We start from the raw sequence: 56556 nt of genomic DNA, 5'->3' as shown, positions 1-56556 counted from the left end.
TAAAAATGGAGGCAGAGGCCTCGGCCATGTACCTGGCTATGAGCAGCTGGTGCGACCGCAACGGTTTCGATTATAGCGCTGGCTACTTTAAAAACCAGTCTGACGAGGAGCGTAAGCACATGCTGCGCCTCTTTAAGTTTGTATCTGATATGGGCGGCCGTGCCGTATCGCCTAGTGTTTCTAACATTCAGGTGGAGTTCGACTCTTTTAGAAGCGTGTTTGAGCAGGCCCTGCAGCAGGAGATTGCCGTAACGCAGTCGTTTAACCGCATGGCTGACAAATGCCAGAAAGAAAAAGATTACGTGACCTTTACATTTCTGCAGTGGTTCCTGAAGGAGCAGATTGAAGAAGAGTATGTAGCCCGCCGTGCGCTGGAGCTGTTCGAGGTGATTGGTGAGGAAGGAACCGGCCATTACGAGATAGACAAGCGCGTGCCGAAAATAAAGTATGAAGATACGTATGAGGGATAATCCTCATCAAAGCTCCTTAAAATGAGAGCGGCCCCGGATACTTCCGGGGCCGCTCTCATTTTAAGGAGTTTCTTGTTTGGCTGTCTGCTGGAGAATATGCTGCTCAAAAGCCTCTTTAGCCTTACGCTCGTCGGTGTGGGCTGTCCAGATGTTATCGGGCTGCATGCAGGTAACGGGGGCGAAGTCGCAGCGGTCGGTGCAGTCGGTTTTTACAACTTCTACTTGGCCTTTCAGTCCCATTTCCTTAATCATGCCCCTGAAAAACTTGCCCAGGTCTTTGCCGCCTTTCTTCTTGCACTTGCTGCCTGTGCACACATAAATTACTTTATCGGGTGTATTAAAACTTTTGCTCATGGATAAGAATACGGTGTCGTTACCTCTTAAAGCCTATTTATGAGTGATAAGTTTCGGAGAAAATAAAGTTTGTTGCGGCTAAAGTGTCGGAGGTCGTCTTTTAAAGATGGTTTTGCCCTGCCTGCTGGCATGCTTTAAGCCACTTCTGGGCTTGCTGCAAATCTCCAAAGATACACATCTCAAAAAGTCCGTGGGTGCGGCTGGATAACTGAGCTGCAGAAGCAGCGGCAAAGGATTCTTGATTAGCTACATGGGCAAAATAAAGGAGACCAGCCCTTAGGGCGCGTGGCATCCATTCTTTTTCTATCCACTCCACAGAGTCGTCCCAACGGCCCACCAACTGCCTGTTGTCGTTTAAGATACAAACCGATTCTTGGTATTGAAAAGCTTCAAGCACAGCCAAGCAACCCTGTCTTATATTTTCAGGGCTAACATAACCGTTCCAGCAGTTATAAACCCAGTTGTTGACCTCATCATACTCAACAGTAAGAAATACCTTGCCTGTGGAGGATGTAAGTTCTGCTACTTTTGCCATTCATTTATTTGTTTAACTTCGGTAAAGATAAGAAAAGTATGAAACAAGTGTCTAACTATGACGTATAAGGGCGGCCGACAGTGCTTGCAGCTGTTAATTGGCAACTATTTTTGTTATCCGCACATTGCCGTTGCTTGTATCCGTAGTTGGCGCTGTATAGGAAATGCCCATGTGCTCCGAAAATTGAAGTAGGAGTACCCGTCGTGACCCTCTTCCCCCGTTTGGCCTGCCTGGTAGAGTACCGTTATACTATGCGGCGCATCATCGCGATTAAAGTTTGGCTTAAACCCGCTTGTACTATAGTAAAACACTACATCGGCACCGTTTCCTCCAAGGCCTGGCGAAGTGCCGGGTTCGCCGGGGTGCCGTCCATCATTTCCGTATAGGTAACAGTGGTATAGCCGCCTTTTCCGTTCGGTTCTTGCCTCGTAAACGTTTCCTCCCGCCACATTCGTCCTTTTTTCCCTCTATAACCGTCTCCGCCAGTACCTCCGCGCGTATCGAGTGTCAGGCTGCCGAGCTTTACTAGAATCATTTTAATGCGCTGGCTTCGGGCATCGGTTCCGTCTTCTCCATTTCTTCCTAAAGAGCCGGATTTTCCGTTTGTTCCGGCAGCAGTAATAGTGCAGCCTTCGCCAATATAAGCGAGCTGTACTTCCAGCAGATGTTGCTGCCCTTCGGCAAATCTTATCATTCCTTTGTCATGAAGGATGAGCGTATCTACCTGCAGCAGGTTGCCCGCCACAGTGTATGTCTCTTTTTTGCCAATTTCAAGTTTGGCTATCCTTTGCGCCTGTGTGCTTAGCGGTAAGAGCAGCAGCGCGGCAAGGAAAAGCAGAAGGTCGTTTTTTAGCATATACCTTGTTGAAATTGTGGATAAAACAGACATTTACTAATATAGTATGAATATATGGGAAATCATATTATCTTAGGTTAAACCTTAGGCTAAGCCTCTAGTCTACTTTTGCATACACTAACCTAAACTTTATCATACCTGATATGAACCTTACTAAAAACAAAGCCGCTAAGCGCGTAGCCTCACAGCTGCTGTGCCTGCTGCTGTTGGGTGGCGGTGCTGCACCAGCGGCACTTGCCCAAAAGGGGCAGGAGGCCAACTCCGGCTACCAAAGACCACCTGAAACAATGGCCGCTATTATTGAGGCGCCAAACACGCCGTCGGTAAGTATAAGCGCCAAAGGCGACTGGATGCTGCTGATGGAAAGTGCGGGTTACCCAAGTATAGAGGAGGTGGCTGCGCCGGAGAGCCGTCTGGCCGGTATGCGCATTAACCCGGCTACCAATGGCCCGAGCCGCGGCTACTATTACAATGGGCTCAAGCTGAAAAAGGTAAGCAATGGCGATGAATCCGAGATAAAAGGCCTGCCCCAGAACGCCCAGTTATCCAATGTGGCCTGGTCGCCGGATGAGAAGTATGTGGCGTTCACCAACACCAAAGCCAACGGCATAGAGCTCTGGATGGCCGACCTGAGCACAAAGCAGGCAAAAAAGCTGACAGAGGCTGTTATTAACGATGCGTACAGTGGCCGCCCGTTCGAGTGGCTGCCGGATAGCAAAACGCTGGTGGTAAAGTTTGTGGACGAGAAGCGTGGCGAAATGCCCAAGGCCTCTAACGTGCCCGCAGGCCCAACCGTGCAGCAGAACATCGGCAAAGTTAAACCCTCACGCACCTACCAGGATCTGCTGAAGAACCGCAACGACGAGCAGCTGTTTGACTACTACATGCAAACGCAGCTCAAGCTGGTTTCTGTGGACGGAAAGCAGGAGCCGGTAGGAGAGGCAGGCATCATCAAAAGCATGGAAACCTCGCCTGACGGCCAGTACCTGCTGGTGGAGACCATGCAGAAACCATACTCTTATCTTGTGCCGCATTACTACTTCCCTTACAAGGTGGAAGTATGGAACCGCAACGGACAGGTGGTGAAAGAGCTGGCGCAGCTGCCGCTTGCCGAGGATATTCCGATTGCGTTTGATGCCGTAGCCAAAGGCCCGCGCGGCTATAACTGGCGCCCTGATAAGCCTGCAACCCTTTACTGGGCAGAAGCGCAGGATGGAGGCGACGCCAACAAAGAGGCCGCCGTGCGTGACCACGTATACATGCTGGCTGCCCCGTTTAACGACAAACCTACGCAAATAGCCGCTACCAAATACCGCTACCGTGGCATGATGTGGGGAGACGATATGGCCATCGTAAATGAGCGCTGGTGGAAAACCCGCCAGGAGCGCAGCACTTTGGTTAACCCTGCCAAGCCAGCCGCCAAAGCCACTGTTCTGATCGAGCGTTCCTACGAGGATAACTATACCGACCCAGGCTCGCCTGTGTTCACCAAGAACAAGTATGGCCGAAGCGTGCTGCTGACAGATAAAAAGAAGCAGAACATTTACATGATTTCGGAGGGAGGGTCGCCGGAGGGTAATCGTCCGTATGTGAGCGAGTTTAACTTGAAGTCTAAGAAGGCAGATATACTTTGGAGATCCGAGGCACCATACTATGAGCGCCCGGTGGATATCATCGACTTGAAGGAAATGAAGATTATCACCAGAAGAGAATCTGAGAACGACCCGCCGAACTATTTCGTGCGTGACATGGATGATAAAAAACTGACGCAAATCACAAAGTTTCCGCACCCAACACCGCAGCTGGAGGGTGTGCAGAAGCAAATGCTGAAGTATAAGCGTGAAGACGGCGTGAACCTGACAGCTATTTTATACTTGCCGAAAGACTACAAGAAAGGCGATGCACCGCTGCCGATGCTGCTGTGGGCGTACCCACGTGAGTTTAAAGACGCCTCTGCTGCCGGACAGGTAAAAAGCTCTCCTTATGAGTTTACGCGCATCAGCTGGGGCTCTCCGCTATTCTGGGTAACGCAGGGCTACGCCGTGCTTGATAGAACCGATATTCCGATTGTAGGCGAAGGCGATGCACAGCCAAACGATACGTATGTGCAGCAGCTGGTGTCTAGCGCCAAGGCCGCTATTAACGAAGTGGTGAAAATGGGCGTGGCCGATCCGAACCGTGTGGCTGCAGGAGGCCACTCTTACGGAGCCTTTATGACCGGCAACCTGCTGGCGCACTCCGATCTGTTTGCCGCCGGTATTGCGCGTAGCGGTGCTTATAACCGTACTCTCACGCCGTTCGGTTTCCAGGCGGAGGAGCGTACGTATTGGGATGCTCCGGAAGTATACTTCCAGATGTCGCCGTTCTCGTTTGCCAACAAAGTGAACGAGCCAATCCTGCTTATCCACGGTGAGGCAGACAATAACTCCGGCACTTTCCCGATCCAGAGTGAGCGTTTTTACAACGCCCTGAAAGGACATGGTGCTACGGCTCGTCTGGTGTTTTTGCCAGCTGAGAGCCACGGTTACCGCGCTAAGGAGTCGGTGCTGCACATGCTGTGGGAGATGGACCAGTGGCTGGAGAAGTACGTGAAGAACCGCCCGGTGCAGTAAGCACCAGGTTTATACTTGCAAAAACGCCCCGGCTATAAAGTATAGCCGGGGCGTTTTTTTTTGATAGTCTGAAATCCGGTTTTGCTTTAGCTAACAGAAGCAACGATCGAGATACAAGTATAAAGTCAGCCATCCTACTGCGAGTTTTTAACTTGTGGTTTCCCATGATAGCAAGCTTCCAGCTTACATTTGCCGAGGCATGTTACATTGCTAGCTTTGGTGATTAGGGCAGGAGGCAACTTGTCTGCGCATCGGCAGAAAAATGATGACGTGCACACATTCGTAGATTTTCCCGTATGAAAACCGGCAAAGTATAAACTGCTTTTTACGTAAGTATCATCTAACTTAAAGCATAAATAACCCAGTCATCTAACCAAACTAACACCTTATGAAAAGAACACACCTATTGCCGTTTTCGATGGTGCTGGCAGGCCTGGCCTTGGCAAGTTGCAGCTCCTCGACTACAGAAGGTAGCGCTGCTGACACAGCAGAAGTAATGCAGGGCCGCGGCCTTGATCTAGCCAATTTGGACACAACCGTTAGGCCCTGCCAGGATTTTTACCAATACGCGAACGGCGGCTGGTTAAAAAACAATCCGATTCCGGCTTCTGAGAGCCGCTGGGGTTCATTCAACGAGCTGGCCGAGAAGAACAACGCCGTGCTGCGAGAGCTGCTCACAGAAGCAGCATCCAACACCACGGCTGCAGCAGGCTCTGCCACACAGCTGGTGGGCGATTTCTACGCCGTCGGCATGGACTCTGTGGCTGCAAACAATGCCGGGTTAAACCCGATAAAGCCGGAGTTGGACAAAATAAGCGCCGCCAAGACTTCTGATGACTTGATTAGTGCTGTGGCCGATCTGAAAACCAAAGGCGTGAGCGGCTTCTTCAGCATGTATGTGTCTCAGGACGACAAGGTAAGCACCCAATATGCTTTGCAGGCAGGGCAAGGCGGCCTCAGCCTGCCTGACCGCGATTATTACCTGAAAGACGATGAACGCTCCAAAACCATCCGCACAGAATATGTAAAGCACCTGCAAAACATGTTTGAGCTAATGGGCGAAGATGCAGCATCGGCACAGAAAAAAGCCCAGACGGTTATAAGCATAGAAACGCGGCTGGCCAAAGCGTCCAGAGCCCGCGTAGACCTGCGCGACCCGTATGCCAACTATAACAAGATGACGATTCAGGAGTTCACGAGCCAAAACCCGAACCTGAAGGTGAACCTGTTGCTGAACGGCATGGGCGCTACAGCCGCCAAGGAAATCATAGTGGGCCAGCCTGACTTTTTTAAGGAACTGAACAGCATGCTGAAGAACGTGCCGCTGGACGACTGGAAAACCTATGCCAAGTGGCATTTGGCCCGTACTGCTGCGCCATACTTAAGCCAGGATCTTGTGCAGGAGAACTTCAACTTCTATGGCAAAGTGCTGAGCGGCGCACAGGAAATGCAGCCACGCTGGAAGCGCGTGCTGCGCTCTGCCGACAGTGCCTTGGGGGAGGCCTTAGGCCAGCTATATGTGCAGAAGACCTTCTCCCCGGAGGCCAAGCAAAAGGCACTGGATATGGTAAATAACCTGCAGGAAGCGTTTAAAGAGCACGTGCGCGATATTGACTGGATGGGAGAGGAGACAAAGGAGCGGGCCATGCAGAAGCTGCAATCCTTTGCTGTGAAGATTGGCTACCCTGATAAATGGGAAGACTACCAGGGGCTGCAGATAAACCGTGAGTCATACGCTGCCAACGTAATGCGTGCCAGCCAGTTTGCCTTTAAAGATAACATCGGGAAGATAGGCCAGCCCATAGACCGTGAGGAGTGGTTTATGTCGCCGCCAACGGTGAACGCCTACTATAACCCAAGTATGAACGAGATTGTGTTTCCTGCCGGTATCCTGCAGCCGCCGTTCTTCGACCCGAACGCCGACGATGCGGTAAACTACGGTGGCATGGGTGCCGTCATCGGCCATGAGCTAACCCACGGCTTTGACGACCAGGGAGCCAAGTATGATTTTGAGGGCAACCTGAAAGACTGGTGGACGAAAGCCGACCTGGAGAAGTTTAACGCCCGCGCCGAAGCCGTGGCCGATCAGTACAACAAGTACACGGTGCTGGATAACCTGCATGTAAACGGTAAACTTACTTTGGGCGAGAACATTGCCGACATCGGCGGCCTGAATATTGCCTACTCCGCGTTACAAAAAGCGCTGGCAGAGAAGAACCCGGGCAAGATAGACGGCTTCACGCCGGAGCAGCGCTTCTTCCTGGCATGGGCGCAGATCTGGCGCGTAAATATGCGCGATGAGGCACAGAACCAGCAAATCCTGACTGATCCGCACTCGCCGGGCCGCTTCCGTACAAATGGGCCGGTTGCCAACATGCCGCAGTTTTACAAGGCATTTAACTGTAAGCAGGATGATGCCATGGTGCGCAACGAGGAACAGCGGATTAAGATCTGGTAAACGGCAAGTGGAATCAAATAAATCCACTTTTGAAGTATAAGTTTAAAAAAGAAGAGGCGCTGCATCTCTGCAGCGCCTCTTTTCATATCAAAGTATTTCTACTCTTTTACAATTTTGACAGTGTGCGGCACGACTTGGCGTGGCCAATCGGAAGCGTCTACAGGCTCCTGCTCAATTTTCTCCACCACATCCATACCTTCTACCACTTCTCCGAACACGGTATATTCTGTATCCAAGCCTGGTTCACCGCCAACAGATAAGTATGTTTGCTCCTGCTCCGGGGTATAATCGATTTCGTGCTTTTGCTCAAAAGCTAGCAGTTGCTCTTTACTTACGGGTTTGCCTGTTACAATATAGAAGTTATGGGATGATGACTCCTTATCCGGGTTGCGTTCATCACCGTAGCGGGCCATGGCCAGAGCACCGCGTTTATGTATATAGTTGGGGTTAAACTCCTGCGGAATCTTGTAAGCCCCTTGGCTCATTTCCCGTTCGTCAGAGTCGCCGCCTTGCACGGCAAAGCCCTCAACTACGCGGTAAAACTCTCCCTGGTCGTAAAAGCCGGCCTTGGTTAGGCGCACAAAGTTAGCGCGGTGCAGCGGAGTGTCTTTGTAGAGGCGCACTTTAATGCTGCCGTGGCGCGTGCTGATAACGGCCAGGCTATCCTGGTTGTTCTGCCCGTAAGCTTCAAGTTTAGCCACGGCATTCTCGGTTGTCAGGGGCTCCAGCGTTTGTTCGTCTTCGGCTGAGGCTTCTGTGTTTTCATTGTCTGCCTCTGTAGAGGTATTGTTGCAGCTAAAAAGTGGGAGCAGGCACACAGCCAACAGCATGTGGCGGCTCAGGTAAGATAAAATCTTCTTTTTCATGGCGCTTACTTTTCTTGTTTACTTAAATATACTTGTTTTTAAGTATAGAGGATAAGAATGACCATGTTTTTATAGCGCCTATAGTTAGTTTTGATTGTAATTTTCTAATAAGTTTAAATTGATGTTATCCCGCTTAAATACAACTGCGTAATGAAGCGGTTGCAGCAGCTGTAACAGCAGGCATAGGTTGTGCAGCAGCAGGTAATTAATTACAAAAAATGGGTGCAAGCCGCCTTAAAATAAATAATGGCCTGACGGCCTTATAGAGCAATTTCTATATAGAGTGGGTAAATATTTTTATAAAATAATTTGTCTATAACATCTAATATCAATACATTAGAATTATTGATTTGTTGAATAATTTTATCTCACCTTAATTTTTCTCACATGAAAAACACATTACATTTTAGAAGTGTAGTACGCTCTCTTATGTTAGGAGCAGCAGCAGTGACATTTTCCTGCACCTTTACTGCCTGCGATAACGAGTCGGGCGAAGTAGCTGAACCTACGGCTGAATTTCAGTCAGAAAGTGAAAATGGTGCAATTATATCAGGTCAGTACATAGTTGTATATAAAGATGGTGCAAGCCTGCGCATGAGCGAGAGCGCAACCTATGAGCAGCGAATAGAAATGGTGCGCGACCTCAGCAAAAACATTATGGCTGAGAACGGCATCAGCGATTTTAAGTTAGAGCAAACGTTTGGGCATGCTGTTAAAGGTGTGGCCGTAAAGCTTTCCTCAACTGAAGCGCAGACGCTTCGGCAAGACCCGCGTGTAGATTATGTAGAGCCGGATAGAGTGGTGATGCTGGCTAAGCCTGACAAAGGCGGCGGTGGCGGTTCTGTCGGCCAAACAGTACCTTACGGTATTACCAGGGTAGGCAGCGGCAGCGGCGCCGGTAAAACAGCATGGGTTATCGACTCAGGCATCGATTTGGACCACCCAGACCTGAACGTGGATGTTGCCCGCAGTGTAACGATGTTTACCTCAGGCAGAGACGCAGGGTCGGCTGACGACGGAAACGGCCACGGCACACACGTAGCGGGTACTATCGGTGCCAAGAACAACTCAGAAGGTGTACTTGGTGTAGCTTACGACGCCACGGTTGTAGCTGTTAAAGTGCTTGACTCGCGTGGTAGCGGTTCTTACTCTGGCGTTATTGCCGGTGTAGATTATGTGGCTGCTAACGGTAAATCTGGCGATGTGGCCAACATGAGCCTTGGAGGCCCGGTTTCTCAGGCTTTGGATGATGCTGTGGTAGCGGCAGCCTCTAAAGGAATCAAGTTTGCGCTGGCTGCCGGTAACGAGGGCACGCATGCAAACAACTCATCTCCGGCCCGTGCGAATCATAGCAACATCTACACTGTATCGGCAATGGATAGCAACGATCGTTTTGCCTCGTTCTCCAATTATGGCAACCCGCCTGTAGATTACTGTGCGCCAGGCGTTGGCATCAACTCTACTTGGAAGAGCGGCGGCTATAACACTATCAGCGGTACATCTATGGCCTCTCCGCACGTAGCAGGTCTTCTGCTGCTAGGCAACATTGCTACAGATGGTTATGTACAAAACGACCCGGACGGCACTGCAGATCCTATTGCACACCGCTAGTAAAGTATAAGTTTAAAGTGAATAGAAGTTTAAAGGGCGGCCAATGGTCGCCCTTTTTATGTTTGATACTAATAGTATAAACTCCTTTTTCTGATTAAGCAGAAACTTCCTTATCGGGAGCAGGGAAGTTCATCTATCTACAAAAGCATACTTCAAGGCAGCATCTAATTAATATCACACTAAAGCGTTTTTCGCATCACAAAGTCATTCATCCAGTATGGGCCGATGGGAATGTCTTCCTGCTGCCACACTTGATAGCCGCAGCGCTCATAAAACACTTTGGCGGAGTTGTAGCGGTTCACGTTTAAGTCGAGTATGGTGGCGCCGAGTTGTTTTACCTCATGCTCCACGGCCTGCAGCAGCAATTTTCCGTAGCCTTTGCCCTGCGTCTGAGGCAGCAGGTATATCTTGTTTAGCTTGTAAACTTTTGCTGCGGCGTCCTTCTCAGAAAAAGAAGCAAAGCCTACAGGCTCTTCTCCCTCCTCTAAAAGTAGGAAAGTCTGTCCCTGCTTTAGCTGCTTCTCCAGTGCTGCTTCAGCGTAAATTTGCTCAAACATAAAGTCAATCTGCTCCTTGGTAAGTATACTGTTGTAAGTGGGTTCCCAGGTGGCCTCGGCAAGTTGTATCAGGGTCGGGATGTCGGCAGCAGTGGCCTGGCGGATGCGGTAACTTTTACTCATGGCGGTGGTTGTTAGCGTGGCGTGCAAGTTAAGGGCTGCAAGTATAAATGCCAACAGAGCCTATACTTTCAACTCATCCCGGAAAGCTTATCTTTGTCTGGTTAAGTGCGTATCAACCTAATAAAGCAAGTGCAATGAAAGCAGTATACTTAGAAGATATCAACAAACTTTTTACAGTTATAGATAAAGAAAAACCTACTGCGGGCCCTGGCGAGGCGGTGGTGCAGGTAAAGGCCGCTGCCCTGAACCGGCGCGATGTCTGGATACAGAAAGGCAAGTACTTCATCAAAAAATATCCGGCTATACTTGGCTCAGATTGTGCGGGCGTGGTAGCAGAAGTAGGAGAGGGTGTGGATAAAACCTGGCTGAACCAGGAAGTGATTGTGGATCCTTCAGCAGATTGGGGCGACAACCCGCGGGCACACTCTGAGAAGTATAAAATTATGGGCATGCCACAAGACGGGGCCTTTGCAGAGTATGTGAAAGTGCCTGCCGAAAACCTGTACCAGAAGCCGCTGCACCTGAGTTTTGAAGAGGCCGCAGCCCTTCCGCTGGCCGGCGTAACAGCATACCGCGCGCTGTTTACAAAGTGCCAGCTGCAGCCAGGCGAAAAGGTGCTGGTAACAGGTGCAGGTGGCGGTGTGGCTTTGTTTGCCATTCAGTTTGCTTTAGCTGCCGGAGCCGAAGTATGGGTAACTTCCGGTACTGAGGAAAAAATCGATTTGGCTAAAGACCTGGGTGTTGCCGGAGGTATAAACTATAAAGCAGAGAACTGGGGAAAAGAGCTGAAGGCGCAGACAGGCGGGTTTGATGTGCTGATAGACAGTGCGGCAGGCGAGGGGTTTGTGCAACTGGTGAAGCTGGCAAAACCAGGCGGGCGCATCGGTATTTACGGTGGCACTACTGGCATGATCGGGCAGATTAACCCGGCAGAGATTTTCTGGAAGCAGCTTGCCATCTACGGCAGCACCATGGGCACCGCGCAGGACTTTGCCAACATGGTGCAGTTGGTGCAAGAGAAGGGGATTAAGCCGGTAGTGGATATTGTGTACCCTCTGGAGGAGGCCGAGCAAGCAATGCGCTACATGGAAGAAAGCAAGCAGTTCGGCAAAATTGTGCTGAAGGTGCAGTAAGATTTATACTTTAAAACTAGAAGATGATGGATTATACCTGGTTCTTGTTTTCTTGGATGGATAAGCAAGTATGAAGGCCTTGTAAGTCTTTTTGTTTAGCTGTCTATGGTTAAAAAAACAGAAAGTCCCGCTGCAAAACAGCGGGACTTTCTCATGTCTAACTTAAATTTATTGGAAGCGTGTTATCGTACTTTTAACTTCACATTTCTGAAGAGAAAAAAAACCACCACAAAAACCAGCAACACGCTCAGCCCAAGCTTATACAAACCAGCAGACACCGTTGCAAAATCCGGTGAACTGGTAAACCTGTGCCTTGGCTCTTTGGCATAATCCGCATTGGTGAATTTTACCTGGTTGAACAGGAAAGGATAATAAAAATCCCGAAGCGCATCGTGGTAACTGGTGGCGCTCTGTAGGAAGCCCACATAAGACGGCAAATCAGAGCCGGCCATGGCGTTGAAGATGGTCTGCACGTTAACAGGCACTGACCAAGCATTCAGCTGCTCCACCAGTTGATGGCGCGCCTGCAGCCCTTCCTGATACTCCCGAGCCAAATCCGCCACGGCCACATCGCCTAGATGATGGAAGGCATAGTACCAGCGCCACGCAAAACGGCCTTGAATTTCGGTTGTGTCGGTCCACTCGGGGTAGATGGCGAAGAACTTGTCCATGGTTTCGCGCTTGGGTTTGTCCCAGCCGCCGTGCACCACCTCCCGCTGTTTGATTGTAAGCTCCAGCGCCTGCGGCATCGGCTGCTTCACGGCAATGTACACGTTCAGCAGTGCAGGTATAATAATGGTCAGTAACAGCCATACCCCCAGCAGCGTCACGGCATTGAAGGCGGAGTTCTTCTGCAGGGCCGCCACCACAAAGGCCACGCCGAACCAGAAGAGACAGTATAGCACCACCACGCTCAGCCAAAGCGCCACCCGCAGATCCGGCAGCACCTGTCCCCATACCATGGCCACCACCGAGAGCAGCAAGGCCAGCCCCAGCACGATCATCATCCGGAAGGTGAGCTTAGCACTTACTATTAGCGGCAAGCCAATGGGCTGCGACAGCAACAGCGGCAGCGTACCCTGCTCCTTCTCCACTGACAAAATATTAAAGCACAAGCCGATAATGAGCAGCGGAAACAAGTATACCAGCACAAAAGCCAGGTCGAAATTGCCGGAGAGCACCTTTAGCGGGTTGATGTTCTCGGTGTCGTAGAGCTGCGACTGCAGGTTAAGGAGGCGCAGTTTGATGTAGTAAGGGTTCACGTCGCGCTGGCCCAGCGAGAGACCGGCCCAGGCATCGGGATTGTTCACGGCAAAGGTGGAGTGATAGTAGCCGATGTCGCCGGCATCCGTACCGTCCGGGTATTTAGCTTTCAGTTCCTCCATGTTATGCTCCGTCAGCACCTTCAGGGCGGCAATGTTCTCGCGCTGCCGCTGTATCTCGGTGGTGCCGTAGTAAATGCCGTACAGACCCGCCATTAAGGTAAGCATCGTCAGGATCAGCAGCCCTTTATCAGCCCGGAAGTTGAGCCACTCGAATTTTAGCAGTATCCAGAATTTCTTCATCGTTTAGGCCACTTTGGTGTTATCAATCAGTTTTATACCCAGCGTGCACACCAGCGCCACCCACAACAGCAGCGCCACTACGGATACGAGGTGCTTGCCCAGCGCCCAGCCGGCCGTCGGGGTTTCGTAGGTGAAGGGTTTCATGGCCGCCCAGGTTTCGCTGCTCAGGCGGGTTTCCTTGTCGCCATACTTTAACTTTGTGGCTTGCAGGTGGTTCAGTTCCTGGGCTATGTTGTAGCGATAATTTTCGGCCGTTTGCTGGAAGTGGATATAATGGCTGAAGTCGGCACCAGCCATACCCATCGAGAGGTGGCGCACCGCCAGGTAAGGGTTCAGCAAGCCAGCGTACTCCGAGATGCGGTTCTGTTTCTCGAAAATATCCGTCAGCTCACCAAAGTGCTCTTGGTATACCTTGCTGCTCTGTTCCTCGCCCACAGCCATCCAGATACCATCGAAGTTCACGGGCAGTTCTTCCATAGTTTTGACTTTGTACTTTTGCAGCAGCTCCTGCTTTAGCGCCTCGGCGCGGGCATCCTGCGAGTTATGGCCGTCTATACCTTTGGCCACTTCCTTGTGCACATCGGCATCCATCTGCGCTTTGGTGGGCGTAGTATAAAGGCTGGCGCCCAGGTTGGCAGATGCCTTGGGTATGATCACGCAGCACAGAATCCAGATGCCCAGCAGCGTGACGAGGGCCGTGCTGGAGCGCTGGTGCAAAGCCGACACCACCACCGACAGCACAATAAATATGAAGAAGTACGCCAGGTAAAACACCATAAACCCCAGCAGCCGTAGCAGCACATCACCGCCCAACTCGAAGCCGCCCTTACCAAACAGCAGCATGCTTGCCAGCACCAGCGCAGGGGCCGTCACCAGCGCCACCACTTTGCTGTAACCGGCCACCTTTGCCCAAGCCACCTGCCGCAGCGAAACGCCCTGGCTCAGCAAAAGCTTCAGCGTGCCCGTCTCCTTCTCCTGCGTAAAGGCTCCGAAACACAGAAAGATGATGAGCAGTGGAATGAGCATTTGCAGCACAAAAGCCACCGTCATCTCCCCGAAACGAATCAGGGAACCGGATTGCTGCGCCTGGCTAAAGTTAGCGCTGTTTTGGCGGTGCGCCTCCATGTATACCGAAGCCCCCGTATATGAATCCAGTCCGAAATCAAGGAAGCTTATACTTGACTTCGGCCGGAAAGCGTAGGAACCGTAATGCGCCATGCGGTGCGGGTGCCTATCCTGGGCGTTGGCGAACTGGTCATTAACGGTTTGCTGCGCCACGCCACGCTCTTGCTGCAGGGTGTTGTAACTGTGCAGCCCCACCACCGTGGCCGCCAGCAAAAGCAGCAGCACGATAACGCTAAGCGCCACAAAACGGCTGTCGCGGAGGGTGCTGAAAAATTCTTTCTTTGCTATACTTTTGATCATCCTTACACGTGCATATAGTTCAGGTACAGGCTTTCCAGTTCGTTGGCATTAAGAGTAGCGGCCGGCAGCACATCCACCAGTTCCCCTTCGCGCATAATACCGATGCGCGAGCCAACTTCTTTCGAACGGAAGATGTCGTGGGTAGCCATAAAAATAGCCGTGCCCTGGTCGCTGAGTTTAAGCAGCAGCTCCGAGAACTCGTTGCTGGCTTTGGGGTCGAGGCCGGAGGTAGGCTCGTCGAGCAGCAGCACGCTGGCATGCTTGGCCACCGCAATGGCGATACCCACCTTCTGGCGCATACCCTTGGAGTAACCACCTATCCTTCGGCCAGCGGCCTCGGCAGGCAGGCCCGCCTGCACCAGGTAGTATATCAGCTCATCCTTTTTATAATCGAAACCAGCCAGGCTACTGAACAAGGCCAGGTTCTCCAGCCCCGTCAGGTTGGGGTAGAGCATTACGTTTTCAGGGATATAAGCTAAAAACTCCTTCACCTTTGTCACGTTGGCTGCCACCTCCAGCCCATTGATAAAAGCCGCACCGGAAGTAGGCTGTATAAAACCCAGAAACAGATTGATAGTCGTGGATTTGCCCGCGCCGTTCTGCCCGAGCAGGCAGAAGATTTCACCAGCGTTGATCTGCAGGTCTAGCCCCTGCAGCGCCACTTTGCTGAGGTACTCCTTCCGGAGTTGCTTTGCTTCTAAAACTGTGTTCATTTGATTTTTTAGTTTGACTAATTGGTAAGTATTTAGGAGTTAGCTTTTTAAAGTATAAAGTATGTTATGTCTGTAAATTTTGTCCCTCCGCTGGTGCGAGTTTGTAGCTCGTACTTTATATTGTGTCTTCCTCTACATTATCGCTACTCAAGAAGAGCAGAAAGAGAGGTACGAGCTGCAAGCTCGCACCAGCAAAAGCATCAAAATCGCACCCGTCTTCCTTAAAAAGTATAGCCTATCGTTGCCATAAAATTGCGTGGCGCGCCCGGGCTTGAGCGGTAGTAATCGTAGCCGCCCACGAAGTACTTCTCGTCCAGCAGGTTGTTCATGTTCAGGTTAAACTTAAACTTGTTGATGTTGTAGAAAAGGGCAGCATCCAGGGTGGTGTAAGATGGCCAGTACGACCACAGCATTTCCCCTGACTGGATGTCGTTCACCTGGCTTTCCATGCGGCGGCGGCTCATGTGCTGCCCACCCACAGCAAAGCCTAAGCCGCGCAGCGCAGGCAAATCGAAGGTATACTTGGCCCACAAACCTCCCGCGTGCTCCGGCGCATTGGCCAGCGGCATGCCGTTTTCTACCGCCACACTCGACTCCAGCACCTCTGTGCGGTTATAGGCATAGTTGAAGTTAAGGCTCAGGTTTGGGCGAAGGGTACCGCTCAGTTCCAGTTCAGCACCCTGCGAGCGCGCCTTGCCGTTTTGGCGATAGATCGGATTGCCTTCCAGAGTGAGTTGCGCCGTGTTCACCAGCATGTTCTTTTTCTCGATCTGGTAAAGCGAGAGCGTCGCGAAAAGGCCTTTGTTGAAGAACTCGCCTTTCAGGCCGGTTTCAATCTGGTAGCTGGTTTCGTTCTTGAAAGGCTCCTGGCTGCCGTAGCGCTCAGGAAACTTAATAAACTCCGGCTTCAGCGGCTTAAAGCCCTGGCTGTAGCTGGCAAAGTAGTTCAGGTTGTCGAGTATACTGTAGGTCAGGCCCAGGCGCGGCAACAGTACGCTTTGCAGCACCTGCTCCTCACCATCGCCGTAGTCGCGCTCATCCCGGAACATCTCATAACGCAAACCGCCCAACATGCTCAGCCTGGAGGTCAGGTCCACCTGGTCCTGCACGTAAATACCGGTGGTGTTGTATACCGCGTTAATATAGTCTGTGAACCAGCTCGGCAGCGGGCGCCTGATGTACTTGCTCGGGTCGCGCAGCTCGTAAAAGGGGTTGTTCAGGTCGAAGGACAGCTGCACCGGTTTTCCGTCGATCAGCTGCTGCCTCGCCTCCCACATCGAGCTGTTCTTATCTGTATTGAACTCGATATAATCGGCCCCAACAGCTATTTTATGGCTAATGGCACCGGTGTTGGCGTTCAGGGTAAAGTACCCGGAGAAGCTGTTGGTATACTCCTCCGCCACGCGGTTGTAATAGCGTAGGTCCATGATGGTGTTGGCCGGGGCATCTAGGAAATTATAGCCAGTGCGGTGCTCGCTCAGGTCCTCAGAGTAGGTAAACTTCAGGTATGATGCGTTGAATGAAAGCCAGTCTGTAAACCCGTGGTTAAGGGAGGCATTCAGGTAAAAATCGTTGATCTTGAAATAATCGCTTGGCTGATTAAGCGCCGACGAGAAAGGCATACCGAACAGATCGCCCCCACGAATCACTAGCCCACGGTCCAGGTAGCCGTCGAAGTTGCTGTACACCAGCTCTGCGTTGATGGTCGTTTTGTCGGTCGGCAGAAAGGTTACCGTGGGCGCAATGAGGAGGGATTTATTGTCGATGATGTCGCGGAAGGTTTCGGTATCCTCATAGCTGAAGTTGAGACGGTAGAGCATGGTTTGGTTCTCGTTCAGCGGACCGGTAAAGTCGAGGGCGGTGCGTACTGTGTTGAAGCTGCCTACCGAAAAGCTCACCGCCTTGCGTTCTTCCTCCAGCGGTTTCTTGGTCACCATGTTGATCGTGCCACCCGGGTTAATGTCGCCGAAAAGTGCCGCGCCAGGGCCTTTCAGCACCTCCACCCGCTCAATGTTGGCCGTCACCGGGATCCGAAAAAAGCCATTCCCGTAACTGTAGCCCGAGCGCATCCCGTTCAGGAGCCTGTAGCCACTTTCGTAGCCATTGCGGAAGCCGCGCACCGTCATGTCGTCGTAGTGCGTGTACAGGTTAACGCCCGCAATGTTCTTCACCACGTCGGTCAGGCGGTAGGCCTGCTGGTCCTCCATCAGCTCCTTGGTTACCGTGGAGATGGTTTGCGGCACGTCGATAACAAGGGAGGCGGTTTTAGTGCCGATAAAGGAATACTCGCTTTTATAGGAAGTCTCCTTGCGGCCTAGCACCTCCACCTCCTGCAGCGCATTGCTGCTAGCCGTGAGAGTGATGTTCAAGATAGCAGCTGGGGCATCTGCGGAAAGCAGTACTTCGCGGCGCACTTCTTTGAAGCCTAACCCTCTGGCTACCACCATATGGCTGCCCAGCGGCAGGTTCTGCAAAATATAATCCCCGTTTAAATCGGTTAGAGTGGCAAAATTCCCCTGCGTCAGCATCACCGTTATGCCTTCTGCCGGACTCCCGCCCGGGGTAATCAGTTTCCCGCTGATACTGCCGCTGTTTTGCGCTGTGGCAACTATCTGGATTGAAAGGAAAAGTATAAGGAGAAGAATTTTTTTCATTGGGTATAGGTATAGAATGCCTGTTGCCGCGGCTGCAAAGCCGTGAATTTATACTGTATCAAGAAAGGGAAAGCAGAAAACAGCGGCAGGCAAAGCGCTACTAGAGTGACACGTGCGGACAGACCTGAGCATAGCTATACTTACAGCCAAACCAGCTGGAGGACAAGTATAAGCAAGCTGCTCAGGCAAATGCAAAGGAGCACCTGCCTCAGAAAGGAAGTATAAAGTTTACCTGCCTAAGCCACAGGCGGGCCGCGCAGATAGGTGTTGTGGGGGTAAGTGAATTTCCAGGCAAAGCTGTAGGGCTGCACATAGAGAGCCTCCACCGGAGTTAATTTTAACTCAAAAGAGAAAGATGGAGAAGTGAAGTCAGCATTGTAAAGGTCGTCTACATTGCAATGCTGGTGCTTGGTACTCACTTTGAAGTCAGAAGTTGGCGTGGCGTCTTCTGTATGTTTGTGCTCATGCAAAGATAAAACCGCAGCCTCCGGTATAAGTACTCTTGCGAATAGTACCAGTAGAAGCAAAGCGATATGTGCACGAAAGCATTTCACCTTATTAAGGTAAATATTTTATATGGAATTTAAAATAGAAAGCAAAGGTAGTTTTTTGCAACAATGTTGCAAGTTTTATGATGTTATTTTTATTTTAAATAGCAGTTGTATCTGCCTATCGCTTAGTTAAAATCATCTTGTTCTACCTAATCTTAATTCAGCTGCTGAGCGTGGAGAATCTGTAAAATTTCTTCCTCAAGCTTATCCTGATAGCCTTCCCATTTGCCAACTATAACTCCTTGTCTGTTGATTAAAAAATAAGTTGGAGTGGCAGCTACTCTATACTTGGTGTAGGCATCACTGTGGCGGCCGTTCTTATCCCATAAACTGGCCCAGGTTATGTCTTCTTTCCTGTTGTGCTTCACCCACTCCTCTTTGTTTTTGTCTACATAAAATGTAACGGGCTTTAACTGTTCCCGGAACTTAGTAGCGATTTGCTTCTGTGATGGGAGTGCTTTTTTGCACCAGCTACAGCCTGGAGATGCAAAATCGAGCAGAATATACTTGTCGCCTATTAACTCAGACAGTTTTACTTTGGTGCCGCTTTTGTCCTCAGCCTCAAAGTCGTAAAATTGATTTTTGAGCTCTAGTTCCGGATGAGCAAGGTAAGTAGCGAGTACTTTGCTATACTTACTGTCTTTATACTTTGGGGAGAGGCGATTATAAAAAGCACGAAGTGTGTCTGGAGCAATTGCGGCCTTATTTAGTACGAGCTGTAAAAGCGTATATTCTGACTCAAGATTATTGCTGTAGAACCTGTTTTGGATTTGGCTAGTTTGTAAATCTATTAAAGTGATATGTCCGTTTTCGCCCCAATAGGCTGCCTGTAAGCTGTCATTCCACGCTCCATTGGCTCTCAACGCAAACATGTCTGACAGATACTTATTTCTGGAGATGTCCAAATCAGCGGTTAGGCTATCAAGCCGGTGCTTATAGACATGGTGCTCAGAACCGGTAACAACCAGATTCTTTGGTAAATCACTTATGTTACCTTTTACTTCTACCGCTTCGTTACCGATGAACAGGGTAGTGTACAAGGGTTCGTTTTTATAGGAAAATAGCAGAGAGAGTAACTGTGGGGCTTCATCCAACTTGCCCTTGAACTGAAAGTAGTTTTGCTGTACAAATGCGGAGTCTATGGTTTCTCCGGTTTCCCCATTCTGAAGTATAACTTTTGTGCCGTCAGCAAGGTCTGCAACATTCCCCGTAATTTCATATCCTTTTGATTGCTCCCCACAGGAGAGACACAGAATTAGCAGGGCAAGTACAGGTAATAAAGTTAATTGGCGTTGTGTTTTCATGGTATAAAGTGAAATGGTGCAGATCATGTTGCAAATAAAAACCTGCCAACTCTGGTTTAAGCAGAATTGGCAGGTAAAGATTATTTAGCCATAATTTACAATGTACTACTGCTGGTTCTGCTGCTCCAGCAGGTTTAGCAGGAAGGCATACTGCAGGGCTGTCTCCTTGTAACGCTGGAAACGGCCGGAGGCACCGCCGTGGCCGGCTTCCATGTTGGTGTGCAGCAGCAGCATATTGTCATCGGTCTTCATCTCGCGAAGTTTGGCTACCCACTTGGCAGGCTCCCAGTACTGCACCTGCGAGTCGTGGAGGCCGGTGGTTACGAGCATGTTCGGGTAAGGCTTGGCTTCTACGTTGTCGTATGGCGAGTAAGACAGCATATAGTCGTAATACTCTTTATTGGCCGGGTTGCCCCATTCGTCGAACTCTCCGGTGGTGAGTGGTATACTTGTGTCGAGCATCGTAGTAACCACATCCACAAACGGTACAGCGGCTATCACTCCTTTGTAAAGCTCCGGACGCATATTCACGACAGCACCCATTAGTAAACCGCCGGCGCTTCCACCTTGTGCAAACAATTTATCCGGGTTAGTATACTTCTGCTCGATCAGGAACTCAGAAGCGTCTATAAAGTCAGTGAAGGTGTTTTTCTTTTTCAGCAGTTTACCGTCTTCGTACCACTTGCGGCCCATTTCCTGTCCTCCGCGAATGTGTGCGATGGCATATACAAAACCACGGTCCAGAAGGCTGAGGCGAACCGAGCTGAAGCCAGGGTTGGTGCTGCTGCCGTAAGAGCCGTAAGCATACTGCAGGGTAGGGTTGTTGCCATCTAATTTCAGGCCTTTGCGGTAAACCAGCGATATCGGAATTTTAGTGCCGTCATCGGCGGTGGCATAAATGCGCTTCGCTTCGTAGTTTTCCGGATCAAAATCGCCTACTACCTCATCGCGCTTCAGCAGTTCACGCTCCTTCGTTTGCATGTTATAGTCATAGGTAGAGTAAGGCGTGGTGAGGGAAGTATAGCCAAAACGCAGTTCCTTGCTGTCGAAATCCGGGTTATTGGCAATGTAAGCTGTGTAAGCTTCTTCCTCAAAATTGATGTAATAGTCAGTTTTAGGGTCTTTCCAGCTTTTAACACGGATGTTGGTCAGGCCGTTTTTACGTTCCTGCAGCGTGAGGTAGTCTTTAAATATCTCGATGCCCTCCAGCAGTACATCCTCGCGGTGCGGCAGCAGTTCTTTCCAGTTTTCCTTGCCTGGCTTGCTCACCGGCGTCTGCATCAGCTTAAAGTTGGTGGCGCCATCCTTGTTGGTAACAATGTAGAAATTGTCGCCGAAATGGTCTACGCTGTACTCCAGGCCTCGCTCACGCGGCTGTATCACTTTAAATTTGCCGTCCGGCTTGTCAGCATCCAGGTAGCGGTACTCTTGCGCCATGGTGCTGTTGCTGCCGATCATGATATACTTATCAGACTTGGTTTTGAAGACAAACGTGCTAAAAGTCTCGTCGGCCTCATGGAAGATCTCCTGGTCTTGTTCGGCTGGTGTGCCCAAAGTATGCTTAAAGATTTTGAAAGAGCGCAACGCCGGGTCTTTTACCGAATAGTACACAGTTTTATTGTCGTTGGCCCATACGGCTCCGCCTGTAGTGTTTGGTATGGCATCGGCCAGCATCTCGCCGGTCTGCAGGTTTTTAAAGCGAATAGTATACTTGCGGCGGCTCACGGTATCCTCGCCGAAGGCCAGCAGCTGATTGTTCGGGCTTACGCTCAGGCCGGAGGCGTTGTAATAGCTTTGGTTTTCGGCTCGTTGGTTGGCGTTTAGCATTACCTGCTCCTGCGCCTCCATGGTGCCTTTTTTGCGGGCGTAAACAGGGTATTCTTTGCCCTCTTCGTAGCGCACAAAGTACCAGTAGCCATTGTCTTTGTATGGCACCGACTCATCGGTCTGCTTAATGCGGCCCACGATCTCCTCATACAGCTGCTCCTGCAGTTCCTCTGTGTCAGACAGCATCTGCTTGGTGTAGTCGTTTTCAGCGTTTAGATAGGAGATTACTTCCGGGTTTTCGCGCTCGTTTAGCCAATAGTAGTTATCTGTGCGGGTGTGGCCGTGGGTGGTTAATTCTTTAGGGTCTTTTTTAGCCACCGGCGGCTGCGCTGCGGTTCGTTCAACGGCAGCCTCGGTGGTAGCTTCTGCAGTGGCAGAGGCTGTTGTGCCGCCGCCAGTATTGCTGGACGAGCAGCCGGAGCCTGCCACGAGGCAGGCCATCAAAAGCGATGCCGAGGCAGCCGCTTTAGGCTTCAGGTATTTCATAGTATGATTTGTTAGTTTTTATACTTCCCGGAGGTGGCTATAACAGGAGCTGCTACGGGTGTATAAATTTATAGAAAATCTTCGGCAAACAAAATAAGTATAAAGTTATGCATGCCGAGCTCTTTTTTGTAACTTGGATCATCATCAGAACTAAAACAAAGTATAAACTATGGCCACTCAAGAAGAATTCGAAAACGCAGTAGCAAAGTCTAAAACATTATCTGAACGCCCCAGCAACGATGTATTGCTAAAGCTGTACGCCCTGTACAAGCAAGCCTCTGAAGGTGACGTAAACACTGACCGCCCCGGCGGCTTCGACTTTAAGAATATTGCCAAATGGGATGCGTGGAAAAAGCAAGAAGGCAAAAGCCAGGACAGCGCCCGCGAGGAGTATGTGCAGTACGTAAACGAATTAGCGAGCTAAGAACCCGTTTCTTATATTTCAGGTATAGCCGCAGCCAGAAATGGTTGCGGCTTTTATTATTTATAAGGATTAGCAAGGATGGAATACCAGAGAGAATTTGCAGTACCGCTTCCATTCTAATAGTTGCATTAGCTTATGTTATGATAAATAAATATTAGAAAGTTTATACAAAAATGATATAGTTGCGTATTTATACCCTAGCATTCAGCCATTGCGAGATAGAAGTATATGGTTGTGACATAGATGTTTATCTTCAAAATTTAAATCCTGCTCTATGAAAAGACTTTACCTACTAAAGCTGCTTGTATTGCTGCTTTTTCTGGTGCCATTTGCCTTGTTCGGACAAACCACTGTTCGAGGCACTGTAACTGATGCCGGATCTGGCAGGGCTTTGCCTGGTGTGAGTGTGGTGGTGCCGGGCACTACTGTTGGCACAAACACTACCGCCGACGGCGATTACAGCATCACGCTGCCCACGGCATCCGGCAAAATCACTTTCTCCTTCCTGGGCTACACTTCCCAAACCTTCGACATTACACCGGCAGTTACACAACTGGACGTCGAGTTAAAGGAAAGCGTAACCAGCCTGGATGAGGTAGTGGTAACCGGCCTGGCCACCACCGTGAAAAGAGCCAATGCCGCGAATGCCGTCGCTACCATTAACACACGCGAAATAACCGGGATTACCACCCCGCAAACCATGGATGCCGCCATAAGCGGTAAGCTGGTGGGCGCCAACGTGGTGTCTAACTCCGGAGCGCCTGGTGGTGGCATCGCCATGAAACTGCGCGGCATCACCTCAATTTTTGGGAATGCGCAGCCGCTGTACGTGGTAGATGGCATCATAGTGGATAACTCCAGTATATCGGCTGGCCTCAACGCTGTGACTAATGCCGCAGGGGGTGGTAGTTCCTCTAACCAGGATAATGCCTCAAACCGAATTGCAGACCTTAACCCCGATGACATTGAAAGTATAGAAGTGCTGAAAGGGGCATCGGCGGCGGCTATCTATGGTTCTCTTGCCTCTGCTGGTGTGGTTATCATCACTACAAAACGCGGAGCTGCCGGTAAAACATTGGTTGATTTGTCGCAGGATGTGGGCATTGCACGTGTGGCAAAGCTGCTGGGTATGCGCACCCTGACCGAAGACCGTGTAGCAGCCTCTTTCGGAGCTGATGCAGTACCTGCTTTTGTGGCAGCCCGTGATGCCGGACGCATTATAGATTACGAAGAGGAACTGTATGGTAACACAGGTATGCTCTACAACACGCGCCTGAATATTAGTGGCGGTAACGAGCGCACCCGCTTTTTTGTAGGAGGCCTGATTATGGATGAGGAAGGCATCATTGAGAATACCGGCTATGAGAAAAAGTCGCTGCGCTTTAACCTGGACCATACTATTTCTGACCGTTTTGACTTTAGCCTGAGCACCAATTACATCAACTCTACAGCAAATCGCGGGCTTACGAACAATGATAACGCCGGTGTTTCTTTTGGCGTGGCGCTTTCGTCTACCCCAAGTTTTGTGGATCTTTTCCCGGATGAGAACGGCCTTTACCCTGATAACCCTTTTGGCGCCTCTAATTTTCTGCAGACCCGCGACCTGATCACGAACCAGGAAAACACCGACCGCTTTCTAGGTGGCCTTACCCTGAACACGCAGCTGCAGGAAAGCTCCATGAGCAACACGAAACTGGTTGTTCGGGCCGGCCTGGACTTTTACAACCTGCGCACGCGGGCGCTCTTCCCAAGGTTGCTGCAGTTCCAGGCAAATGGGCGGGGCACCAGCGGCGCATCTATACTTGGCAACAACTACAACCTGAACACCAACTTTGCAGCTTTCCTGGTAAACAACCTGAGCCTGTCTGATGATACGTTTTTCCTGACATCCACTTTGGGCGCTACCCGCGAGAACTTTAACCAGGACCAGGTGCTGAACGTGGCGACACAGCTGATCGGCACACAAACCAACCTCGACCAGGCAAGTGCTGTTTCGGTGGAGCAAACACGGTTGGAGGTGCGCAACAAAGGCTTGTTTGTGCAGGAGGAGCTGAACTGGCAAGACCGAATAATTGCAACTGCTGGCTTGCGTCTTGATAAATCATCGAACAACGCTGATGTGAACGACTTTAATGTATTCCCTAAGTTCTCCTTGGCCGCAAACCTGGCAGAGTTCGATTTCTGGACTTACGATAATGTGAGCCTCATGAAGCTACGCGCCGCTTACGGAGAGTCAGGTGGTTTTCCGCCGTTTGGCGCTAAATTTACCTCCTTGGTTTCGTCTAACACAGGCGGCTCCGGCGGTTTGCTTACCAACACACAACTAGGCAACGACGAAATAGAGCAGGAGCGGCAGAAGGAATTTGAGACAGGGTTTGACATAAGTGTGCTGAACAACAAGTTTTTGCTAGAGGCTACTTATTATGTCAAAACCGTTTCGGATCTTATCGTATTTCGTAGCGTGCCCTCTTCTTCGGGCTTTACAACAGAGGTTTTAAATGCCGGTGAGCTGCGTAACAGAGGCGTAGAGCTATCCTTGAGTGCAAAGCCGATTGAATCAACTAATTTTAAGTGGGACTCTAAAACGAGCTTCTGGAAAAACGTGTCGGAGGTGACGGAGCTGAACGTGCCGGCTTTCCCGCTGGGTGCATTCGGTAGTACGCTCGGTACCTTTTTTATAGAAGAAGGCGAGTCGGCGACACAGATTGTAGGTATACGCGGCGATGAGGGGGTGGTGCAGCTAGGCAATGCCGAGCCGGACTTCCAGATGAACTTCCATAACTTCTTCACGGTAAAGCAAAACTTCACCTTCTCTTTTCTGCTGCACTGGAAAAAAGGCGGCGACAACATTAACCTGACGCAGCTACTCACCGACCTGGGCGGTACCACTTTTGATTACGATGACGACGACAACGGAGATGGAGTGGCTAATGCGCAGGAGCGGATAAACGCGCTGGGTGTTTCTGCTGAGCCATTTGTGCAAAACTCATCTTACCTGCGTCTCCGCGAGATAGGTTTATACTATAATGTGCCAATAGCCTTTCTGGCTGGCAATTTCGGAGGGGTTGTCCGCTCGTTACGGGTAGGAGCCTCCGCCAACAACCTATTCACCATCACCGATTATGACGGCTATAACCCGGAAGTTTCCAACTTTGGCGGCAACGGCCTCTCCACAGGGGTAGACGTAACGCCTTTTCCGGCTTCCAGGCGTTTCTTCTTCCATTTCTCAATCGGGTTTTAATCTTTAAAGTATGATTCTCATGAAAGACTATATAGAGCAACTAAAGTATAAGCCTGTGGCGGTGCTGCTGGCAATGGCCCTCGTGTTACCGGGTTGTGAGATAAACGAAATCGGAGACCCGAATAACCCCACCATCGAATCGGTGTTGGAAAATGCTACGATTGATGACCTGAACAACCTGGTGGTTGGCACTGAGTCGGGGATGCGCAACGTTTTAGGTACTTATTATGATGATGTAGGCGTGGTGGGGCGCGAGCATTACCGCTTTTCCGGGGCAGACCCGCGTTTTACCTCTGATTTGCTTGGGGCCGGAAGTGCCGTGTTGGACAATAACACCTTTTATACTACCAACCCTTGGGCGACGCGCTACAGGGTCGTTAAAAACACAAACATCCTGATTGGGGCTGTTAACAATACTGATTTGATTTCAGAAGAGCAGGCGCAGAGCTATCTAGGCTTCGCTAAAACCATAAAGGCACACCAGCTGCTCATGAACCTGACTTTGATGAATGAGAACGGTATACGCCTGGATGTAGATGACCCTGAGAACCTGGGGCCAGTGGTGAGTAAAACAGAGGCTTTAACAGCTATAGCTGCTCTTTTGGATGAGGGGCAGGGGCATCTGCTAAACGCGCCCGGAGTACTGCCGTTTCCGTTATCAAGTGGTTATAATGATCTGATTTCCAGCTCCGACAGGACTGTGCTTACCTCAGGCGAGTTTCTGGAGTTTAACCGGGCCTTGGCTGCGCGTGTAGCAGTGTACCGCGAGAACTTTGCCGAGGCCTTAACTATGCTGGAGGCTTCTTTCTTCGGACTGGACCAGCCGTTTGAAAAGGGCATATACTATGCGTTCAGTACCTTGCCCGGAGATCAATTGAACCCGCTGTACACTGCGCCTAATTCTGCCGGCGAGGTGCGTATTGCGCACCCAAGTTATATTGCCGATATCGCTCCGAATGATGACCGGGCCTCGAAAGTTTCGTTGCGGGATGCGCCAGCTACACAAAGCGGCCTGACGGGGCAATACGACGTGGCGCTTTATGCCACCAATACCGATCAGGTACCGATTATCCGAAATGAGGAACTTATACTTATTTACGCGGAGGCAAACATCCAGACTGGTAACTTTGAAGAGGCCGTAAGGGCATTGAACGTGATTCGTACCGGGCACGGGCTGCAGCCTTACGCAGGGCCGCGGACAGAGCAGGCGCTGCTGGATGAGATGCTGGAACAGCGCCGCTACTCCTTATACTTTGAAGGTCACCGCTGGGTAGACATGCGACGCTACGGCCGCCTAGACGAGCTGCCGATTGATAGGGTTGGGGATGATGTATGGGAAAGCTTCCCGATTCCGTTTGCAGAGAACTTATAGGTAGCAATTAATAAATAAGAAAGGGAGCCGCAATAGGCTCCCTTTCTTATTTACGCCCTTTCCAGGTGTGGCTGCAGTTGTAGCAAGTATACCTGCGGCTGACAAAAGGCAACGGAAAACCGAGTTCGCCCACATTGTCAGAGCCGCAGTTTGGGCACGTTATGGTGCGGGTATATTCCTGCGTAGGCGGCGCCATTTCTATCGTGTCGTAGTCAAACTGGCCAGACCCTTCCTGAATGCGGGCAAGTATGGCTCGGGCTTCTGCTACATCGCCCTCAGTTACTTTAAGCTTTACGCCTCCCACTGCCACTGAGTAGAAGGGCTGCACGCCCACAATGTGCTCATCTCCTAAAAAGCAAAGTATGCCCTCTGCCTCCAGGCGGCCTTTCAGGATGTGTGCTTCAGTAAGCTCATTAAAGGTGGCAATTGTTACCAGGCGCTCTGCCATAGGTTGTATTATTTTTTAGGCGGAAGATCAAACGCTTCGGCATTATGCTCAAAATGCCCTTTATGAGATCCGTCGCAGAAAGGCTTATTGCTGGAAAGGCCGCAGCGGCAGATCGACACGAGCGTACGCCCGCCCAAACCGTAGCTGTTTCCCTCTTTGTCTACTATCTCAAAATCATCGCCCTCTACGCGCACCGACCCGTTGCTGAGTACTGTTAATTTCGTTTTTGCCATGGTGGTATATTGTTTTGTATCCCAATATACTGATTTATGCTGAAATCATTGCACAAACACCACTACCAACTGGCTAGGTGTAAAACAGCAGCGGCCCCTAGCTAATGCCAGGAGCCGCTGTTGTTAATGTAGCTTCTTTATGCTTAGTTGCTATACAGGTACTTAAACGTCTGGCTTTTGCCGTTCGGGGATACCGCAGTTTGTGTAAGCGGGTAGCCGCGCTCATCGTACGTGTACGTGTAGCTGTATTTGTAAGTCTTTTTGCTGTTGTGCACCACTGTAGACGATGCTACCAGGTTGTTAGGGCTGCTGGCGGCACCAGGCTCGGCAAACGACAGGAAAGGGTTTACGCTGGAGTCGAAAGAGTTGGTTGTGGTAGAGAAAAGCTTGGCTTCGTTGTTGTCGTCTATCACGTACTGCTTCTCCTGCGTGTAGTTACCGTTTGGAAGCACCTCATACTTGGTGTAAGACTTCAGTTTTTCCTGGTCTGCTTTGTCCTCACCTTCAAAAATGGATTTCTTCTCCAGCTTCTTGTTTGAGTCGTACTCGTAAGTGGCGTAAGCAGTGTACTCCAGTTTGCTGCCGCTGTAATAAGCCATGTTGCTCTTGGTCAGCTCGCCGTTCGTGTTGAAGGTGAAATTCTGCTCCGATAGCAAAGTATTGCTGCCGCCGGCGTAAGTGCTGCTTTTTACAATACGTCCTTTTGAGTCGCGCTGATACTTTTCGTAGCTCTCCAGGTCGCCTGTTTCTACATCAAAATGATTTACCTGGCTCAGCTGCTTGCCTGCAAAGTTGTAGGAGGTAAGCTCAGCAGAGTCTGCCATAATATGAGAGATTACTCCCTGCTCCAGCTCCGGCTGGATTGATTCATTTTCCTGCTTGTCGCAAGAGCTAAACGCCACCACACCTAACATCAGCATGGCAGGCATAAATTTGTTTCTCAGTTTCATTGGGCTAAAAGTTGATTTGATGAAACAACACTTACCGGATGCCTATATCCTGCAAGTCCCCCTGAGAACGCAATCTCTTTTTAAAAAATTGCACTTGATGTGAATAAATCTTTAAAAGGGTAATAATGTTGCAACCTGTGTATAATGTGTAAATATCTGTTAGTTAGAGACTTTAGTTAATATTGAGTGCCATAATGTGCAGTTGAAAAAAGTTTTAAAAATTAGATAAATATTATATTTAAGATATTTTATACTTAAGCTTTTCTCAGTTAAGGCTGGCAGATTGCGCTATGTTCAGGAGCTCATCGCCGGCATCTATATTATGGCGCAGCTCCTCTTTCAGGTTTACTGTTACGCGCAGAGCCTTTAGCCCTTGCACCCCTTGCAGGTCCTCCACCTCCAGGTGCTCAATCTCGTCTTCTATGTATCCCTCTGACTGCAGAAAATCAAGGTAGCGCTGATACTCCTGCAAAGCTTTCTGCTGGGTATACACAATCGCGATTTTGCCTGGCTGGGTCAGTCGCTCCTCGGTGCCGCGCACGTTTGCCTTATCAATCCGCTTTTTAATGATCTCGTAGCTGATGTTGTTGGCGCCGTCCACGTCAAACTTCTTCTCATCCAGCCTGTACCGGATAGAGATAGGGTCGGAGTGGACAAGTATGAGCTGTGTAATTTCGAGCGGCAGTTTAAGGCTGGCGCGTAACTTTTGTATGCGGCGGGCAATCTCGCAGGTAAGCATCAGCTGCCATAGGCGCATGTTTTTGAGGTAAATCGGCTGGAAGTCTCCGGAGCTGAGTAAGGAGGCGCCAATGTAGATGTTGTAATCAAGCCCATCTGTCTTATACTTCTCAAAATAGTGCGGGAAAATCTGCTGGGCCTTCTCCTCCTCACGGTCCAGAAAGCTGGAGATTGTCTCGTTTATCATGAACAGGCTTTCCTCGTAAGCACGGCGCTTGTTGTAAACGGCTCTGTAAGGGTTGTTGATGGCAGACCGGTATACTTGCACTGCCTCTGCTGCAGATGCTTCTTTCCTCAGAAAGTAATCGAAGAGAGGCTCTATCTCAGAACGCAGAAAATCAAGTATAACCACCTCGTCGCCGGAGCTTAGCTCATGCAGTATGCTTTGCGAGAGCTTGTCGATCTTAAACATCAACTCATCCAGTATAGGCAGCGGCATTTTGTCCTTCACGGCAAGTATAACTTCTTTGGCCAGCACCAATTGCTCCAGCAGGTCGCCTTGTATGGCTTTGTTGCGTTCTGCGGCAGAGCTGCGGATGTCGGACGAGCCGTAAATTGGGAAAATCTCCCTGAAAATGATCTGTTCCGTTTCGGGGCTGCTGTTACGCTCCATTTTCTCGAGCAGGTTAATAGCCGCCTGTGTAAAGCGCCACTCTACAATAGGGTGTATGGCAGTATACTTTTCCTTGATAATGCTTTGGATGCTGCTGCGAAGCTCTTCCAGGCTGCGGTTCATGGCCAGGGCAAACAGAGGCAGTATCTCCTTCAGTTTTATAGTTGAAAGGGCGTTCAGTTCTCCCGGAATGGGCGAGGCCAGCTCCATCAGTCCAATTGTGGTGCCTTCGTACTGCAGCGGGGCTATAATGAGGTTGCGCAGGCCCAGCTCCAGCAGCTTCTGCTCCATACGCGTAGGGTGCGGCATCACTTTCAGGTCTTCTACCACTACGGTGTTGCCCTGTTTCAGTACTGGCTCATAAATCGAGTCCTTCAGATCGTTTAAAGAAAGCTCGCAGTCTTGCGTAAGGATGAGGCCAGTCCAGATGCGGCGGGCGTAGCTGGTGTCGAACTCGCGCAGGTTAGGGCAGGAGGCGAAGCCGAGCTGAATGCCGGGCAGCCCGAAAAGCACGCGCAGCTTCTGCTGCAGGCTCATAAAACCTTCTTCTGTACTTACAGAGTCTTTATCCAGCAGATCAAAACGGAGAGAGGAGATGGTTTCCTCTAGCGTTACATCTGTAAAATCGTAAATGGCAAAGCCGCTGAACTCAAAATCTTCCGGCGGCAGCATCTGCATCCAGAGGTCAAGGTTGTTGTAGCGGTTTATCAGAAAGTTTATCTGCTGCGGTTTCAGCGGTTTTATCTCCCCCTTCGGTTTTACCTGCATAAACTTCAGGTCTACATCTACCTTATAGTGGCGTGGCAGGCCTGTAAACTTATCGTGCACGGTAAACACAAAGGGCTCATCAATAACAAAGTTGGCGTTGTAAAACTTAGCCAGGATAATAGTATAAGCTTGCAGTGTGAGGCGGAAAAGCAGTGTTTTCCGGTCCAGGGCCAGTTTCTCTGATGAGTTGTTGCCTTCCAGCAGCGCCAGCTCCTCCAGCTTGGGTGTGGCGTAAAAGCTGTGGAACCGGAATGGCACCGACACAGCTTTGAGGTCGTTTTCCCACAGTGCCCCCGGAAAAATATCTTCCATCAGCACGTCAACGGTGTCCACATACTTGTCTATTACCGACACATCCTGGATCGGGCCGATCAGCTCCGGGGTGTTCCGGAGAAGGGTCATCAGGTCGCGGATGCGGTCGGCGTTGCAGCTAGGGTCGTTTTTTATTTTCTCCTCCCAGTAAGAAATAAGCGGAGACAGGCTGAGCGTGGTTTTAAACGGAAAATCGTTTGTGCTCAGCTTTACGTCATCGTTGCTGCTCATGGAGACTACCGTCTCATGAAAATTACCTTTGGGAGTTTTACTCATACACTATGCTGTTGACAAGCCTGTGAGGCCGTACTTTACTTTAACGGTACTACTAAGTATTAACGAGGTTTAAGCTCAAAAGTATGGTAGAGCTGCGCGCGATTGCTGTTAAGGTTTTGTTACCTGCCACTTAACCGGTTAGCCTTTACAACAGGAAATTTATCCGGCAAAGAATATATTTCTGGCACAATATTTACGGGATATGCCTGTTAAAGTTTATAAGCATAATTCAGAATTACTATGAAGAAACACCTGAAACTAGTGCTGGCCATTGCCCTGACTGTGATTACGGCCGGTATGGCACAGGCGCAGTCGCAGCTGGAGCGTGACCTGGACGACCTCCGCACCTGGATGCAAAAACGCAGTACGCAGGCGGATAGCACCATTGCCGCAGAGTGGCCTACCGTAAAAAAAGAGTTTGAGGAGCTGACATACAGTTTGGATAACAATACTAAAAAGCTATCAGATAAGTCCAGAAGCGAGTATAACGACTACAAACAGCGCTACGAGGCATGGGAACTGCGGCACGAAGGGGAACTGGTAGACCTGGATGGCCAAGAGCTGGAGCGCTGGGAGCGTGAGCTAACAGGCACTTCCACTATCAGCAAAATAAAGCCGGTGCACCTGCGAGACGCCTTTACCCGTGCCCTAGAGTATACCCGCGGCTACCGCCAGGACTGGAGCCTGAAAGATTGGTCTTACGCTGAGTTTGTGGTGGGGGAACTGAACACCCGCAAAACAGAAGTGCTTGACTTGCTGAGCACAGGCGATAAAATTAAGATCGCAGCGTTGCAGGTAGAGTTTGCAACGCTAAAGAAAAGCCGCGAAGCCAAAGATGCGTATGAGGACAGAAAAAAGGACAGGCGCTAAGTTATTTTCGTAATCAAAAAAGCAGCGAGCCCCGGCAGTTTATACTTCTGCCGGGGCTCGCTGCTTTTTAATGGATTATACTTTAAATAGCGTTTTTACCCTTTGTGCCGCCCGACTGTTCTTTGTTCTCGTTGCGGCCCTGGTTTGGGCTTTTGTTCTGCTTCTGGTCCGTCAGGTGGCGGTTTTCCTTTTTGTCGTCAGAACTTTTTGCAAATGGTTTGCTCTGTTTGTTTGGATCCTGATTATGTCCTTTTGTCATAGCTTTCAAATGTTTGGTTGATATGTAAGTGTACGGCAGGCTGGAAGGGAAGTTAAACTGAAGTACAAGTATAGCATTTCGCAAATGTTAATAACCTGGTGGGGAACTTGTAGATAAAGCTGCTTTAAAATCGCTTACTTTTGCAGTCCTATTGTATTAAAAGTTACAGATTACCATGCATATCGCGATAGTTGGCAACATTGGCGCCGGCAAAACAACGCTGGCCACCAAGCTGGCCCAACACTTTAACTGGGATTTATACCTGGAGGCAGTGGACAATAATCCCTACCTGAAGGATTTTTATGAGGACATGGAGCGCTGGGCTTTTCATCTGCAGGTGTTCTTCCTGAATAGCCGTTTTAACCAGGTGCAGCAGATACAGGCAACCAGCCAGAGCGTAATCCAGGACCGTACTATTTACGAGGATGCGCATATCTTCGCAAAAAACCTGCACCAGTCCGGCCTGATGAGCACGCGCGACTACGACAATTACCACGCGCTGTTCCAGTCGATGATCAGTATGGTGAAAGCGCCCGACCTGATGATATACCTGAAAGCTGACCTGCCAAAGCTGATCGGGCAGATTGAAAAACGCAACCGCGATTACGAGAGCAGCATCAGCATTAACTACCTGCGCAACCTGAATGAGCACTATAACACCTGGATGAGCAATTATGACTTGGGTAAGCTGTTGGTGATAGATGTAAATAACATGGATTTTGTTGCCAATCCGGAAGATTTGGGCAGCATTATTGAAAAGATACAGCGCGAGTTGTTCGGCCTGTTTTAGACCTAAATTTATACTTACTTATACTTCTGAGAATGGGGAGCGGCTGCGGTTGCTTCCCATTTTTGTTTAAGAGATGATATAATCTTTTAAAACTCAAAAGAACTAGCGGCACCTGAAAGCATCTGTCTGAAGTGCTGAGTCTAGTTACTCTAACTCCTTTCTTAACGCTCACTTTTTGCCATAAGCGCAAAAATCTGCTATCTTCAACATTAAAACTAACCTTAAACTAACCCATGAAACCACGCCACATACTTTTTGCCTCGGCTATGGCTGCGGCAACTTTTGGCTGCAGCAGCAACACCACCGAAGGTACGGAAAACACTACAGAGGCTGTCGCGACTGACGATCTGCAGCAAAAACTGGATACTTATACATCGGTGCGCCTTACAGCCGACCTGAGTAGCCTGAGCGAGAATGAAAAGAAAATGATTCCGCTGCTGATCGAGGCATCTGACATCATGAACAAGCTGTTCTGGTACGAAGCCTATGGCAAAAGAGACTCTCTGCTAACAACACTTGATAACGAGGCTGCCAGAAAGTATACACAGATTAACTACGGCCCCTGGGACCGCCTGAACAACAACGAGCCGTTTATACCAGGAGTAGGCCCTAAGCCTGAGGGCACCAATTTCTACCCGAGTGATATCACAAAAGAAGAGTTTGAGCAGGCTAACTTAAGCGACAAAACCAGCCAGTATACTTTTTTACGCCGCGATGAAAACGATAAGCTGATGACGGTGCCTTATCATGTGCAATTTAAGGAGGAAGTGACGCGTGTGTCAGAGTTGCTGAAGCAGGCTGCCAGCCTGGCTGAGGACGCTGGCCTTAAAAAGTACCTGAACCTGCGTGCTGAGGCCATGCTAACAGATAATTACCAGCCATCAGACCTCGCCTGGATGGACATGAAAACCAACAAGCTGGATATCGTCATCGGGCCGATTGAAACTTATGAGGATAAGCTCTTTGGCTACAAAGCCGCGCACGAAGCCTATGTGCTGGTGAAGGATATGGAGTGGAGCGACCGCCTCTCAAAGTATGCCGCTTTTCTGCCGGAGCTACAGCGCGGCCTGCCGGTGCCAGCCAAGTATAAAACTGAAACGCCGGGCACAGACTCTGACTTAAACGCTTACGATGTGGTATACTATGCCGGCGACAGCAACGCGGGCAGCAAAACGATTGCCATCAACTTGCCTAACGACGAGGAAGTGCAGCTGAAGAAAGGCACGCGTCGGCTGCAGCTCAAAAATGCCATGCAGGCCAAGTTCGATAAGATCATGGAGCCGATTGCGGAGGAGCTGATTGCAGAAGACCAGCAGCAGTATGTAACCTTCGACGCATTCTTTGCCAACACCATGTTTCATGAAGTGGCGCACGGTTTGGGCATCAAGAACACTATCAATAATAAAGGCACCGTACGCGAAGCCCTTAAAGAACACGCCTCTGCGCTGGAAGAAGGCAAAGCTGACATTCTGGGCCTGTACATGATTACGCAGCTGCATGAAAAAGGCGAGGTAGCAGGCGACTTAAAGGAGTATTACACGACCTTCCTGGCCGGTATTTTCCGTTCTGTTCGTTTTGGTGCGGCCAGCGCACACGGTAAGGCAAATATGGTGCGTTTCAATTTCTTTAAGGACAACGGCGCTTTTGAACGTGACGAGGAAACCGGCAAATACCGCGTGAACTACGAGAAAATGCGCGAGGCCATGAATAAGCTTTCGGAGAAGATACTGACACTGCAGGGCAACGGAGATTACGCAGGCGTAGGTACGCTGCTAAACGAGCAGGGGCAGATCAGTCAGCAACTACAGGCTGACCTAGACAGGCTTTCTGAAGCCAACATTCCGGTTGATATTGTTTTTGAGCAAGGCACAGATGTACTTGGCTTGCAGAAATAAGGTATAGCCGAACTGAGTTATACTTTAACTTATAATCCATAAGAAGTAAAGCAGTCGGGCCCAGCCAAGTATGGCTGGGCCCGACTGCTTTATATATAGCCATACTTATTTTTTGAATTATGCTTATATTAAGTATAAACAGCGCAATGTAGGCTCAATAAAGCTGCCGAAAAGAATAAAAGATATCCAAGATAAGGCAACTTCTAAGTGAACTCTTGAAAAAATTTTAGTGAAAAGACCCTACAAATTAGTTAATAAACTGATTCTAAATGGAAAATCTTAAAAAGCAGTAAAAACAGCAAAACTTAAACCCTTTGGGAAGAGTATGTTAGGGGATGTTTAATTATTTATAAATCAATTGTTTAAAGAGTGAAGCCTATCATGAAGAGTTTCTATGATTTTAACCGGAGCAGCCCTCAAGAGCGCCAGGAACAGTACAAGTTTTATCCAGAGATGGCGCTATTTCACATAGCCCTTCGCGAGGAGTTAGGGGAGGAGGAGTACGCTGCCTTTTACAACGCCGAGCAGGAAGCGCAAAAACGCTTTCTCACCACCATGTCTCATCAAAACACTGCTAAATGGGCAACAGCTTAGGTAAAACCAAACACAGCAAGTAAAGAGGCAGCCGGTATCAGATAACGGTTGCCTCTTTTGTTTTCAAAGTAAAACCTATACTTATCTATACCTGCTGCAGCACCAAGTCAGCGCCTTCCTCGCCAACCAGAGACCCGATGGCAATTCCCATACCACCTAGCCGAACGGCACAGCTCACACGGTTGGTTACTTGCTGCACAAGCGTCGTTTTAGCGTTTCCGGTACCTATGCCCATAATGCCGCTCCAGCGGTGCTCTACCTCAAACGGAGTCTCCGGAAGTATAACCTGATGCAGCAGCTCTTCCAGCCTGTCCTGAATCAAGGTTGTCATGCCCAGTTCCGTTGTAGTTTCCGCTTGAATAGCCAAATTTCGGCCCCCTCCAAAAAGCACCCGCTTGCCTATGTTACGGAAGTAATAATAGCCTTTGTCGTAGTGGAAAGTTCCTTTAAGTTTAAGATTCTCAATGGGCTTTGTGATAAGAACCTGCGCGCGTGCAGGCTGTACCTGTAAGGTAGGCAGCAGTGTTTGGGCAAAGCCGTTGGTGGCAATCAGCACAGCTGTAGCTTTCAGGTAGATACCTTGGGCTGTAACCGCACCCACATCCTGCTTGTTTTCCTGCAGCGCCTGTATTTCCAGGCCATTTAGTACCAGCACGCCCAGTTGCTGCACCTTCTGGGTAAGGGCCAGTATCATCTTGCCTGTGTCTATTTGGCCTTCGGCGGTGCTCAGAAGCAGGTGCTGCACTCCCTTAAAACCAAAGGAGGAAATTTTATGGTCTGCGGATTGGAACACTTCCTGCTCCCCGATAATACTCTTGAGCTGATTATTTAAGTAGGGCAGCTTATCTAAGCAAGCCTCGTAGAGTTCCTGCTGCCGTGGCTCAAATAATTCATATCCTCCCCAGCGGTGGTAATCTATGGCAGTATCTCCCAGGTTATGGCGCAGGCGCTGCAAACCTTTCCAGCGGCGCTCCACCAGCCCGAAAACCTCGCTTTCAGAATGATGCTGCAGATCGTCGAGCAACTCAGAGGGGCTGCCGAAACAGGCAAATCCGGCGTTTTTTGAGCTTGCCCCGGTGGGCAGCAGGCCGCGTTCGGCTACCAGTACTTTTAGCTGTGGCTGTTTCTTTTTCAGGTGCAGGGCAGCGTTTAACCCCACAATTCCACTGCCAATAATCAGTACATCAAGGTTGTTAAAGTATGTTTCCTGTTCCCAAAAGCTTAGTTGCATAGGCTAATTGTCTGTCCGGAAGTATGGATGGTCGTAATTTCTGGCCGATGTTTCGTCCAGTTGTTCAAAGTGCGTCAGCATGATTTCGCGCTCGCCACTATTCATCGCTTTTACAAAAACTCCCTCAGGGGTTTCGTAAATCGCGTAGTTGTGCTGCCCAAACGGATAGAGGTTGTTGCTGCGCAAAATGATGGCTTGGGTAAGGTCTACCTGCTTCCCATCTGTGGTGGTCACGATGTATCTGCTTTTATCCATGTCTCTTCTAATATGCGGCTCAAGATAGCACTTATTTCGTCAGCCTGGTGCAGTACCATCAAATGCTCTCCGCCCTTTACTTTGATGATGTCTGTACGGTCGTGCAGCGGCAGTATGAGGTCTCGGGTGCCGTGTATCTGCACCAGCCCCGGCAGCACCTCCTGCTGTGGCCACGTCAGCAGCTGCCCCAGCGCCCAGCGTAAGAACTCCTCATCTATATCGAAAATAGCCAGCTTAAGCACATTGCGCTCGGGAGGGGTATGCGCCCCAAAGAAAAAAGGAGCTACCGGGTATACACTTTGCATCAGCCGGAAGGGCATCCAGTGGTGCAGTTTAGTTTTGCCCAGCGCCCGGTAATAGACCGGCAGTGCATGGTGAGTAGCAAGGCTTGATATGATAATTGTCTTACGCGCCTTGAGCAGCTTGGCCAGCTCAATGGCTACTAAACCTCCAAACGAGAGGCCTACCAATATCGGGTCAGGGTCTGTGATCTGCTCCTGCAGGCGCTGAACGTAGTCCTGCAAAGGCTCGTCCCGGCTGGCCGGTTTAATCCACTCCACGTGCTCATAAGGTACATAATCCGGGAGCTTCAGGAACTGAAACATGCGCCAGTCGGCCCCAAGACCGCTGATGAAGTATGCTTTGCTCATGCTATGTTTGTACGATGAGAAAGATAGAAGTTTTTCAGGAGAAGAGAATGAGAAGTATAACTTCAATTTAAACACTAAGGCCTCCGCCCATGCCTTTAAATGCTGCACTGGACTTCTCCCAAAGTATGAAATCCTATCAATCTCCTTCCTGCAAGTATAACTTCCGTTTCATCTTCCGCATACTTCCCCCGTGCTTTTTCACCATAAAGCTCATTACTTCAGTGAGTTCTGAACAGAGAATCAGGACGGTTCTGAAAAGATATGAAGATCTTTTGGGATGTCAATTATGAGGTTGATAGGCTTTGAGTAAATGCACACGCAGGTTAATCTGCTGAAAATCAAATGCAGTCTAACTGCCCAGCAAGTATACTTTTAGTTCTCCAGGTCCGTTCGTGGCTGCTTTCTGGCCTCGCGTGCATGCATGGTGTCAGCATTCCAGACGGCTGACCAGCCACCGCCATAGCTCCCATCCACTTTGCCTTTCACAAAACTTAGCCCTGTTACAAGCGCACCAACAAGCATGCTGTTGGTAGTTGCCAGGCTGTTGTCATAGCCCAGCACCCATGGCGCCAGCAGTAGCCACAGCCCAAGCGGTATGTTATAAAGGCGCGTTACGCGTGTAGCCTCCCACCACGAAATAATGGCAAAGCTTGCAACTACCGGCCCCACAATGTGCTCGTTATCTGTTATGATCTTCACGTCGTTGTAGCCAAGTATGGCAGCAGAGACCATCAGCCAGATACCTAGTATTGCATTTATAATTTGTGCCCACATAACCTTTCTTAAATTACTCTTCCCTGTACTTCTTTATAACCCCAAAAAGCCTTCCACATCGATACCTTAGCATCTTTAACGCGCTTCATATACTGCAGGCTGGCCAGCATTTCGTCCATTGCAGGGCCAATCATTACCACCGATATAAGTGCTGTGGCAAGGCAGAGGGTGCACCAGGAGTCGTACATAACTGGTTGTAGCACTACCAGCAGTACGCTTATAAAGCCCAATGGGCCAACGGCAAGGCCAAAGGCAATCACAATCCAGGGCATGGTGCGCCACCTGCGGATGCCGCCGATTACACCGGCCAGTGCATCTACAAGGTAGCCAATGGCTCCAAGGGCAGCGTCTGGAATAGGAAGTATCTGGGAGGTTTTGGAGGTAAGTATCTTACGGCTTCCATCCCCGAAAAACGGCTCCCAGACCGTATCAATTACCTTAAACTGAAAAAGCGCCAGGTAGGTGGCGATAGCAAAACCAACCATAGCTGCTATTACGATGGGCATGCGCTGGCCCCAGGTGGCCGGGTTGTAACTCCACCCTGGCGGGATACCTTCTTCTTTGCTCATATAGTTCTTTTGTGTTATTCAGGAGTTACTACGTGAGCAGCAGCAGGGCGTTTTGTTTTATAGCCAGGAGATGCAGATTACTGAAATAAACCAACTAAAAAGCCCGAAGCAAAGGCGTCGGGCTTTTTAGTTGGTTGCAAGTATACTTTACGATTTAGACCTGCCGAACCTACTGCCGAAAAGATAAAACACCGGAATCCCCAGTGCCACTATCACCAGCCCTGGCCAGGTAAACACCGGTTTGTAGATGAGCAGAATAATACAAATGGCAGAAGCCAGCAGCACGTAGAGCGCAGGCAACACTGGGTAACCAAAAGCTTTGTAAGGGCGGGGAAGGTCAGGCCGCTTTTTACGTAGTACAAATACTCCGATTATAGTCAGGATGTAGAAAAGCATTACCGCGAATACCACATAATCTAGCAAGTCGCCGTAGGTGCCGGAGAGGCAGAGCATACAAGCCCACAGGCATTGCAGCCATAGCGCGCCTGCCGGCACTCCGTTCTTGTTCAGGCGACCCATGCGCTCAAAAAACAGCCCGTCCTTAGCGATGGCGTAATATACACGGGCTCCCGAAAGTATGGCTCCATTGTTACAGCTGAAAGTAGAAACCATAATCAGGATGGCAATGGCTACGGTAGCCTTGTAACCACCAATTACTTCAGCGGCTGCGGCGGCTACCCTGTCGTTATCGGCAAAGGTGATGCCCTGGCCTAGGGCAGTGGCTGCATCTGCGGACCCGTGCATCGGAAGCACCAGCAGGTATACCAGGTTTATCAGCATGTAAACACCCATTACAATTGCCGAACCAATAACCATACTTAGTACAATTGTGCGTTTGGGGTTCACGATCTCATCGCCTGAGAAGCCAATATTGTTCCAGGAGTCGGCGGAGAAAAGTGCGCCAACCATGGCCATGCCCAAGGCCGAAACTAAAGCCATGCCGGTTGGTACAGCTGTGGAAGATCCGCTTTCGCCCCAAAAGTTGCTGAAGTTGGCTTCTATGGCAGTTTCGTTTACGCCCAGCAGCAGGCCGAAAAGTATAAGCCCGAACAGCGCAATTAGTTTGGTGCTGCCGAATATGTTCTGGATCAGCTTGCCGCTTTTTACACCTTTAGAATTTATGTAGGTTAAAAAAATGATGCTTGTAATTGCCAGCAACTGCACCGATGTAAATTCCAGCCCGCCTAAGCGCAGCAGTACGTTATCCTCGCTGAACCACGGCAGCAGCACACCAGTAAATCGCGCAAACGCAACGCCCACGGCGGCAATCACACCTGTCTGGATCACCAGAAAAAGCGTCCAGCCATATAGAAAAGCAACCATTTTGTTGTAAGCCTCTTTGAGGTACACATACTGGCCGCCCACATTCGGGAACATAGAAGACAGCTCGCCATAACTAACGGCGCCTACCATCGTCAGGAAGCCTGAGATAAGCCACACCAGCAGCATATAGCCGGGGCTGATAACGGCACGGGAAATATCGGCGGTTACAATGAAGATGCCGGAGCCGATCATGCCGCCTGTTACGATCATGATGGCGTCATAGAGGGTGATTTCACGCTTAAACCCGCTGTTGCCGCGTTCTTTCTCCTCTTTAGTGAGTTCGGTTAAATTTTGCATAAGTAGTAAAAAACGCTCAAAGTTACGCGTTTTTAGCCTTTGTTAGATAGTAATAAGCCTCAGGCTAAAATAATATCAATGTTTAATACCAAAAGGTAGATGCTCCTGATAAAGAGCATAAAAAACAGGAAATAGTTAAAGCACATTCGTCTACTTTTTAGGCGTATTCACGGATAAAATATAGTGGTTGGTATAATTAGGTAGTATTGTATGTAACAGTACTTTGCATTACATAGTACTGTATAGTAAGTTTGCAATAACAAAATAGAGTTACACAATTTAAAAATCTACCACTATGAAAATCCTCATTCTAATCGCCGCATCAATGTTTGGTTTTGGTTTTGCTGTTCAGGAGACATACCAAGTACCGGAACAAAAAGAAATCCTTGTTTTACGTGAAGCTCCTGAAGCGTTAGAAGCCCCTGTAATGGACGTGATGCTGGATACAGTAGAGATTACTGCAGCAGCAGCTCCTGAAGCGGTTGCCAATTTATAGGCAACCGCAGGGCTAAGCGCTCTGCTCCAACTGTGGGGGGCTACACGTTAGCAGCCAATGCAGGCCTTCTTTGCGGTTATTGAAATTCTGCATCTGAAGGCGCGGCGTTACCCGCAGGAAAAGATCGCGGGCAGACAATCTGCTGAACATGTTGCTGGAGTATATGTGCGCCATGTAATGCATGCCAGCACGTATAACCTGCGGCAGCCACTCAAACTCAAGCCAGTCGTTGGCCTCTGACCAGTCGCCGGTAACGTTTGCCTTGTCGTTGAGCAGCCTGTCAGGGCAATGGTAGGTTTGAAGGAGTGCCAGGTACACTTTGGCAGCCGTTACCGTATCTGCGGCTGTAACATGGCCATTCCATTTAGTCTCAATGTAGTTTTTGTGTGGCAGTAGCGTTACGAAAATATCCCCTTCCTGGTGCCTCAGTTCGATAGGCGTGGGCCAAGTTGCTATTTCCTCTTCAAATTCTGCTGCGTAAGGTGATGATGCCTTCATGAAGTATAGGTAAAAAAGTACAGTGCACCAGGAGCCTTCTTAAACCACCCCCGACAAGCATCTTTTTACGTTTGAAAGAATCAGAAGGCTAAAGCAAAGTAAATATATTTTTATACTATATAAGTAAAGTTTTATTTGGGAATGCCGATATAAACACCGTCTTCCTGTACCTCTACAGGATAAGTAACAGCATTGCGTGACCGGTACTTACATTCTCGGCCATTCTCGAGGTTAAACCTGTGGCTGTGCCAGGGGCAAATAACTTCGTTAAGGTAGTTGGTGGTGCCCCGCGAGAGAGAATATCCTAAGTGCGGGCAGGCATCTTCTACGGCAAAGAAACCAGTTTGGGTGTGGGCAAAGCAAATCTGCTTGCCGTTTAGCTCCAGCTGCTGGAGCTTGCGTAGCGGCACTTGCTGGGCGGCTTCCTCAGCAGATGCGTATACTTTGTGCCAGTTATACTTGTTTTCCAGGTTATCAGGCATTATTCGTAGCGTATGCGTACAGCTTTGGCTTTACCTCGTACTGGCCGGCTTTCCAGCACATCTCCGTCAAACCAAGCCTGTATCTGGTGCCCTTCGCGTAATTGGTCTAGTTTCAGTTGCTCACCTGCCTCGTCCTCAATCAGGGTATGCTCATCAATGCTAACGCTGGCATCAGCATAATTGGCCGGCACACCCTCTAAAGATTTTACCGCCACCAGGGCTTTGGCTTTTTCATCATTTTTTGAGGTGAATTTGATATCAGTGATGTAGCCGTATACATCAGGCAGCGTATCGGGCATGCGCTTGGGTTCCTGACGACAGGAAGAAAGCAGTGTTAGCAGCAGCAGGCATGCCAGAGAGTAGGTTAGTTGTTTCACTATAATTCGGTTATGGCGTTGTTCAGAAAATCGTGGAGCGGCTTTACCTGCCGAAGCAGCAGCGGCACGCGCTCCGTAAACTGAGGGTGGCTTACTTCCTCATCGCTGAAATAATGCAGTACCTGAAAGCCTTTATACTTTAGCAGCTCCAGCTCCGGATGAGACTTGTCGTACCCTTTCGGTGCATGTACAGCCTTGTCGCCGCGCAACTCGCCAAATATGTTTTTAAAGGCTGCGTTATCCAGCACCGACTGCAGTTGGTTGGGATTATAGTCAATCTCCTCCCGTATTAACTTTAACTGCTTACTAGTTGGCTTCCGTATTCCTCCACCTACCCGCGACAGTCCGTTGGGCTCCAGCAACAGCACATAGTTCGGAAAAGGAGAGTGCCGCCCACCAGGTGAAATGCCTGCTCCAAAATGCCCTTTATAAGGCGCTTCTCCCTTTTTAGAGAAATCGTTCTTGTTGATTCTGAAGATGCATTCCCGTGCTGTAACTCCATGCAGAGAGGCATCGAACTGCTGCAGTTGCGCAATCAGTTGCTCCACCACCTCCACAAAAAACGCCTTTGCCTGCAGGTATTCCTCACGGTTTGCGTCCATCCAAATTTTACTGTTGTTCTGCCGCAGATTTTGCAGAAAATCAAGTATAAATGGGATGTTCATGGAGGCTACATTATGTTATCGCTTTGGGGTGTTAGACTTAAACCAGATTACACCAATAATTAAAGCAATTACAAGTATGATTAAAAGAATAAGTGTCATAGCTTCTAAGTTTCAGTAACGGGTGCATGTAGGATGTGTACTAAAGCAGAAGCGCTATTGTTGCGAACAGAGGAACAACAGCGAAGAAAAAGGGGAGGACTACTATGCTACGCGTAAGACCGAATCTCCTAAGAGCGCCTTGCGTATGCGGGCATCAGCGTTGTAATGGGATAGAAAATCTCCGCGTCGGCAGGTAGCCGCTTGTGGCTCTTTCATTAGGATTACCTTAGCGCGCTGGCCTACGGTAATTATACCAACGCCGCGGCGTTCGCACATGGCCAGCAGTTGCTTTGCTAGATCGTTGTTACGGAAGGTGAGGCTGCTGATGGAGAGGCCAAGCCACTGCTCGTCAGCGGGCGTTTTCTTCAGTGTATCCAGCAGACGAGCTAACTTTCGCTGCTGCAGCCGCTTACCCACAAAAGAGTAAAGCGCAAAAACACTAATAGCCAGTACTACAGCAGCTACAGCTCCTGAAACCAACTGCCCTAGCAGCAGGCCCGCCAGTAAAACCGAAATAAGCGTAAGCAACGTGAGGGCAAAGCGAAACACATTAAAGCCTTTCTTTTTATACTTAACAAGTGCTCTCGTAATTTCAGGGGAATGATGGGTATGCAAAGCCGCTACAAAGAGTGTGTTATCTTCTTTCTTCATAGAAAAAAGCCCTTGTGTTATACTTCCCTGCTTTGTTTGCTCGTCTTTATCCACCAAAATGTGCTTGGCGCCAAAACGGGTAGTGTAATGGTTGCGCAGGTAGTCAAACGCAAAGTCATTTATATTGCTTTCTCTTTGGCTAGGCATATAATATGTCACATAATTAGGTAGAGGTATGTAACGCTCTCGCAGGTGTATGTTCTACGTTTTACACTTCCAAGAGTTAAGTCAAGGGCAATAAGTACTGGAAAGCTAAGGCCTGAAACTGCACAAACATAGTACTTTACTGATTTTAATCCTATCGTTTTTCAAGATTTTTCATACTTTGTAAAAAAGCCAGTTTATTGCTGCTTAAAGCCATATTACCTGAAGTATAACGTGCGATAGCTGTTATATATCCAAAGGCTGTCGCCCTTCGCCAGAAAGGCAGGCGGTAGTTTACCATCGCAACTCATAATTGCTTAGCTTTACAGAGATTACCTTAGCTATATGGAGCAGCCGCATACGCTGCAAACTTGATACTATGAAGATACATCACCCTTTGCTTCAGGCGCTGTTATCCGCGGCCGCGTTATTGCTGCTGCTGCAGCCACTGCAGGCTCAGACGCCGCAGAAGCCCTCGTCCGCTAAAATACTGCAGGATCTGCAAAAACTGAATGTGCTGGGCACTGCGCTCTATGTGGCTGCACACCCTGATGATGAAAACACGCGCTTAATCGCTTACCTGGCCAACGAGAAGCTCTACAACACCGGCTACCTGGCAGTTACGCGCGGCGACGGGGGACAAAACTTGATTGGAGCGGAGATAAGCGAAGGCCTGGGCATTATCCGGACGCAGGAGCTGCTGCAGGCGCGGCGCACCGACGGAGGCCACCAGTTCTTTACCCGCGCCAATGACTTTGGTTTCTCTAAAAACCCCGAAGAGACTTTTAACATCTGGGACAAAGAGCAGGTGCTGGCAGATATGGTTTGGACGATCAGGAAATTCAGGCCCGATGTGATGGTGACACGCTTTCCGCCGGATGAGCGTGCCGGTCACGGCCACCACAGCGCCTCGGCCATACTTGCTGCAGAGGCTTTTAAGGCGGCTGCCGATCCAAAACGTTTTCCGGAGCAGCTGAAGTATGTGGAAGTATGGCAGCCTAAGCGTTTACTCTGGAATACAGGGGTATGGTCGTTTAAGAGCCAGGAGGAGTTTGAGAAGTATGGCAAAGAACTGCTGAAAATTGACGTAGGCGGTTTTAACCCGTTGCTTGGCGAGTCTTACGGCGAAATAGCAGCCCGCAGCCGCAGCATGCACAAGAGCCAGGGCTTTGGGGCCAGCGGCGCACGGGGCACTAGTATAGAGTACCTGCAGCACACCGCCGGCGAGAAGGCGCAGCAAGGGCTGTTTGAAGGCATTAACACCAGCTGGAGCCGCGTAAAGGGCGGCGAAAAAGTGCAGCGGCTAATAGAGCAGGCTATCAGCAACTATAAACCTACAGCGCCTGCTGCAGTAGTGCCAACGCTGCTTGCTGCCCGAAAAGAACTCGAAAAACTACCTGACGGCTACTGGAAGCGTGTAAAGCTGGAGGAACTACAGGATGTGCTGCAGCATACTTCGGGGCTGTATCTGGAAGTAACGGCAAGCGATTATGCCGCCGCTCCCGGCCAGCCGGTCAGGCTGCAGGTTGAGGCCATTAACCGTTCCGAAACGCCTGTTACGCTGCAAAGTATAAAGTATAGCTTCGCCTCATCAGACACCACGCTGAACATCAACCTGAAAAATAATGAGCCGCTGAAGTATGGCACAAGCAAGCTGCTACTGCAAAACATGCCTTACTCACAGCCGTACTGGCTGCGCGAAGCCGGTACATTGGGTATGTTTGCCGTGACAGAGCAACAGGAGGTGGGGCAGCCAGAAAACGCACCCGCCGCGCAGGCCACTTTTACCGTGCAAATTGCCGGGGAGCCGCTGCAGCTAACAGTGCCGGTAGTTTACAAACGTACCGACCCGGTGGAGGGCGAGGTGTACAGGCCGTTTGTGGTAACGCCACCGGTTTTTGTAAACCTGGGTGAAAAAGTGCTCATGTTTGCCAACGGTGAGCCAAAGCAGGTGCAGGTGCTCGTTAAAGCCGGTAAAGAAAGTGTAAGCGGAGAGCTGACGTTAGAACTGCCAAAAGGCTGGCGCACAGAACCAGCTGCTGTTCCGTTTAACCTGGCCGCGAAAGGCGCTGAGCAAAGTATAAGTTTTACAGTGTATCCGCCTAAAAAGCAGGAGGAGGCGCAGCTGAAGGCGGTGGCTACCGTTGCCGGAAAAGCATACTCAAAAGGTCTGAGCGAGATAAATTACAGCCATATTCCGGCACAGGTAACGTTTCCGGAAGCTGCTGCTAAAATTGTGAAGCTGGATATACAGAAGCGCGGCCAGAAAGTAGCATACCTGATGGGAGCCGGCGACGATATTCCGAAAAGCCTGCAGCAAATAGGTTATAACGTAACGCTGCTGAACGATGAGGACATGCGCCTGAATTATTTACAGCAATTTGATGCCGTGATCCTTGGCGTACGCGCCTACAACACCGTGGATCGCCTGAAGTACTACCAGCCTACTTTGTTGGAGTACGTGAAGCAGGGCGGTAACCTGATTGTGCAGTATAACACCAACCATAGCCTGGTGCTGCCAAACATAGCGCCATATCCGTTAAAGCTCAGCCGGGACCGCGTCACCGTGGAGGATGCCGAAGTAAGATTGCTTGCCCCGAACCATCCGGTGCTCAACACGCCGAACAAGATCACGAAAAAAGATTTTGAAGGTTGGGTGCAGGAGCGCGGTTTATACTTCCCGAACGAGTGGAGCGAAGAGTTTACACCTATTCTCTCGTCCAACGACCCCGGCGAGCCGGCCCGGAACGGAGGTTTGCTGGTGGCAAAATATGGCGCAGGCAACTACATTTATACCGGCTACTCCTTTTTCAGGGAACTGCCTGCTGGCGTGTCCGGCGCTTACCGCCTGTTTGCCAACCTTATCTCGCTGGGTAAAGGCGATAGCGCCTCCGGAAGTAAGGCTCAGCGTGTGGTTAAATAATTAAGAATCAGAGAAAAAGGTATGTATGGTAGTTAAGCGTCTTCTGTCCTAAAGAAATCATCCATGAAAAACCATAATCCTGCAGACGAAGAGATACTAATCGGGAAGCCTCCGTTTTTTAAGCGCTGGGCCGGCATGTACTGGCTGGTGCTGGGCAACCTAGCTTTCCTGATCATCCTTTTTTACATCATCACAAAACTATACGAATGAGGCCACTTGACTGGGTAGTGCTGCTGGGTACGCTAGGGTTTATTGTGACCTATGGCGTCTGGAAAACGCGCGGCAGCAAAGATATTGAAGGCTATCTGAAAGGCGACAACAGCATGAAGTGGTGGACCATCGGGCTGTCCATTATGGCGACGCAGGCAAGTGCCATTACCTTTCTGTCTACTCCTGGGCAGGCCTATGAAGACGGCATGCGTTTCGTGCAGTTTTACTTCGGCCTGCCGATCGCGATGGTGATCATTTCCATTACGGTTATCCCGATTTTTTACCGCCTGAAAGTATACACAGCCTACGAGTTTCTGGAAAACCGCTTCGACCTGAAAACACGCTCTTTGGCAGCGTTCCTGTTTCTGGTGCAACGTGGTTTGGCGGCAGGCATTACTATTTATGCGCCGGCTATTATACTTTCTACCATGCTGGGCTGGAGCCTGACAATTACCAATCTACTTATTGGAGTGCTGGTGATTATTTATACTATGTCAGGGGGCACAAAGGCCGTAAGCGTAACGCAGAAGCAGCAGATGGCTGTGATGATGGGCGGCATGATCATCGCCGGTTTTATGGTGGTAAGCTACCTGCCGGATAATGTGGGCTTTGGCGATGCGGTGGCTGTGGCCGGTAAAATGGGCAAAATGAATGTAGTGGACTTCTCCTGGGATTGGGAAACAAGCTGGGACGACCGCTACAATTTCTGGTCCGGCATTACAGGTGGCTTGTTTCTGGCGCTGTCATACTTCGGCACCGACCAAAGCCAGGTAGCGCGTTACTTGGGAGGTAAATCGATAGCGGAAAGCCGTTTGGGGCTGTTATTCAATGGTTTGCTCAAGATACCGATGCAGTTCCTTATTCTGTTCATCGGGGTGATGGTGTTTGTGTTTTACCAGTTTAACCAGCCGCCGGTGTTCTTTAACGAGGCCGCCAAAAGCAAAGTGTACGCCACGGCATACGCCGATGAACTGCGCGGCCTGGAAACAAAGTATAGCTCCATTTTTGAGCAGAAGCAGGAGGCGGTGCAGGGACTGGTTACGGCTCTGAAAACAGAAGATGAAGCGGCAATTAACGCTGCAGCCACCCAAGTAAGCAGCTATACCGAAGCAGGCAAAGAGGTGCGGGACCAGGTAAAAGGTGTAATCCAGAAGGCTGTACCAGGCTCTGAAACAAGGGATACAGATTATGTTTTCATCTCTTTTGTAATGAAGTACCTCCCGGTGGGGCTGGTGGGGCTGCTGCTGGCGGTTATTTTTTCTGCTGCCATGTCGTCCACGGCCTCTGAGCTAAACGCACTGGCATCCACCACTGTCATCGACATTTATAAACGATCTGTTAAGCAGGACGGCAGCCCGGTGCACTACCTCAAGGCCTCCAAGCTTTTTACAGTAGCGTGGGGAGGCATCGCGATTATTTTTGCCACCTATGCCTCTCTGCTCGATAACCTGATTCAGGCCGTTAACATCATCGGTTCTATCTTCTACGGCACCATATTGGGCATTTTTCTGGTAGCTTTTTACTTTAAGCGGATCAAAGGCAATGCTGTGTTTTTCGCCGCCATACTTGCGGAGGCCGTGGTGCTTTACTGCTACTATTTCACAGATATCGCCTTCTTGTGGTTCAACGTAATCGGTTGTGCCGCCGTAGTTCTGTTCGGGTTTATACTTGAGGGACTGATTGGTAAGAAAAAGAAAGAGTTGGTGGCGTAAGTTTTAAGCTGTAGGCAAAGTGCGGGCAGGTATAAACCCACCCCTGCCCCTCCCGAGAGGGGAATTGCTTGTAAACGATTGTCCTCCTCCTGCCCACTAGGAGGGGACTTTGGAAAGGCTCCATCAGTTGTATCATCCAACCACCCCTAACCCCTCCTTGTCTAAGGCGGGGAATTCTGTTGAAGCTCCGTCAGCGGTGGCTATCGAATCTGATCCCAGTCTTTCCGTTGAGCGCCTATGCGGGTTTTTCCGGTGACGAACGGAGTGAGGCAGCCTGAGGTACGAAGGCAGGAAAAGCTCCCAGCGCGATGCGGGAAGACGAGGCCTCCCTTAAAGAGGGCCCCTACCCCCGCCTGGAGGGAGCCAAAGTGAACTATGAAACAAGCTGGCTATAAAGCTGTGGATGAACTGCAGCTATTGAGTATAGCTTGGTTCAAATCGAGGAAAGCAGCTGCTATGCAAGTATAAATTGTACAGCAGAAGCTTCTCAAGCTGCAAACTCAACACTACTGAAGGGCAAAAGTATAAAGACTTACACCAAGAACGAAGCATAAGCCATCACGCATAATTCTCTGACTCTACCGCGGCTTCTGTGCCGCTACAATATACACCAAACTGCCGCCCGCCGACACGTACTCCTCGCGCTGTAGCTTCTCCTTCAGCATGATTTTGTTGTAAAGCAGCTTTTGCCAATAAGCATCAAACTTATCTTTATCGCCGCCGCCAGCCATAAAGTAATTCAGGTTATCCTGGTAGTCATAGCCCATGGCCTCGCTCTCAATCCACTGCAGCATTTGCTCCACGCGCAGCATTTTCTCCTGGGTATCATAAGGCGGAATGATAGACAGGGCCTTGTCCGAAATCCATACTTTCACATCCTGCAAACCTGCTTTCAGAAAAAGATCGGGCACTACATCGCCTAAAGAGTTGAAGCCTTCACCTAACTGTTTTTTGCCTTTCTCGATGCGCAGTTTTACCTCCAGCACCTCCAGCATGGCCTCTACATTATAGTCGGTCTCGCCGTAGCGGTCGAACATCAGGTTGGGCACCAGGTTGTTCGGCTCCAGCGCCACCACCCAACCGCCGGGTTTTGTCACCCGGATCATTTCTTGGATAACGCGCTGTGGGTTTTTTACATGGATCAGGAGCGTCTGGCAGAGCGTAACATCCGAGATATCATCAGGCAGTGGAATCTCAGTAGCGTTGCCTACTTTAAATTCATAGTCGATGTTCTTGTGCCCGAACTCGCTCTGCGCCCGCTGCCGCGCCTCTGCAATGTAGCCTGGCTCATAATCAACGCCGTATACTTTGCCGCCATGGCCCATATACTTCGAGAACTTGAAACCCATCATGCCCTTTCCGCAGCCAATATCCACCAGCGACTGAATGTAACGGATGTGCAGCCGCTCAGCCAGCAGCTCCAGGTAATCCTCGTTCCACCAGTATTCGCGGGCCGGGCCCAGGTGCTCCTCAGAATGCTTCTTCTCTTCCAACAGATTTATACTTTATAAGTGACATAAAAAGGCCTCCGGAAGTATACTCCCGGAGGCCTTTATACGATAAAAGCAAAGATAGCTTTATTTCATGTTTTTCCACTCGGCAATAGCCATGTCATTCAGGCGCACATAGTCTGCGCTGTTGGCTGCTTTGGCAAGTTCTTTAGACTTCTCCGCAGTTTTTATCGCTGCCTTGTAGTTCTTCATCTTCGCCTCGATTTTTGCCTGCGTGTGCATGTTCCAGTACTTGGCGTCCTTCTCGTTGGCCTTTCTCATCCAATCGTGCGCCTGCTTCAGGTCATGGCCGTTCTGAAAATAATAGTTAGCTGCCGCGGCGTACAGGTTCGGGTTCACGTTAGTGCCTTTCACCACCTGCTCCTGTATCTGAGCCATTACCTTGCTGTCTACCTCAGTTTTAACTGTAAACGGCACAATCGTGTTTGCCCACATAATTTCTACATCCGTCGCATCCGGCTTCAGGTTAGCAAAGTTGATAGTAAAAGACTCCACCTTGCGCGGGTTCTGCTGTGGCTTTACGGTAAAACGCACCTGGTCTTCTGCCTGGTTGTAGTCTTGGCCGCCGTCGCCCCAGTGCTTCGTGTTTTTATGGATGATGATTGCCCACTCGTCTTTGCCAGGTATAGTATAAAGCGCGTATTCGCCGGCCGGCACGTTATTACCCTCAATCGTTACATCCTCAGAGAACCTGATTTTGGTAGAGGCGTTGGCACCTGTGCGCCATACTTTGCCATAAGGCACCAACTCACCGAAAACCTCGCGGTCTTTTACAGCCGGGCGCGAGTATTCCACGGAAACAGTGCCAAGGCCTACAGCCTGCTCAATCTTCTGCGAAGGGCTCGCAGCTGGCATTTTAATGCCTTGTGCCTGTGCAGCGCCTGCGCCAAGCATAAGCGCTGCGGATAGTGCAAAGCCGATAAGTACTTTCTTCATGTGTTCTCTTGGTTTAAATGGGTTGATTTTGTGAAGTAAAAATAAGAAAATAAAGTATGATTCTGACAACCTAATTGTCCGTAACACAACCGGCACCAAAGCCAGATGTTTAAATGGCTCCTCACTCTTTCGCCTTTGCCGTATTTTTTTTAACTTGACAAAAATTACATGGGGTGCTTAACACGAACTGTTAGGCTGAGATTACACCCAAAACCTGATCTGGATAATGCCAGCGTAGGAATCGTAAGCCAACCGTGCACTTATACGAGTGTGCGCTATCCCTTCCTATCTGCTTTACAAAGTCAGGATTATTCTCACATAATAATTCCTGCGATGAGCAATCTGCAAAAACAAAAATTTGACCTGGTAACAGGAGACCTGCGCAAGTGGCAGGGCCGTAAAGAATGGTTTTTTAACCGCGACCACACCGATACCTACGAGCTTTGGTATGAAGGCCGCTACAAACGCGCCGAAATCTGGCAAAAGAAAGTAATCGGGGAGCTGATCAAAAATGATACGCGCGTAAAAACCCTCTTAGAGTTTGGCTGCGGCACCACCCGCTTTACCCGCTGGTGGAAAGAAATAGGCATTGAGGCCAGCGGCGGCGACATCTCACCTTTTATGCTGGGCCAAGGCGTGCACCTGTTCAACGGCGATTTGGTGCTGGCCGATTCCCACCATATGCCCTTCAAAGACCATACTTTCGACGCGCTTGCCTTTATCACCACCTTCGAGTACTACAAAGACCCCGTGAAGGTAATCAGGGAAGCAGTGCGCGTGGGCAAGTATGGCATTGTGTTCGGCATGATGAACCGCAATTCGCCTAAGGTGGTCCGGAGAAGGGTGCAGGAAATGTTCGGTAAAAACCCATTTTACGTTACAGCCACCTTCTACACGCCAAAAATGCTGATGTCCGTGATCGCGGAAGCTTTGCATGATAGAGATTATACGATTGAGTGGACGGCCACAGGCCTGCCTGAGTGGTTTCCGGTGCAGCAGTGGCATCAGCCCTACGGCGACTTTTTTGGACTGCATGTACGGCTAAATGATGTGAAATGAGTGCATTTGAAGACAACTCAGGAAAAATAGCGGCGACCACGTTTAAGGACGTGCTGCTGCCGCATTGCGGCTACAACCGCCCCGAGGTGGTGCTTGGGCCTACTTTTGGTGTGGATACCGCTGTTATAAACTTAGGCAATGGCTTGGGCATGGCTGTTTCAAGTGACCCGCTTTCGCTCATCCCTTCCATTGGGCTGCAGGAATCGGCTTGGCTGTCGGTGCACCTGCTGGCCAACGACATGGCCTCTACTGGCTTTGCGCCTATGTTTGCGCAGTTCGTGCTCAACCTGCCTGCTAGTCTGTCGCTGGTGGCCTTTCAGGAATATTGGCAGCACATGCACCGGTTCTGTGAGCAGATCGGAGTGGCCATTACCGGCGGGCACACAGGCCAGATTGAGGGGCAGAACTCAACCATTTGCGGCGGTGGCACCATGTTTTTAACAGCTCCTTTAGAGAAGATTATAACCAGTAACAGGGCTGAGCCCGGTGATGTGCTTGTCGTGACGAAGGAAACCGCGCTAACCTCCACTTCTATACTTGCCATAAGCTTTCCGGAAACGGTGAAGAACAAACTGGGCAGGGAAGTATACGAGCAAGGCTGCGAAAACTTTTACCGCACTTCCTCACTGCCCGATGCCCTGGCAGCTGCGGAGGCGCTGCAGCATAACCTGGAGCTTAAAGCCATGCACGACGTGACCGAGGGAGGCGTAGTGGGTGCTATTTGCGAGATGGCTCAGGCCTGTGGCTGCGGGTTTACCCTGGATAATGAAAAGCTGCCGGTAGGGGAGGCCCAACGCCAAATTGCCGGTTTGTTCGGCATCGACCATCGATTTTCCGTGGGAGCTGGCTCTATGGTGATGGCTATCAAGAAAGGCCGGGAAGATGATCTTGTCCGCCACTTAGCCTCTAAATCCATCAAAGCCACTGTGGTAGGAGAGATGACAGCATCGCAGGATGGATTTAAGATACGGGAAAACGGAGAGGAGAAGCCACTCGCCTTTGATGGCACCGATCCTTACTGGGGCGCATTTTTCAATGCTTTTAAAGCTGGATGGAAATGAGCGCGAAAAAAGAACAACTCAGCGGTGTATACCTGGTGCTCGACCCAAGTATGGAAAGAGCCACGCTGCTGGCTAAGCTGAAAAGTGCTCTGGCAGGAGGCGTAAACGTGGTGCAGGTCTGGAGCAACTGGCCTGCGCACTTTGATATGCCTGCCAAAGAGGAGCTTGTGCGTGCCATCCTAGACGTTGCCGCCCAGGTACCTGTACTGATCAACGAGGAGTGGCGGCTTTTGAAAAACACGGCGCTAGCGGGTGTGCATTTCGACAGGCCGCCCGCAGACCTTCAGGCCATTCGGCAGGAACTGAACCGACACTTTATCTGTGGCATTACCTGCAGCAACAACCTGGAGGTAATCTGGTGGGCAGAGGAGCACCAGGCAGATTATGTCTCGTTCTGTTCTATGTTCACCTCCGGCTCCGTCAGCAGCTGCGATATGGTGCGCCCCGAAACGGTGCGGCAGGCAAGGAAAATGACTCGCATCCCCTTCTTTTTATCAGGAGGAATAACAACTGAAAATATGAACGGATGGCAGGATCTGGATTTTACCGGCGTGGCCGTTATCTCAGGTATTCTGCAGGCGGAGTCACCGCAAAAGTCGGCCTCCGCTTATGTAAACGCTTTAACCAAACTACAGAAATGAACCCATCGCTTTTAACTAAACTTTGCTGCCCCATAGATAAGCACGACCTGAATGCAAAGGTTTTCACTGCGCTGGAGAACGGCGATATACAGGAGGGGCTGCTAACCTGCCCTGTGTGCAGGCGCTATTATCCCATCATATATGGCATCCCAATCATGACGCCGGATGAGTACCGTGAGAAAGCTCTGGAAGCTCCTTTGCTGGAAAAATGGGGTTTAGACCTCAAGATAAAAGATTCTCAGCCGTTTCTGCTGGAAGGGTAGGCTGATTAGAAACTGCGCCCGACGCTCAGGCCGAAACGCGGCACCACTGCCAGCCCCGGTGTGTCGGATTTGTTTTCCGGCGAAATGAAAGGAGTAACCGCCAGCCTGACCAACCAACCGCCGTGCGGGTGCTGGTACCGGAGTCCTATTCTGGCGAAGTACATGTTCTGCATCAGGTCCGGGTGGTCGGTGAAGCGGCGCGTGTAGCCCAGGCCAAACTCTAAATGATTGGGTGTAGCGCCTATCAGACCCAGCGCCTCCAGCGGAACGATCGGATACACGCCCGGCTCTCCTTCCTGAAAAAACAAGTTAGTACCGATGCCCGCTCGTACGGCAGCTTTAAAAACACCGTGCTGGTACACAATGCGGTCAAAGTTAAGGGAGTAGGTGTCGGAGGAGCCGCTAACTTCCAGGTAATAGGCATTGCGGGCTACAAATGTGCCAGGGTGCCGCTGTGCCTGCGCCATACTTGCCAGCAGTAGCAGCAGTAGTAAAAAGCTATACGTTAAAGCGAAGTTGTAAGCTGAGCGCATTTTGGCAGATAAAACGTAAGATATAGCCAAAAGTATATCTATAAAGTATAAAATCCTACTGCAGCCAGCGCCACAGTAGGATTTTATACTTTTAAAAAACTGAATGTCCGTTTTGACTAGCTTAGCTCGAACTGAAGCTTGAGCAGGTTCGCGTACAGCCCCTCAGGGTTCAGCGTGAGTTCCTCGTGCGAGCCTTCTTCCACAATCTCGCCGTGCTCAATCACCAGAATCTTATCTACTTTACGAATGGTTGCCAGGCGGTGCGCAATCACGATGGTGGTGCGGTCTTTCATCAGCTCATCCATGGCCTGCTGCACCAGGTGCTCCGACTCAGAATCGAGGGCGCTGGTGGCCTCGTCAAGTATAAGTATGGCCGGGTTTTTAAGTATGGCTCTGGCTATGGCTACGCGCTGGCGCTGCCCACCTGATAGTTTGATGCCGCGCTCACCTACCAAGGTATCCATGCCTTCCGGGAAAGACATGATAAAATCATACGCGTTGGCTTTGTGAGCTGCCTCAATTATCTCGGCTTCAGTGGCCTCCGGGCGTCCGTACGCTATGTTTTCACGGATTGTGCCACCAAACAGCAGTACCTCTTGCGGCACCACGCCTATGTTGCCGCGCAGGGTAGTCATGTTGATGTCGCGGATGTCTCGGCCATCTACCGTTATGCCGCCGCCCTGCACATCGTAATAGCGCATCAGCAGCTGTATGATAGTAGATTTACCAGCGCCGCTCGGACCAACCAAGGCTACTTTCTCACCGGCTTTCAGCGTGAAGTTTATATCGCGGAGCACCTGAAGGTCAGGGCGGGTAGGATAGGCAAAAGCCACATTTCTGTAACTGATGTCTCCGGTTACGCGCGGTATCTCGCTCAGTGCTTTTACACCTTTGTCGGTTGGTTCTTCCTGCTCCTGCAGAATTTCAAGTATGCGTTCTGTAGCGCCCAGGGAGGCCTGCACTTTACCGTAAATATCACCCAAACCGCCTACAGAGGCTCCAATAAACACGGTGTAAAGCACAAAAGAAATCAGGCTGCCACCGTCTATATCGCCGTTTGCAACCAGCGTGGCGCCATACCAGATCACCAGAATTATTCCTCCAAAAAGGCCAACAATAATAAAGGTGATAAAAGCGCCGCGATAATAAGCTGTTGAAAGGGCTGTTTTAACGGCTTTGGCAAGGGTGTTTTGGTAGCGAGCCACCTCGAACATCTCGTTGGTGAACGCCTTTACAGTATTAATGGCTTGCAGCGTTTCCTCCACAATTACGTTTGTGTTGGCCAGCTCGTCCTGGGTTTTTTTAGAGAGCGT

52 protein-coding genes and 1 riboswitch (2 of these 53 running past the window's edge) are annotated in these 56556 nt (G+C 50.0%); of the genes, 20 read left to right on the top strand and 32 right to left on the bottom strand.

All coding sequences use genetic code 11. The features are described from left to right. Positions 1–470, top strand: partial view of a ferritin gene (locus Q1B04_RS09820; RefSeq protein ID WP_299758634.1) — the 3' portion only. 67 nt of this gene lie to the left of the window's left edge; only the last 470 of its 537 coding nucleotides appear in the window; its start codon lies off the left edge, out of view; it ends in the stop codon at positions 468–470. 60 nt (positions 471–530) lie between these two features. Here Q1B04_RS09820 and Q1B04_RS09815 read toward each other — a convergent pair whose 3' ends face one another. The 3 genes from Q1B04_RS09815 to Q1B04_RS09805 all read right to left on the bottom strand — a co-directional run bounded on the left by Q1B04_RS09815 (position 531) and on the right by Q1B04_RS09805 (position 2215). Next, positions 531–824 carry a (2Fe-2S) ferredoxin domain-containing protein gene (locus Q1B04_RS09815; protein ID WP_299758633.1) on the bottom strand — a complete coding sequence of 98 codons (294 nt, stop codon included), beginning with the start codon at positions 822–824 and terminating at the stop codon, positions 531–533. Positions 825–924: 100 nt separating this feature from the next. Further along, positions 925–1359: an STAS/SEC14 domain-containing protein gene (locus Q1B04_RS09810; protein WP_299758632.1), complete on the bottom strand. Its 435-nt coding sequence runs from the start codon at positions 1357–1359 to the stop codon at positions 925–927. A 310-nt stretch (positions 1360–1669) separates the two neighbouring features. Continuing rightward, positions 1670–2215: a hypothetical protein gene (locus tag Q1B04_RS09805; RefSeq protein ID WP_299758631.1), complete on the bottom strand. Its 546-nt coding sequence runs from the start codon at positions 2213–2215 to the stop codon at positions 1670–1672. 143 nt (positions 2216–2358) lie between these two features. Between Q1B04_RS09805 and Q1B04_RS09800 the strand changes: the two genes are divergently transcribed. Beyond that, positions 2359–4827 carry a prolyl oligopeptidase family serine peptidase gene (locus Q1B04_RS09800; protein WP_299758630.1) on the top strand — a complete coding sequence of 823 codons (2469 nt, stop codon included), beginning with the start codon at positions 2359–2361 and terminating at the stop codon, positions 4825–4827. Between the two features lie 388 nt (positions 4828–5215). Further along, positions 5216–7285 (top strand): M13 family metallopeptidase, encoded by a 2070-nt coding sequence (locus tag Q1B04_RS09795; RefSeq protein WP_299758629.1) that lies wholly within the window; start codon positions 5216–5218, stop codon positions 7283–7285. 98 nt (positions 7286–7383) lie between these two features. Here the strand turns inward: Q1B04_RS09795 and Q1B04_RS09790 are convergent, their stop codons facing one another. Then, positions 7384–8151, bottom strand: coding sequence for a peptidylprolyl isomerase (locus Q1B04_RS09790; protein WP_299758628.1), 768 nt, complete (start codon positions 8149–8151; stop codon positions 7384–7386). A 387-nt stretch (positions 8152–8538) separates the two neighbouring features. On the opposite strand from Q1B04_RS09790, the gene Q1B04_RS09785 reads away from it, so the two are divergent. Next, complete coding sequence (locus Q1B04_RS09785; protein ID WP_299758627.1) at positions 8539–9762, top strand: S8 family serine peptidase; 1224 nt, start codon at positions 8539–8541, stop codon at positions 9760–9762. A gap of 179 nt (positions 9763–9941) precedes the next feature. Here Q1B04_RS09785 and Q1B04_RS09780 read toward each other — a convergent pair whose 3' ends face one another. Further along, positions 9942–10442 (bottom strand): GNAT family N-acetyltransferase, encoded by a 501-nt coding sequence (locus tag Q1B04_RS09780; RefSeq protein WP_299758626.1) that lies wholly within the window; start codon positions 10440–10442, stop codon positions 9942–9944. A gap of 134 nt (positions 10443–10576) precedes the next feature. On the opposite strand from Q1B04_RS09780, the gene Q1B04_RS09775 reads away from it, so the two are divergent. Further along, entirely contained in the window at positions 10577–11575 is a 999-nt protein-coding gene (locus tag Q1B04_RS09775) for a zinc-binding dehydrogenase (RefSeq protein WP_299758625.1), read from the top strand. A gap of 182 nt (positions 11576–11757) precedes the next feature. Here the strand turns inward: Q1B04_RS09775 and Q1B04_RS09770 are convergent, their stop codons facing one another. The 7 genes from Q1B04_RS09770 to Q1B04_RS09740 all read right to left on the bottom strand — a co-directional run bounded on the left by Q1B04_RS09770 (position 11758) and on the right by Q1B04_RS09740 (position 22100). Beyond that, positions 11758–13140, bottom strand: a complete 1383-nt coding sequence (locus Q1B04_RS09770) for a DUF3526 domain-containing protein (RefSeq protein ID WP_299758624.1) — start codon at positions 13138–13140, stop codon at positions 11758–11760. Between the two features lie 3 nt (positions 13141–13143). After that, positions 13144–14565: a DUF3526 domain-containing protein gene (locus Q1B04_RS09765; RefSeq protein WP_299758623.1), complete on the bottom strand. Its 1422-nt coding sequence runs from the start codon at positions 14563–14565 to the stop codon at positions 13144–13146. Between the two features lie 2 nt (positions 14566–14567). Beyond that, complete coding sequence (locus Q1B04_RS09760) at positions 14568–15278, bottom strand: ABC transporter ATP-binding protein (protein WP_299758622.1); 711 nt, start codon at positions 15276–15278, stop codon at positions 14568–14570. A gap of 221 nt (positions 15279–15499) precedes the next feature. Next, a complete protein-coding gene (locus tag Q1B04_RS09755; protein WP_299758621.1) occupies positions 15500–17932 on the bottom strand; it encodes a TonB-dependent receptor in 2433 nt (810 codons plus the stop codon). Positions 17933–18168: 236 nt separating this feature from the next. Then, positions 18169–18402, bottom strand: coding sequence for a hypothetical protein (locus Q1B04_RS09750; RefSeq protein WP_299758620.1), 234 nt, complete (start codon positions 18400–18402; stop codon positions 18169–18171). Between the two features lie 236 nt (positions 18403–18638). Continuing rightward, positions 18639–19787, bottom strand: a complete 1149-nt coding sequence (locus tag Q1B04_RS09745) for a TlpA disulfide reductase family protein (RefSeq protein ID WP_299758619.1) — start codon at positions 19785–19787, stop codon at positions 18639–18641. Positions 19788–19892: 105 nt separating this feature from the next. After that, on the bottom strand, positions 19893–22100 hold the full coding sequence (locus tag Q1B04_RS09740) for a S9 family peptidase (protein WP_299758617.1): 2208 nt from the start codon (positions 22098–22100) through the stop codon (positions 19893–19895). A gap of 169 nt (positions 22101–22269) precedes the next feature. On the opposite strand from Q1B04_RS09740, the gene Q1B04_RS09735 reads away from it, so the two are divergent. The 3 genes from Q1B04_RS09735 to Q1B04_RS09725 all read left to right on the top strand — a co-directional run bounded on the left by Q1B04_RS09735 (position 22270) and on the right by Q1B04_RS09725 (position 27137). Continuing rightward, positions 22270–22524: an acyl-CoA-binding protein gene (locus Q1B04_RS09735; RefSeq protein WP_299758615.1), complete on the top strand. Its 255-nt coding sequence runs from the start codon at positions 22270–22272 to the stop codon at positions 22522–22524. A gap of 274 nt (positions 22525–22798) precedes the next feature. Further along, positions 22799–25765 carry a SusC/RagA family TonB-linked outer membrane protein gene (locus Q1B04_RS09730; protein ID WP_299758613.1) on the top strand — a complete coding sequence of 989 codons (2967 nt, stop codon included), beginning with the start codon at positions 22799–22801 and terminating at the stop codon, positions 25763–25765. 19 nt (positions 25766–25784) lie between these two features. Further along, positions 25785–27137: a RagB/SusD family nutrient uptake outer membrane protein gene (locus Q1B04_RS09725; RefSeq protein ID WP_299758611.1), complete on the top strand. Its 1353-nt coding sequence runs from the start codon at positions 25785–25787 to the stop codon at positions 27135–27137. Positions 27138–27183: 46 nt separating this feature from the next. Here Q1B04_RS09725 and Q1B04_RS09720 read toward each other — a convergent pair whose 3' ends face one another. From Q1B04_RS09720 to Q1B04_RS09705, 4 genes are all read right to left on the bottom strand, one after another. Then, the gene (locus tag Q1B04_RS09720; RefSeq protein WP_299758610.1) at positions 27184–27585 is read right to left on the bottom strand and encodes a DUF2007 domain-containing protein; all 402 of its coding nucleotides are present in this window, start codon (positions 27583–27585) and stop codon (positions 27184–27186) included. Positions 27586–27593: 8 nt separating this feature from the next. Further along, positions 27594–27818 (bottom strand): CDGSH iron-sulfur domain-containing protein, encoded by a 225-nt coding sequence (locus Q1B04_RS09715; protein ID WP_299758608.1) that lies wholly within the window; start codon positions 27816–27818, stop codon positions 27594–27596. A 143-nt stretch (positions 27819–27961) separates the two neighbouring features. Next, the gene (locus tag Q1B04_RS09710) at positions 27962–28768 is read right to left on the bottom strand and encodes a hypothetical protein (protein WP_299758606.1); all 807 of its coding nucleotides are present in this window, start codon (positions 28766–28768) and stop codon (positions 27962–27964) included. A gap of 265 nt (positions 28769–29033) precedes the next feature. Next, on the bottom strand, positions 29034–31475 hold the full coding sequence (locus Q1B04_RS09705) for a GAF domain-containing protein (RefSeq protein WP_299758604.1): 2442 nt from the start codon (positions 31473–31475) through the stop codon (positions 29034–29036). Positions 31476–31715: 240 nt separating this feature from the next. On the opposite strand from Q1B04_RS09705, the gene Q1B04_RS09700 reads away from it, so the two are divergent. Continuing rightward, positions 31716–32345, top strand: coding sequence for a hypothetical protein (locus Q1B04_RS09700; RefSeq protein WP_299758602.1), 630 nt, complete (start codon positions 31716–31718; stop codon positions 32343–32345). Between the two features lie 82 nt (positions 32346–32427). On the opposite strand, the gene Q1B04_RS09695 is transcribed toward Q1B04_RS09700, so the two are convergent. Continuing rightward, positions 32428–32604 carry a hypothetical protein gene (locus Q1B04_RS09695; protein WP_299758600.1) on the bottom strand — a complete coding sequence of 59 codons (177 nt, stop codon included), beginning with the start codon at positions 32602–32604 and terminating at the stop codon, positions 32428–32430. 175 nt (positions 32605–32779) lie between these two features. Here Q1B04_RS09695 and Q1B04_RS09690 point away from each other — a divergent pair, with 175 nt between their 5' ends. From Q1B04_RS09690 to Q1B04_RS09680, 3 genes are all read left to right on the top strand, one after another. Then, positions 32780–33394, top strand: coding sequence for a deoxynucleoside kinase (locus Q1B04_RS09690; protein ID WP_299758598.1), 615 nt, complete (start codon positions 32780–32782; stop codon positions 33392–33394). A gap of 233 nt (positions 33395–33627) precedes the next feature. Then, positions 33628–35289, top strand: coding sequence for a Zn-dependent hydrolase (locus Q1B04_RS09685; RefSeq protein ID WP_299758596.1), 1662 nt, complete (start codon positions 33628–33630; stop codon positions 35287–35289). A gap of 381 nt (positions 35290–35670) precedes the next feature. Continuing rightward, on the top strand, positions 35671–35883 hold the full coding sequence (locus Q1B04_RS09680) for a hypothetical protein (RefSeq protein ID WP_299758594.1): 213 nt from the start codon (positions 35671–35673) through the stop codon (positions 35881–35883). Positions 35884–35968: 85 nt separating this feature from the next. Here the strand turns inward: Q1B04_RS09680 and Q1B04_RS09675 are convergent, their stop codons facing one another. The 6 genes from Q1B04_RS09675 to Q1B04_RS09650 form a co-directional block, all read right to left on the bottom strand. Beyond that, positions 35969–37114 carry an FAD-dependent oxidoreductase gene (locus Q1B04_RS09675; protein WP_299758593.1) on the bottom strand — a complete coding sequence of 382 codons (1146 nt, stop codon included), beginning with the start codon at positions 37112–37114 and terminating at the stop codon, positions 35969–35971. A 3-nt stretch (positions 37115–37117) separates the two neighbouring features. After that, complete coding sequence (locus Q1B04_RS09670; protein ID WP_299758592.1) at positions 37118–37369, bottom strand: hypothetical protein; 252 nt, start codon at positions 37367–37369, stop codon at positions 37118–37120. Further along, the gene (locus tag Q1B04_RS09665) at positions 37345–38019 is read right to left on the bottom strand and encodes an alpha/beta hydrolase (RefSeq protein ID WP_299758591.1); all 675 of its coding nucleotides are present in this window, start codon (positions 38017–38019) and stop codon (positions 37345–37347) included. Before Q1B04_RS09665 ends, Q1B04_RS09670 begins: the two co-directional genes overlap by 25 nt. Positions 38020–38391: 372 nt before the next feature. Continuing rightward, positions 38392–38793, bottom strand: a complete 402-nt coding sequence (locus tag Q1B04_RS09660; protein WP_299758590.1) for an SPW repeat protein — start codon at positions 38791–38793, stop codon at positions 38392–38394. 8 nt (positions 38794–38801) lie between these two features. Further along, complete coding sequence (locus Q1B04_RS09655) at positions 38802–39362, bottom strand: vitamin K epoxide reductase family protein (protein ID WP_299758589.1); 561 nt, start codon at positions 39360–39362, stop codon at positions 38802–38804. Between the two features lie 147 nt (positions 39363–39509). Further along, entirely contained in the window at positions 39510–40982 is a 1473-nt protein-coding gene (locus tag Q1B04_RS09650; RefSeq protein ID WP_299758588.1) for an amino acid permease, read from the bottom strand. Between the two features lie 295 nt (positions 40983–41277). Between Q1B04_RS09650 and Q1B04_RS09645 the strand changes: the two genes are divergently transcribed. Further along, the gene (locus tag Q1B04_RS09645; protein ID WP_299758587.1) at positions 41278–41478 is read left to right on the top strand and encodes a hypothetical protein; all 201 of its coding nucleotides are present in this window, start codon (positions 41278–41280) and stop codon (positions 41476–41478) included. Between the two features lie 12 nt (positions 41479–41490). Here the strand turns inward: Q1B04_RS09645 and Q1B04_RS09640 are convergent, their stop codons facing one another. From Q1B04_RS09640 to Q1B04_RS09620, 5 genes are all read right to left on the bottom strand, one after another. Next, positions 41491–41976 carry a hypothetical protein gene (locus Q1B04_RS09640; protein ID WP_299758586.1) on the bottom strand — a complete coding sequence of 162 codons (486 nt, stop codon included), beginning with the start codon at positions 41974–41976 and terminating at the stop codon, positions 41491–41493. A gap of 131 nt (positions 41977–42107) precedes the next feature. Continuing rightward, a complete protein-coding gene (locus tag Q1B04_RS09635) occupies positions 42108–42458 on the bottom strand; it encodes a Rieske 2Fe-2S domain-containing protein (protein WP_299758585.1) in 351 nt (116 codons plus the stop codon). Continuing rightward, on the bottom strand, positions 42458–42835 hold the full coding sequence (locus tag Q1B04_RS09630) for a DUF3221 domain-containing protein (RefSeq protein WP_299758584.1): 378 nt from the start codon (positions 42833–42835) through the stop codon (positions 42458–42460). The genes Q1B04_RS09635 and Q1B04_RS09630 overlap by 1 nt, the downstream gene beginning before the upstream one ends. Then, complete coding sequence (locus Q1B04_RS09625) at positions 42835–43500, bottom strand: DUF2461 domain-containing protein (protein WP_299758582.1); 666 nt, start codon at positions 43498–43500, stop codon at positions 42835–42837. Before Q1B04_RS09625 ends, Q1B04_RS09630 begins: the two co-directional genes overlap by 1 nt. Positions 43501–43701: 201 nt before the next feature. After that, positions 43702–44397, bottom strand: coding sequence for a hypothetical protein (locus Q1B04_RS09620; RefSeq protein WP_299758580.1), 696 nt, complete (start codon positions 44395–44397; stop codon positions 43702–43704). 376 nt (positions 44398–44773) lie between these two features. Between Q1B04_RS09620 and Q1B04_RS09615 the strand changes: the two genes are divergently transcribed. The 3 genes from Q1B04_RS09615 (at position 44774) to Q1B04_RS09605 (ending at position 49239) form a co-directional block, all read left to right on the top strand. Next, positions 44774–47317 (top strand): PIG-L family deacetylase, encoded by a 2544-nt coding sequence (locus Q1B04_RS09615; RefSeq protein WP_299758578.1) that lies wholly within the window; start codon positions 44774–44776, stop codon positions 47315–47317. A gap of 63 nt (positions 47318–47380) precedes the next feature. Continuing rightward, positions 47381–47527 (top strand): hypothetical protein, encoded by a 147-nt coding sequence (locus tag Q1B04_RS09610; RefSeq protein ID WP_299758576.1) that lies wholly within the window; start codon positions 47381–47383, stop codon positions 47525–47527. Then, on the top strand, positions 47524–49239 hold the full coding sequence (locus tag Q1B04_RS09605; protein ID WP_299758574.1) for a sodium:solute symporter: 1716 nt from the start codon (positions 47524–47526) through the stop codon (positions 49237–49239). The genes Q1B04_RS09610 and Q1B04_RS09605 overlap by 4 nt, the downstream gene beginning before the upstream one ends. A 578-nt stretch (positions 49240–49817) precedes the next feature. On the opposite strand, the gene Q1B04_RS09600 is transcribed toward Q1B04_RS09605, so the two are convergent. Next, positions 49818–50732, bottom strand: a complete 915-nt coding sequence (locus Q1B04_RS09600; protein ID WP_299758572.1) for a methyltransferase domain-containing protein — start codon at positions 50730–50732, stop codon at positions 49818–49820. Positions 50733–50816: 84 nt separating this feature from the next. Beyond that, a complete protein-coding gene (locus tag Q1B04_RS09595) occupies positions 50817–51686 on the bottom strand; it encodes a DUF2911 domain-containing protein (RefSeq protein WP_299758570.1) in 870 nt (289 codons plus the stop codon). Positions 51687–51845: 159 nt separating this feature from the next. After that, a riboswitch (TPP riboswitch) is annotated at positions 51846–51945 on the top strand. A gap of 74 nt (positions 51946–52019) precedes the next feature. On the opposite strand from Q1B04_RS09595, the gene Q1B04_RS09590 reads away from it, so the two are divergent. Genes Q1B04_RS09590 through Q1B04_RS09575 form a run of 4 tightly spaced genes read left to right on the top strand, consistent with a single transcriptional unit; the run spans position 52020 to position 54710 of the window. Further along, positions 52020–52745, top strand: a complete 726-nt coding sequence (locus tag Q1B04_RS09590) for a class I SAM-dependent methyltransferase (protein WP_299758568.1) — start codon at positions 52020–52022, stop codon at positions 52743–52745. After that, entirely contained in the window at positions 52742–53806 is a 1065-nt protein-coding gene (locus tag Q1B04_RS09585; protein ID WP_299758566.1) for an AIR synthase-related protein, read from the top strand. The genes Q1B04_RS09590 and Q1B04_RS09585 overlap by 4 nt, the downstream gene beginning before the upstream one ends. Beyond that, complete coding sequence (locus Q1B04_RS09580; RefSeq protein ID WP_299758564.1) at positions 53803–54447, top strand: thiamine phosphate synthase; 645 nt, start codon at positions 53803–53805, stop codon at positions 54445–54447. The genes Q1B04_RS09585 and Q1B04_RS09580 overlap by 4 nt, the downstream gene beginning before the upstream one ends. Then, on the top strand, positions 54444–54710 hold the full coding sequence (locus Q1B04_RS09575) for a Trm112 family protein (RefSeq protein WP_299758562.1): 267 nt from the start codon (positions 54444–54446) through the stop codon (positions 54708–54710). Before Q1B04_RS09580 ends, Q1B04_RS09575 begins: the two co-directional genes overlap by 4 nt. Positions 54711–54715: 5 nt before the next feature. Here Q1B04_RS09575 and Q1B04_RS09570 read toward each other — a convergent pair whose 3' ends face one another. Together Q1B04_RS09570 and Q1B04_RS09565 are read right to left on the bottom strand one after the other, a co-directional pair. Further along, positions 54716–55273, bottom strand: a complete 558-nt coding sequence (locus Q1B04_RS09570) for a hypothetical protein (RefSeq protein WP_299758560.1) — start codon at positions 55271–55273, stop codon at positions 54716–54718. A gap of 86 nt (positions 55274–55359) precedes the next feature. Continuing rightward, positions 55360–56556 carry the 3' portion of an ABC transporter transmembrane domain-containing protein gene (locus tag Q1B04_RS09565; protein WP_299758558.1) on the bottom strand. It continues 624 nt past the right edge of the window, so the window shows 1197 of its 1821 coding nt (coding positions 625–1821); its start codon lies off the right edge, out of view — the gene reads right to left on this strand; the stop codon is at positions 55360–55362.

It is taken from the genome of uncultured Pontibacter sp. (assembly GCF_947495565.1).
In the GTDB taxonomy this organism is placed as follows: Bacteria; Bacteroidota; Bacteroidia; order Cytophagales; family Hymenobacteraceae; genus Pontibacter.
This window is presented reverse-complemented; position numbering and strand designations above follow the sequence as displayed.

What these genes read in the sequence shown, in the direction of transcription:
- Q1B04_RS09815 (WP_299758633.1), bottom strand. Translation starts at nt 824, where the DNA reads ATGAGCAAAAGTTTTAATACACCCGATAAAGTAATTTATGTGTGCACA.
- Q1B04_RS09810 (WP_299758632.1), bottom strand. Translation starts at nt 1,359, where the DNA reads ATGGCAAAAGTAGCAGAACTTACATCCTCCACAGGCAAGGTATTTCTT.
- Q1B04_RS09805 (WP_299758631.1), bottom strand. Translation starts at nt 2,215, where the DNA reads ATGCTAAAAAACGACCTTCTGCTTTTCCTTGCCGCGCTGCTGCTCTTA.
- Q1B04_RS09800 (WP_299758630.1), top strand. Translation starts at nt 2,359, where the DNA reads ATGAACCTTACTAAAAACAAAGCCGCTAAGCGCGTAGCCTCACAGCTG.
- Q1B04_RS09795 (WP_299758629.1), top strand. Translation starts at nt 5,216, where the DNA reads ATGAAAAGAACACACCTATTGCCGTTTTCGATGGTGCTGGCAGGCCTG.
- Q1B04_RS09790 (WP_299758628.1), bottom strand. Translation starts at nt 8,151, where the DNA reads ATGAAAAAGAAGATTTTATCTTACCTGAGCCGCCACATGCTGTTGGCT.
- Q1B04_RS09785 (WP_299758627.1), top strand. Translation starts at nt 8,539, where the DNA reads ATGAAAAACACATTACATTTTAGAAGTGTAGTACGCTCTCTTATGTTA.
- Q1B04_RS09780 (WP_299758626.1), bottom strand. Translation starts at nt 10,442, where the DNA reads ATGAGTAAAAGTTACCGCATCCGCCAGGCCACTGCTGCCGACATCCCG.
- Q1B04_RS09775 (WP_299758625.1), top strand. Translation starts at nt 10,577, where the DNA reads ATGAAAGCAGTATACTTAGAAGATATCAACAAACTTTTTACAGTTATA.
- Q1B04_RS09770 (WP_299758624.1), bottom strand. Translation starts at nt 13,140, where the DNA reads ATGAAGAAATTCTGGATACTGCTAAAATTCGAGTGGCTCAACTTCCGG.
- Q1B04_RS09765 (WP_299758623.1), bottom strand. Translation starts at nt 14,565, where the DNA reads ATGATCAAAAGTATAGCAAAGAAAGAATTTTTCAGCACCCTCCGCGAC.
- Q1B04_RS09760 (WP_299758622.1), bottom strand. Translation starts at nt 15,278, where the DNA reads ATGAACACAGTTTTAGAAGCAAAGCAACTCCGGAAGGAGTACCTCAGC.
- Q1B04_RS09755 (WP_299758621.1), bottom strand. Translation starts at nt 17,932, where the DNA reads ATGAAAAAAATTCTTCTCCTTATACTTTTCCTTTCAATCCAGATAGTT.
- Q1B04_RS09745 (WP_299758619.1), bottom strand. Translation starts at nt 19,787, where the DNA reads ATGAAAACACAACGCCAATTAACTTTATTACCTGTACTTGCCCTGCTA.
- Q1B04_RS09740 (WP_299758617.1), bottom strand. Translation starts at nt 22,100, where the DNA reads ATGAAATACCTGAAGCCTAAAGCGGCTGCCTCGGCATCGCTTTTGATG.
- Q1B04_RS09735 (WP_299758615.1), top strand. Translation starts at nt 22,270, where the DNA reads ATGGCCACTCAAGAAGAATTCGAAAACGCAGTAGCAAAGTCTAAAACA.
- Q1B04_RS09730 (WP_299758613.1), top strand. Translation starts at nt 22,799, where the DNA reads ATGAAAAGACTTTACCTACTAAAGCTGCTTGTATTGCTGCTTTTTCTG.
- Q1B04_RS09725 (WP_299758611.1), top strand. Translation starts at nt 25,785, where the DNA reads ATGAAAGACTATATAGAGCAACTAAAGTATAAGCCTGTGGCGGTGCTG.
- Q1B04_RS09720 (WP_299758610.1), bottom strand. Translation starts at nt 27,585, where the DNA reads ATGGCAGAGCGCCTGGTAACAATTGCCACCTTTAATGAGCTTACTGAA.
- Q1B04_RS09715 (WP_299758608.1), bottom strand. Translation starts at nt 27,818, where the DNA reads ATGGCAAAAACGAAATTAACAGTACTCAGCAACGGGTCGGTGCGCGTA.
- Q1B04_RS09710 (WP_299758606.1), bottom strand. Translation starts at nt 28,768, where the DNA reads ATGAAACTGAGAAACAAATTTATGCCTGCCATGCTGATGTTAGGTGTG.
- Q1B04_RS09705 (WP_299758604.1), bottom strand. Translation starts at nt 31,475, where the DNA reads ATGAGTAAAACTCCCAAAGGTAATTTTCATGAGACGGTAGTCTCCATG.
- Q1B04_RS09700 (WP_299758602.1), top strand. Translation starts at nt 31,716, where the DNA reads ATGAAGAAACACCTGAAACTAGTGCTGGCCATTGCCCTGACTGTGATT.
- Q1B04_RS09695 (WP_299758600.1), bottom strand. Translation starts at nt 32,604, where the DNA reads ATGACAAAAGGACATAATCAGGATCCAAACAAACAGAGCAAACCATTT.
- Q1B04_RS09690 (WP_299758598.1), top strand. Translation starts at nt 32,780, where the DNA reads ATGCATATCGCGATAGTTGGCAACATTGGCGCCGGCAAAACAACGCTG.
- Q1B04_RS09685 (WP_299758596.1), top strand. Translation starts at nt 33,628, where the DNA reads ATGAAACCACGCCACATACTTTTTGCCTCGGCTATGGCTGCGGCAACT.
- Q1B04_RS09680 (WP_299758594.1), top strand. Translation starts at nt 35,671, where the DNA reads ATGAAGAGTTTCTATGATTTTAACCGGAGCAGCCCTCAAGAGCGCCAG.
- Q1B04_RS09675 (WP_299758593.1), bottom strand. Translation starts at nt 37,114, where the DNA reads ATGCAACTAAGCTTTTGGGAACAGGAAACATACTTTAACAACCTTGAT.
- Q1B04_RS09670 (WP_299758592.1), bottom strand. Translation starts at nt 37,369, where the DNA reads ATGGATAAAAGCAGATACATCGTGACCACCACAGATGGGAAGCAGGTA.
- Q1B04_RS09665 (WP_299758591.1), bottom strand. Translation starts at nt 38,019, where the DNA reads ATGAGCAAAGCATACTTCATCAGCGGTCTTGGGGCCGACTGGCGCATG.
- Q1B04_RS09660 (WP_299758590.1), bottom strand. Translation starts at nt 38,793, where the DNA reads ATGTGGGCACAAATTATAAATGCAATACTAGGTATCTGGCTGATGGTC.
- Q1B04_RS09655 (WP_299758589.1), bottom strand. Translation starts at nt 39,362, where the DNA reads ATGAGCAAAGAAGAAGGTATCCCGCCAGGGTGGAGTTACAACCCGGCC.
- Q1B04_RS09650 (WP_299758588.1), bottom strand. Translation starts at nt 40,982, where the DNA reads ATGCAAAATTTAACCGAACTCACTAAAGAGGAGAAAGAACGCGGCAAC.
- Q1B04_RS09645 (WP_299758587.1), top strand. Translation starts at nt 41,278, where the DNA reads ATGAAAATCCTCATTCTAATCGCCGCATCAATGTTTGGTTTTGGTTTT.
- Q1B04_RS09640 (WP_299758586.1), bottom strand. Translation starts at nt 41,976, where the DNA reads ATGAAGGCATCATCACCTTACGCAGCAGAATTTGAAGAGGAAATAGCA.
- Q1B04_RS09635 (WP_299758585.1), bottom strand. Translation starts at nt 42,458, where the DNA reads ATGCCTGATAACCTGGAAAACAAGTATAACTGGCACAAAGTATACGCA.
- Q1B04_RS09625 (WP_299758582.1), bottom strand. Translation starts at nt 43,500, where the DNA reads ATGAACATCCCATTTATACTTGATTTTCTGCAAAATCTGCGGCAGAAC.
- Q1B04_RS09620 (WP_299758580.1), bottom strand. Translation starts at nt 44,397, where the DNA reads ATGCCTAGCCAAAGAGAAAGCAATATAAATGACTTTGCGTTTGACTAC.
- Q1B04_RS09615 (WP_299758578.1), top strand. Translation starts at nt 44,774, where the DNA reads ATGAAGATACATCACCCTTTGCTTCAGGCGCTGTTATCCGCGGCCGCG.
- Q1B04_RS09610 (WP_299758576.1), top strand. Translation starts at nt 47,381, where the DNA reads ATGAAAAACCATAATCCTGCAGACGAAGAGATACTAATCGGGAAGCCT.
- Q1B04_RS09605 (WP_299758574.1), top strand. Translation starts at nt 47,524, where the DNA reads ATGAGGCCACTTGACTGGGTAGTGCTGCTGGGTACGCTAGGGTTTATT.
- Q1B04_RS09595 (WP_299758570.1), bottom strand. Translation starts at nt 51,686, where the DNA reads ATGAAGAAAGTACTTATCGGCTTTGCACTATCCGCAGCGCTTATGCTT.
- Q1B04_RS09590 (WP_299758568.1), top strand. Translation starts at nt 52,020, where the DNA reads ATGAGCAATCTGCAAAAACAAAAATTTGACCTGGTAACAGGAGACCTG.
- Q1B04_RS09585 (WP_299758566.1), top strand. Translation starts at nt 52,742, where the DNA reads ATGAGTGCATTTGAAGACAACTCAGGAAAAATAGCGGCGACCACGTTT.
- Q1B04_RS09580 (WP_299758564.1), top strand. Translation starts at nt 53,803, where the DNA reads ATGAGCGCGAAAAAAGAACAACTCAGCGGTGTATACCTGGTGCTCGAC.
- Q1B04_RS09575 (WP_299758562.1), top strand. Translation starts at nt 54,444, where the DNA reads ATGAACCCATCGCTTTTAACTAAACTTTGCTGCCCCATAGATAAGCAC.